Below are 57,041 nucleotides of genomic sequence, written 5' to 3'. Positions count from 1 at the left end.
TTGTTTACGGAACGCTTGTAGTTCCTCAGCTTGCTGTTTAGCTTGGGCAATGCGTTCTTGAGCAGTTGCTGCTAAAAATTCTTGGCTGGTTTGCTCAAGTTGCTTATGGAACGCTTGTAGTTCTTCAGCTTGTTTTTGAGCTTTAGAAATGCGTTCTTGAGCAGTTGCTGCTAAAAATTCTTGGCTAGTTTGATCAAGTTGCTTATGGAACGCTTGTAGTTCTTCTGCTTGTTTTTGAGCTTGAGCAATGCGTTCTTGAGCAGTTGCTGCTAAAAATTCTTGGCTAGTTTGCTCAACTTGCTTACGGAACGCTTGTAGCTCTTCAGCTTGTTTTTGAGCTTGGGCGGTTCTTTTCGCTGTTGTAGCAGACAAGAATTCATTAGTCTCTTGAAATAGTTGAGCTACTGCTTCAGCTATTGACTGACGTTCTTGACGAATTTTTGGTATTAAAGCAGTCATAAATTTCTCCAGAAAATGATAAACTGGCATTAACTAGGTTCACTGAATTTTTTAATCCACTGAATCTAGTTTCAGAGGTTTCCGCTTTTTTGTTATATCCTTTGAGAAACCTTAATTTCAGAATGCTCTTCTTTCATCACTATTTAGATAAATCAACAGATTTTCAAGGTTTGACAACCTAGTAAAATGAAGGTTTCACCTGATTTTGATAGAAGAGGGATATACAGATAATAAAAAAAGCAGGTTGAATATCAGGATTAAATTAAAGACTCATTAATCCTGATATTAGGAATTTACTTAATTAAGCAGGAACTGCTGCTGATTGAGTTAAACCAACTGCTTCTGCATATTTCAAATAGGTTTCAACGGAAGCGATGACAATCCGAGCTTCAATTGCTAGTAGTTCAATACCAACTAAAGAAACACGAACCCAAGCATCAATTACGATACCTTTGTCAAGGATTCTATCAATAACTTCTGCCAAGCTGGAGGAAGAATTAGTTTTTTCGACTGCCATAATATTTGCACCTTAGCTCATTGTTGTTGTGAAATTGATCTAAATGTGGAGAATAACTATCAAATTAAAATCTAATAGTTATTCTCCCCTAATTTTGAACCTGCTAAATAATTAAGCAGGAACTGCTGCTGATTGAGTTAAACCAACTGCTTCTGCATATTTTAAATAGGTTTCAACGGAAGCGATAACGATCCGAGCTTCAATTGCTAGTAGTTCGATACCAACTAAAGAAACACGAACCCAAGCATCAATTACGATACCTTTGTCGAGGATTCTATCAATAACTTCTGCCAAGCTGGAGGAAGAATTAGTTTTTTCGACTGCCATTTTTTTAAGTCCTTGTTATTTGTTGTTGTGAAATTGATCGGATTTAAAGAACAACTGTCAGATTTTGATCTTCGAGTTATTCTACTATGCTTTGAAAATCTACTTAATTAATAATTAAGCAGGAACTGCTGCTGATTGAGTTAAACCAACTGCTTCTGCATATTTCAAGTAGGTTTCAACGGAAGCGATAACGATCCGAGCTTCAATTGCTAGTAGTTCGATACCAACTAAAGAAACACGAACCCAAGCATCAATTACGATACCTTTGTCGAGGATTCTATCAATAACTTCTGCCAAGCTGGAGGAAGAATTAGTTTTTTCGACTGCCATTTTTTTAAGTCCTTGTTATTTGTTGTTGTGAAATTGATCGGATTTAAAGAACAACTGTCAGATTTTGATCTTCGAGTTATTCTACTATGCTTTGAAAATCTACTTAATTAATAATTAAGCAGGAACTGCTGCTGATTGAGTTAAACCAACTGCTTCTGCATATTTCAAGTAGGTTTCAACGGAAGCGATAACGATCCGAGCTTCAATTGCTAGTAGTTCAATACCAACTAAAGAAACACGAACCCAAGCATCAATTACGATACCTTTGTCAAGGATTCTATCAATAACTTCTGCCAAGCTGGAGGAAGAATTAGTTTTTTCGACTGCCATAATATTTGCACCTTAGCTCATTGTTGTTGTGGAATTCATCTGATTTAGAGAACAACTGTCAGATTTTGATCTTCGAGTTATTCTACTATGCTTTGAAAATCTACTTAATTAATAATTAAGCAGGAACCGCTGCTGATTGAGTTAAACCAACTGCTTCTGCATATTTCAAGTAGGTTTCAACGGAAGCAATAACGATCCGAGCTTCAATTGCTAGTAGTTCGATACCAACTAAAGAAACACGAACCCAAGCATCAATTACGATACCTTTGTCAAGGATTCTATCAATAACTTCTGCCAAGCTGGAGGAAGAATTAGTTTTTTCGACTGCCATAATATTTGCACCTTAGCTCATTGTTGTTGTGGAATTCATCTGAATCTAGAGAACAACTGCCAGATTCTGAATCTTCGAGTTATTCTACTATGCTTTGAAAATCTACTTAATTAATAATTAAGCAGGAACTGCTGCTGATTGAGTTAAACCAACCGCTTCTGCATATTTCAAGTAGGTTTCAACAGAAGCGATAACGATCCGAGCTTCAATTGCTAGTAGTTCGATACCAACTAAAGAAACACGAACCCAAGCATCAATTACGATACCTTTGTCAAGGATTCTATCAATAACTTCTGCCAAGCTGGAGGAAGAATTAGTTTTTTCGACTGCCATAATATTTGCACCTTAGCTCACTGTTGTTGTGGAATTCATCTGAATCTAGAGAACAACTGCCAGATTCTGAATCTTCGAGTTATTCTACTATGCTTTGAAAATCTACTTAATTAATAATTAAGCAGGAACCGCTGCTGATTGAGTTAAACCAACTGCTTCTGCATATTTCAAGTAGGTTTCAACGGAAGCAATAACGATCCGAGCTTCAATTGCTAGTAGTTCGATACCAACTAAAGAAACACGAACCCAAGCATCAATTACGATACCTTTGTCAAGGATTCTATCAATAACTTCTGCCAAGCTGGAGGAAGAATTAGTTTTTTCGACTGCCATATATTTGTACCTTAGCTCACTGTTCTTTTGATGGTTAGTTAGTTGCTTAACAAACCACAATATACAAATATCACTTATTCCAAAAGATGTAAATAGATAGAAAGGTAAAAAAATGTAAATAAATGTAAATTCTATTATTCATAATTTTGTCCGTACTACTTGTCAATATTACTTAGAGAGCCTGGATAATATTCTTGTTTTTATTTGATTAACATTTGACTAAAATATGAGATATCTGCTTCTATTTTAATATAGATATACCGCATGAACCTAAGCTGGGCATACATTTTTAGCTTTTTGGGAATAAAATTTAGATAAATGCAGTAGGGCATAGATGGTATCTAAGTATCTCTGAGAAATAAGTAAATAGACTATTTTTAAATGTGTAGGAAATATAAAATATAAGTAGAATTATTCTTCAGTACGTAAGCCTTGGTTACGGTAAATTCACTTAAATTTGAGTGAATTCCTGTTTTAAATTAGGTATTATTACTATTAGCCACTCTTTGTTTAAATAAAGTAGGATGATTTGATTAATTATTTTTTCTAAAAACTATGTCTATACAAGGGACTCCTCCTACTGTCTCACAGACGGCTTTAGCTGCTTTGGTGGATGCGTTTATTCAGCAGGGTCATCCGCCCCATTATGCTCAAGCGATGGCAACTTCAATTATTTTTCAGACGGATTTAGATTTACGGAATGCTCAGATGGCTAATCTCTTGGGTTGGTTGAAAGAAGAACATCAAGATATCTATCCTTTTGCGCTGGCTGTAGTGGAAAAAACTTGCTCAGACTTTGAGCGTCAAGTTCAAGAAGGTTGAGTTTCTGGGCTGAGTTGGCTTAAATGAGCAAAATAGGGAAAAATTAGCTGAAATGGCTAATTTTTTCATTTTCCTCACAGATAACTTTTATGGCTGATGCCACGCAGCAAGGTCTAACTAAGATTGATAGGATGGGAAAAAGATACAGATTGTTACGATACTTGAAAATTCTGGCGTACTATGACTATTCTCAACATTGTCTCTCCTTTAAGTGCGATGCCTACTGCAAGCGAAGCTATCGCACAACAAACCCGACAAGCTGCAAGTAAGCTGGCAGTTCTCTCCACTGAAGATAAAAATCAAGCCATTGAAGCGATCGCTCAAGCTTTAGAATTGGCTAAGGATGATATTTTGGCAGCAAATTTGGCTGATTGTCAAGCAGCGATAGCGGTGGGAATCGCCAAACCCCTATATAAACGGTTACTTTTGGATGAACATAAATTAAGGGATGCGATCGCTGGTGTGCGAGATGTTGGTAAACTAGATGATCCTATTGGTAAAGTCCAAATTCATCGGGAAATTGATACAGGTTTAATTCTCAAACGCATTACCTGTCCTTTAGGCGTTTTAGGCATCATTTTTGAAGCCCGTCCTGAAGCCGCAATTCAAATAGTTTCCTTAGCAATTAAATCCGGTAATGGTGTAATTCTCAAAGGTGGTAAAGAAGCATTACGTTCTTGTGAAGCGATAATTAAAGCCATTAAACAAGGATTATCTCAGACTGCGGTTAACCCTGATGCCGTGCAATTGTTAACCAGTAGAGAAGAAATATTAGAACTATTGCAACTAGATAAATATGTAGATTTAATTATTCCCAGAGGTTCTAATGCTTTTGTGAAATTTGTCCAAGACAATACCCGGATTCCCGTATTAGGTCACGCTGATGGTATTTGTCATCTTTATGTAGATCAAGCCGCTGATATTACTAAGGCTATTAATATTACTGTAGATTCTAAAATCCAATATCCCGCTGCTTGTAATGCCATTGAAACTTTACTAGTTCATAGTAGCATTGCTGCCGAATTTCTGCCCCAAGTTGCCGCAGCTTTACAAGCACAAAATGTAGAATTAAAAGGTGATCAGCGCACCTTACAAATTTTACCAGATATTGCCCCAGCCACAGAAATAGACTGGCAAACAGAATACAGTGATTTGATTTTAGCCATTAAAATAGTTGATTCTTTAAATGAAGCCATATCCCACATTGAAAATTATGGTTCTCGCCACACAGAAGCAATTATTACTGAAGATATCACAGCCGCAGAAACATTTCAAGGCTTAGTCAATGCAGCAGGAGTTTATCATAATTGTTCTACCCGATTTGCTGATGGTTTCCGTTATGGATTTGGTGCAGAAGTGGGAATTAGTACCCAACAAATGCCCCCGCGCGGACCAGTTGGTTTAGAAGGTTTGATTACATATAAATATCAAATGTCTGGTAATGGACATATTGTGAAAACCTACACAGGTGCAAACGCAAAATCATTTAGTCACCGTGATTTGTAATCATACTATTAATCTCGTTCCCAGTCTCTGACTGGGAATGCTGAATTGCGGCTCTGCCGCTAGTAGTTCGTCAAATTTATTTTGACGAGTGATGATCGGAAAAAACTTCTGTTCTTCCCTCCCCTACCCCCCTACCTCCCCTACCTCCCCTACCTCCCCTACCCCCCCTACCTCCCCTACCTCCCCTACCTCCCCTACCCCCCTACCCCCCCTACCTCCCTACCTCCCCTACCCCCCCTACCTCCCCTACCTCCCCTACCCCCCTACCCCCCTACCCCCTACTTGCCTTCACCCGTCATTTTCGGGTTGACAGACCACTAGTGATAGAGGAGGTAGAGCCTCATAGCTGGCATTCCTAGCCGGAGGCTAGGAACGAGGGAAAGTCTTTAAACCAAGGCTTTTAATAAAGCTTGCAATTTAAGTTGCACTTCCGCAAATTCCTTTTGAGGATCTGAACCAGCAACAATACCTGCACCCCCATAAAGTCTGGCATAATTACCATCAATTAAAGCCGAACGAATCCCCACAATAAATTCACAATTTCCTTCCCCGTCTACCCACCCTAGAGGGGCTGCATATAGACCCCTTTCAAAACTTTCATAACGGCGAATTTCTGCACAAGCAATATCCCGCGCTGCGCCGGCAACTGCTGGAGTAGGATGGAGTTTAGCAACTATTTGTAGAGGGTGAATATTATTAGGAACTACTGCGCTAATTGGTGTCCATAAATGCTGAATATTAGATAATTGTCGCAGTCTAGGGGCTAAAACTTGGGGAAATAAACCCAGTTGAGATAAATGGTGAGTAATAAAATCTAGAACCAGTTTATGTTCGTGTTTTTCTTTGGGACTATTAACTAAATTGTTAGCATTTGTAGCATCTTCTGTGGGAGTTTTTCCCCTCGGTGCAGAACCTGCCAAAGCATCAGTAATTAACTGCTGTTTGTGAATACTAATTAACCGTTCTGGACTAGCACCAATAAAGTTTTGTCCTTGACCATTACTGGTGGAAAATACATTACAATTAGGATGTAGTTGGCGGAGATTATTTAAAGATTGTAATAAGTTAAAATCATGATTAGCACTGACATCTAAAGTATCAGCTAAAACAATTTTTCTTAACTGGTTAGCATGAATTATTTCTAGAACTGATGAAACAGAAGTTCTGAATTTATCACCGTTATTAGTGATCTTTTTATATAAGTTTAAGGGAAATTTATCAATATTTAGAGAATGGGTATTCAAAGATTTAATAATTTCTAAATGGCATTGTAAATTATCCAATATTTTGGTAATATTAATCCTAGAATTAATAATTGTATTCATTATTAATGTGCAGCGACTATTTTTTAAAGTTATTTGCCAACAAGGTAAGAAAACCGTAGCCGAAGGAAATGGATAATCTGCTTTTTTATGCTGATCAAAAAAACTGAAAGTACAAAAAAATCGAGGTAGGGAAAAAGTCTGATTTTGATGAGATATAGGAATTATGTTTTTTAGACAATTTTTGATAAATTCTTCTGATTTTGTAAACCTATCTTTACCAGAAATTTCTATTTTATCTAAAGTGCCAATTGCCGCCATTGCTTCACCATTACTTCTATTTTCAAAATAAAAGTTTATGGTATTTTTATGATTAAATTTATCGAAAACTAGCAAAGGATCAACTAAGCTAATTTCTAGGGGAATACTGACAATTTTACTATTATTATGGCGACGGCAATTTTCCTGAACCTCTAATAGCAATTGATTAAGATATTTGTAATCTACAAAGGTGTGGCTACGACATGGTGAAATTGTCATGGATGTATAAGTTAATTTTTATTAAGTTATCTTCCTAAAATGTCATAAATCATGGTGGTATTTTTATAGGTAACATAATTCAGTTACCATTAACCAGCATAAACTTAGTTTGATTTTGGGCTTGATCCTGTTTTGGTAGCAAGATAGCAGGTTTTATGGCAGGATATTCCCCTATAATCATAAAATTAGCACTTTTTGGTAATTTACCAAAGTTAAACTCTGAAATTATAAAATTTAACCGATAACTAAAGTTCTGGTAATTTAACTAATCACAACTGATGACTTCAACTCAGATTTCACCACCTCAAGCTAAACTATGGCTGGCGGCTATTAAACCGCCAATGTACAGTGTTGCTATTATGCCGATTTGGGTAGGTTCGGCGGTAGCATTTAGGGAAGTAAAGATTTTTAATATAACAATATTTTCTTTGTTTATTGCCGCAGCAATTTTGCTTTTAGCTTGGGAAAATATTAGTAATGATGTATTTGATGCAGAAACAGGAATTGACCAGAATAAACATCATTCATTGGTGAATTTAACTGGTAATAAAACTTTAATGTTTTGGATAGGAAACCTGTGTTTAGGTTTGGGGTTGTTGGGAATAATAGCGATCGCTTTTGTGCAAAAAGACCCCACAGTTATTGCTATAATCCTCTTATGCTGCGGCTTAGGCTATATGTACCAAGGTCCCCCCTTTCGGCTAGGATACCAGGGTTTAGGGGAATTTCTCTGCTTTTTTGCCTTTGGTCCATTGGGTATGGGTGCAGCCTATTACAGTCAAACTCAAACTTGGTCTATCATTAATTTAGCAGCTTCCATGATTTTGGGCATTGTTACCAGTTTAGTGCTATTTTGCTCCCATTTTCACCAAGTTGCAGATGACATAGCCGCAGGAAAGAAATCTCCCATTGTGCGTTTAGGAACGCAAACAGGCGCAAAGGTATTAGTCGGATTTACGGCGAGTATTTATCCCTTAACTTTGCTATTTGTGATTTTGAATATTTTCCCAATTTGGACTTTACTCAGTTTCCTGAGTTTACCTTTTGCAATTCAATTATGTCGTCACGTCTTAGAAAATCACAATCAACCAGACAAAGTAAGTAACTCTAAATTCATCGCTATCAGAGTTCAGTTTGTGAGTTGCTTATTTTTGGGTGTGGGATTTATTCTGGGTTAATAATTTTCAGAATTAAACGCAGATAAACGCAGATGAACACAGATAATTTTATACCTCATCAGACTAGGAACCGCTATATAAAGCAAGGAATACGGAATGGGATAAATTTTCTTCTTCTTTCTTTATCCCTCCTGAATCCTGACTTCTGACTCCTTTCTCATGATTTATCAATTTTCCTTTCGTTACTTTAGTCAGAAATTCACCAAACCTATGATTACAAATCATGGAATTTGGGAAATCCGCGAAAGCATAATTATCCGCTTAATTGACGAAAAAGATCAGATTACTTGGGGAGAAATTTCCCCTATTTCTTGGTTTGGTTCAGAAACCATAGAACAAGCCTTAGATTTTTGTCGTCAACTTCCAAAAGAAATTACCAAAGAGATAATTTTTGCCATTCCCGATAAATTACCAGCCTGTCAATTTGCTTTTGAATCTTCAACCCACCCAGGTGGGTTTCGTCTGTGTAGCCGCGTTAGCGTGCCGGAGGCATCTTTCCAGTCGCCAGGTACTAATCTCACCTACAGCGGCTTATTACCAGCCGGAAAATCAGCTTTAAATCAATGGAGTAACTTATGGGAACAAGGGTATAAAACATTTAAATGGAAAATCGGTGTTAATGAAATCAATCAAGAATTAGAAATATTTGATTTACTCATTTCCAGTTTACCAACATCAGCAAAATTACGTTTAGATGCTAATGGCGGACTTACTTATCAACAAGCTAAATTATGGCTAGAAAAATGTGATCAATTCTCACCCAAAATTGAATTTATCGAACAACCTTTATCTGTAGATAAATTTACAGAAATGCAAGAATTAAGTAACTTATATTTAACACCCATAGCCTTAGATGAATCTGTCGCCAATCTCCACCAATTAGAATCATGTTTTCAGCAAGGTTGGCGAGGAATATTTGTAATTAAACCGGGAATATTCGGTTCACCATCTCAGTTAAGAGAGTTTTGCAAACAACATCAAATTGATATTGTATTTTCATCTGTCTTTGAAACCGAAATTGGTAGACAAGCCTCACTACAATTAGCCGCAGAATTATCCACAAATAACCGCGCTGTTGGCTTTGGAATTAACCACTTTTTTCAACAACAAGAAGCAAACTGGCTAGAAAGTCTATGGAAAACATTTTAGATAATATCCGAAATCATGATTGGCTAATTTGTGATCATAGCCAAGAATTACCAAAGATAGCAACAGAATTATATTTAAAATTAACCCAGTTATCAAATCCAAAAATCATCATTGCAGAAAAATCACCAGTGAGATTTTTAGGAAGTTTTATTGCTGCTTGTGCGGCTAAATGTCCAGTTTTTCTCTGTAACCCAGATTGGAGTCAAGACGAATGGGAACAAGTCTTAAATTTAATTCAACCAGATATAGTTTTAGGAATAGATTATCACTTTTCAAAATCACAAATTTCCAATTATGAATTACCAATTAGTAATACTATCATGATTCCTACGGGTGGTTCATCAGGAAAGATAAAATTTGCTATTCATACATGGCAAACATTAACTACTTCAGTGCGAGGATTTACAGAATATTTTCAAATCAATTCAGTTAATTCATTTTGTGTATTACCATTATATCATGTGAGTGGGTTAATGCAATTTATGCGTTCCTTCACAACAGGAGGTAAATTAGTCATAACCTCATCTAAAACCTTAGAAAATTCTCAATTACCAAATATTAATCCCCACGATTTCTTTATATCTTTAGTTCCTACCCAATTACAAAAATTCCTCCAAAATCCCGCATTAACTCAATGGCTATCCAAATTTTCTACTGTCCTTTTAGGAGGTGCGCCACCTTGGGAAGAACTATTAGAAAAAGCGAGATATCATCAAATTAGATTAGCACCTACCTATGGAATGACAGAAACCGCTTCTCAAATAGCAACTCTTAAACCGGATGAATTTTTACAAGGTAAATTTAATAGTGGAAAAGTCCTACCCCATGTTAAAATCGTCATTGATAATCCACCGGGAAATCTAAATATTCAAACTCAATCTTTAGCATTAGGTTATTATCCCCAAATCTGGGAAAATAGAAATAACTTTATAGTTGATGATCTTGGTTTTTTAGATCATCAAGGCTACTTACATATTATTGGCAGGAATAGCGACAAAATCATTACAGGTGGGGAAAATGTTTACCCAATCGAAATTGAATCAGCGATTAGAAGAACTCAAATGGTAATTGATGTTTGTGTAATTGGTATAGCTGATAAATATTGGGGACAAGCATTAACAGCCATTTATATTCCCAAAGATAAAAATATTTCCCACATAGAAATTCAAACTCAACTCAAAAATCAACTGAGTAAATTTAAAATTCCCAAATATTGGATTTCCCTACCAAACTTACCCCGTAACGTCCAAGATAAAATCAACCGTCAACAACTCCAAAAAATCGCCGAAGATATTCTGAAAACATAATACTTTAGATCCCCGACTTCTTGCAAGAAGTCGGAGATCTATGTCCTGAAATCACATAACCTCCTCCCTTGACCTTCTTCTCTCTGCGCCCTCTGCGTCTCTGTGGTTAGTTTCTAGCCAATGATTCATATAACTTGGTAATTCCAGCTTATTTCTACTATTTATATCAATACAAACGTGCCTAGTAATTGCCTTAGCAACTACGACTTCATCTATGATAATCTCATAGGTAATTTCAAACTTATCTAAACCTATTTTTTCTGCTAATAGACTAATCATTAAATTGTCACCACAATACATAGGACGTAAAAAATCTACATTTGTATGAACAATAGGAAAAGCCACAGATGGATTAGTAAAAAATGATTTAAGATTAATACCAGAAGCGGCTAATGAAACCTCATAAGCTTCATGACAAATTCTCAAAATGTTAGCGAAATAAACGACTCCAGCCGCATCAGTATCTTGAAATCTTACAGTGTAGTAATATGTAAAAGCCATTGCAAAAATGTCCTGAATTAAAATCTGCTATTACATATCATTTTACTTAATATTAACTTTTAATAAAAATCCCATGATCTCAGAACGCATAGATAATGTTTTTTGTCAATGCGTAAGTCCTAGTACAGCATGGCGCAAATAAAGTAACCATTCTTAATAGCTATTACGGGTTGAGGTAAATAAATTTCATGCTGTTATTGATGAATCGTTTCTGGGCGCAGACCCTGCTTTCTGAATTTTTCATGGTCAGAATCTACTAGTACAGCCTGGTGTAAATAATATGACTATTAAAAGCTCCGAAAATTTGATTGATTACAAGGCTTGAAAATGGTTTATTCACTTAGGGAACACCAAAAAATAAATTACCCAATTTTGTGGGATGGGCATCCTGCCTGTCCTTGATGATTAGCAGGCAAGATGCCCGCACCACAAGAAATTTTTGGGTATTTTTTTAATTGGAAGTCCCTTAAGCCGCAGTGTAGTAGTATCATAGGAATATTATTACCAAGTATAACTACGCATAAATCGGGATGACAGGATTCGAACCTGCGGCATCCTGCTCCCAAAGCAGGCGCGCTACCAAGCTGCGCTACATCCCGTAAAGCCATCAAAACCAAACTCCACACGAACCGAATCATGTATTGTTGGTTCATCTCGACTATCATATCACAAAAAATAAAAAATGCAAACCCAATGATCCAGAAAAATCAGATTTAGGGAAATATCCTCAATTCCCTAATCCCCACACCCCAGCTACCTGATCACTGAGGATACCAAAACATTCCTTTTATACCTTCAGGATCTGACATAAAGCCCATCGTCTTATAGAAATCTACAACATGAGGGTCGGCAAAAAGAGTGACATTACTAATTTCTTCACTCCTGAGTTTTTTGAGGACATATTTCATTAATGCCTTACCTAGTCCTCTACTTTGAAAATCAGGATGAACGACTACATCCCAAATAGTGGCATTAAAAGCATGATCTGAGGTAGCACGGGCAAAACCAATCAAACGCTTTTTGTTTCCTCGCACTTGCCACATAGAGGCTACGAGAAAACTATGCTCAATAGCTTTTTTTACTTTTCTAAGAGGGCGACGTGACCAGCCAACTGCATCACAGAGTTCTTCAAGTTCATAAAGGTCAATATCTCTTTCCGTACTGAAAACGATTTGATCCTTACTTACACTAGAATTACCATCAACTTCCGCTGTATGCTCATTAACAGCAGTGTTTTTATTTGTCGCTAAAGATTCAGGAGTGCTAAACCAAGTTTTCCAAAAACCCATGCCAATGCAGTTCGGGTAGTATGACTAAAATTGGTTTCCACTTTTAAAAAGTGTTGATTCACATTTAACGTCACTATGATTATTGCCGGCTAATTCACTAGAAACATTCTACGCGGTTTAGCGATTTGCAATACTCACAGCTAGTTATCCAGTGTTTCTTCCCAATCACTCTCAACTCTAGCATTTTGTTTTGACACTACTCCATAAAACTGAACCAAAGGCAAAAATTTTCCGAAATTCAAGGATCTTTCTCATTTTCGTGACTAGTTTCAGTCGCGTTGCTGTCATGACCAGATAAAACTCAGATCATCCTATGCTAATCAATATCAACTTCAATAACACAATGAGAATAAATAATTTAACTGATCCGCTGTAGACTTTAAAAGATAACATTATTTCTGATACAGCAGAATTCAGGAGTCACCGAGTCACCGAGTCACCAAGTCAGGACTAAAACTGCCTTGCTATCTGGCTTTGAATTTAGATCCTGTACCTCATTAATTTGCAATATGCTGTATCTAATTAAATTGGGGATACGTGAGAGGCACAAGACAACAGGTAACAGGTAAAAGTGCTTAATCTTCCCCCTGTCCCTTGTCCTCCTGCCCCCCTGCTCCCCTGCCCCAGTTTGTACAAAACAAGCAAGTCCTACCCGCAAAAATGGCTTCTGGTTTAAAATCTTCAACTCTAGAACTCCTGAAACGCTTTAATCGGGCGTTTCCCCAATTCTATGAGCAATTTGTTAGCAGTGAGATTCAACTTCAAAATTTACGCCTAGCATACCGTCTTTATAAAACTAAACGGGCTGTTATTGAGATGAAGCCAGAAGGGAGTAAAAGCGCCCTTCATTTTGCCTACCGCAATCAATCTTTCCTCTTGAGCGATATTTTTGGTGTCCTAGCAGCTTATGGTTTAACTATTCATGGTCTAAGTTTATACGGTCAAATTCGACCACCAATGCTGGTTTTTATTAAATTACTGGTATCTCGTGGCAATAAAGCACTAACTGAAAAAACTGCTGAAAATGTTTGTCGTGCTATTCGTGAGGCATTAGCAGGCACATTTGAGGTAGAAGAAATGCTGGCTGTAGAATTTAATCTTGATGCTGGTTTGGAACAGGTACAAACTGATTTCTATGTTGATCCTGTTTTTCATCTTCCGGCTTTAGTAATTGAAGCTGATAATCAACCTGGATTATTCTATAAAGTAATGTATGCTATCTGGCAAGAAGATCTGCTGGTGGTTAACGCCAATTTACTAGTTTGGCGCGGACGGACTCGACTAATTCTTTATTTGTTAGGTCCGAATGAAAGTCTCATTCCTGAATATTTAGGTCACAAAATCGCGGAAGGGGTGAAACATAGATTACTTAATCAATAAAATTAGCTCAGTAGGTTGGCGTTAAAAGTTGTTGTTATAACAAGGCAAAAGGTTTTAGATAATTGTACTTTTATTTACACATTTTGTTTATTTAACGTCCATCTGCTTAATTCAAAATTTTAATTTTTGAATTTTTGGTTCTCTGTTCGTGTTGAGTTGTATTGAGTCGCACCCACCCTTGAGGGTACGATATTTAATTATGGCAACAATAGAAATCTTAGGCGTTCCACATACTTATGAGCTAACTGCTCCCACATCATGCCCCCATACTTTAGTATTTATCCACGGTTGGCTAAATAGTAGCGTATATTGGCAACCTGTGATTTCTCGTTTATCGGTAGATTTGCAGTGTTTATCTTATGATTTACGAGGTTTTGGTGAATCCCAGTCTCAGGTGACATCAGATATAGAACTGACTGCTACAGACTCTAGTATGGTTAGTTTGTCTTTGGATTCTATGCACTCTCCATATGCTTATGCTCAGGATTTGGCTGTGCTTCTCCAACACCTGAATATTTCTAGCGCTTGGTTAGTTGGTCATTCCTTAGGTGGTACTATTGCTCTATGGACTGCGGCTCAACTACCTGATTGTGTTCAAGGTGTGATTTGTATTAATGCCGGTGGTGGGATTTATCTGAAGGAAGCTTTTGAGCAATTTCGCGCCACTGGGCAAAAATTTTTACAAGTCCGTCCCCGTTGGCTTTCACAAATGCCTTGGATTGATTTGTTGTTTACTAAAGCTAGTGTGTTGCGTCCTCTAGACCGATATTGGGCGCGTCAACGACTGATTGATTTTATTATTGCTGACCCTGAAGCTGCTTTGGGAACTCTTCTCGACTCCACTACGGAAGAAGAAATTAACTGTCTACCCCAATTAGTATCCAAATTAAAACAGCCAGTCTATTTTTTAGCTGGTGCTGACGATAAGGTGATGGAACCTAAGTATGTCCGCCATTTAGCAAGTTTTCATTGGCTTTTTCAATACGTGGGCGATAATGTGATTGAAATTCCCGATTGTGGTCATCTGGCTATGTTGGAACAACCAGAAGCCGTGGCTGAACATATTCGGTCATTAGTCATTAGTCATTAGTTATTGGTCATTAGTTATTGGTCATTAGTTATTGGTCATTAGTTATTGGTCATTGGTCATTGGTTATTAAGAAAATTCTTCTTTCTCCTGAACTCCTGAATGGGTGCGAGACCTGCGCCCCTAAGTCCCGAACTAATTTTCGTATAATTGCATGACTTGGTTCAGTGAGAGCCGGGAATGCACTCCTAATGTGAGGGGTGATGTTCTCCCAAGTGATAGATGTTCGGCGGCGGCACAGCCAATCATGGCGGCGTTGTCGGTACAAAATTTTAAGGGGGGGAATAAAACCCGGATGTTATGTTTGCTGGCTGCTGCTTGTAAATGCTTTCTTAGTCCACTATTAGCAGCTACACCACCACCTACGGTAATGGTATCTAGTCCATAGTTACGAGCGCAGGCGATCGCCCTTTTGGTGAGCGATCGCGCTATGGTATCCTGAAAACTAGCCACTACATCCGCTATTGGTACTTCTTTGCCCTCTTTCTCTAACTGCTGCACTAAACGTAATACTGCTGTCTTCAATCCGCTAAAACTACAATCATAAGGATGATAACCCCCACCAGGTAAAGAAATTTTGCCTTCCGGTAATGCAAAAGCTTGGGGATTGCCAGTTTGTGCCAGTTTATCAATTATTGGTCCACCGGGATAACCCAGTTTTAACAACCGCGCCACCTTATCAAAAGCCTCACCCGCCGCATCATCACGGGTTTCTCCCAAGGTTTCGTAGATACCATAATCTTTCACATAAATCAAGCTTGTATGACCTCCAGAAACAAGTAAGCTAAGAAAGGGAGGATTTAAACTTGGCTCACTCAAGTAAGTCGCGTAAATATGACCTTCCAGGTGATGCACCCCCAAAAAAGGCAAATTATGGACAATTGCCAGAGTTTTAGCAGCCGTTAATCCTACCAGCAACGCTCCTACCAGTCCAGGCGCACAAGTGGCAGCTACCCCGTCAATCTGACTCCAATCTAAATGACTAGATGCGATCGCTTGCTCTATTTCATAATTCAGCGTTTCTAAATGCTGACGTGAAGCCACCTCCGGCACTACCCCACCATATTGTTGATGAACAGGAATTTGTGAAGCAACAATACTGCTACATACTTCACGATTCTTAATAATTGCCACAGCAGTTTCATCACAACTGGTTTCAATAGCCAAAACGGTTGTCATAGGAGATTAATAGGGAATAGGGAACAGGGAATAGGGAATAGGGAACAGGGAATAGGGAACAGGGAACAGGGAACAGGGAACAGGCAAGAGGCAAAATGCAAAATGCAAAATGCAAGAGAATATATATATTCTCTCATATCTCCCCTACTCCCTGCCCCCTGCCCCCTACTCCCTGCCCCCTACTCCCTGCCCCCTGCCCCCTGCTCCCTGCCCCCTACTCCCTGCCCCCTGCCCCCTGCCCCTGCCCCCTGCCCCCTGCCCCCTACTCCCTGCCCCCTGCCCCCTACTCCCTGCCCCCTGCCCCCTGCCCCCTGCCCCCTGCCCTTTTCCCTATCTTTTGATTGAGAAGCTTTAACTTTTATTGACTTCAACTTTACTCAGTCCCCAGCCAAGAGTATGATGACTTCCTAGTTATCTAAAATAAAGACTGTACAAGCCGCTTCGTTTTGTACAAGAAACTTCTCATTTTGTAATAAAAGGAAACAACTCCATGAGACGATTGTTTGCTTTGCTTTTGGTGATGACTCTTTGGTTCAATTTTGCTCCTGAAGCTAAAGCACTAGGCGCAAATCTTGTTCCTTGTAAAGACTCTCCCGCCTTTCAAGAGCTAGCACTAAATGCCCGTAACACCACCTCTGACCCCGAATCAGGTAAAAAGCGGTTTGAACGTTATTCTCAGGCACTCTGTGGACCAGAAGGTTATCCCCACTTGATTGTAGATGGCCGTCTTGATCATGCTGGTGATTTTTTAATCCCTAGTATTCTCTTCCTCTACATTGCCGGTTGGATTGGCTGGGTAGGCCGTGCTTATCTCCAAGCAATCCAAAAAGAATCAAATGCGGAGCAAAAAGAAATCCAAATTGATTTGGGTCTTGCCCTACCTATCATCACCTCCGGTTTTGCTTGGCCAGCAGCAGCAATCAAAGAATTGCTCTCCGGCGAATTAACAGCGAAGGATTCAGAAATTACCGTTTCGCCACGTTAATTCATTTGTTTTCACTTACTCATTCTGGAGACTAAATTCATGGCTGAAAAAGGCGACGAAACCAACTACTTGCTGAAATTCATCTCTACTGCCCCCGTTGCAGCTACAATCTGGCTAACAATCACAGCCGGGATTTTGATTGAATTTAACCGCTTCTTCCCCGACCTACTTTTCCACCCCCTATAGGTTGAAAACACGGTTAGGAAAAGCTAAGTAAATTAGCTTTCTCTTCTGGATTGTTTAGCAATAAACAATCTTAAATAATGCATGAAACTCGTAATCTTAACTATAATTTACGGGTTTCATGCCTTAAAAAACTAACAACAGTGATTCAAGGAATCGAACAATAGTTATGGCAATAGCAGCAGGACGTGACCCCCAAAAAGGCGACCTAGAAACCCCCATCAATTCCGCCCCTTTGGTGAAGTGGTTTATTAGCAATTTACCAGCTTATCGCCCCGGTCTAAATCCTTTTAGACGTGGTTTAGAAGTTGGTATGGCTCATGGTTATTTGTTATTTGGACCTTTTGATAAGTTAGGTCCCTTACGCAATGCCCCTAATGCTAACTTAGCTGGGTTACTGGGCAGTATTGGCTTGGTTGTAATTTTAACAGCTTGCCTATCTTTGTACGCTAACAGCAATCCTGATAAAGCACTTGCTAGTGTTGCTGTACCTAACCCTCCTATTGATGCTTTCAACTCTAAGGAAAGCTGGAATAATTTTGCCAGCGCTTTCTTAATTGGTGGTATCGGTGGCGCAGTAGTTGCGTTCTTCTTGACAGGTAATTCTGGATTAATCCAAGGTTTATTGGGTTAATTTGATGACTGGTAATGGGTAATAGTTGCTAATTTGGGCTATTACCCATTCAGGGAAGAGGGAATAGGGGCAAGGGAACAGGGAACAGGGAACAGGGAACAGGGAACAGGGAACAGGGAACAGGGAACAGGGAATAGGGAACAGGGAATAGGGGTAGAAGCAGCTTGATAATTTCTACCCATAACTATCCATATATTACTGTTTGTCCAAGTCTTCAAGAAGTTGATCAACAAAATCCCTCAACCGTTGCTGCCAATCAGGGACGGTTTTAATTTTTTCCCTGACTCCAGGTAAAACCTTAAATTGCAAGGGTGATTTATCGGAGGCTACTTGATTTTGTGGCTTAAATTTAATCCGAGGCATTGCCAAATCTTAATATATCTGATATACTAGATATCATAACACAACATTGAAGGTCGAATCAATGCTTTTATCATTCAAAACCGCATTAATTCCAAATAACGGACAGGTTACAGCTTTTCGTAAAGCATCTGGAGTAGCTAGACACGCCTATAACTGGGCAAATGCTCAAATCAAGGATATTTTAGCTGCTCAAAAAGAAGGCGAAAAACTTAAATTACCCTCAGCGATTGACTTGCATAAAAAGTTAGTCGCCGAGGTTAAATCTGAACACGCTTGGTATTACGAAGTTAACAAAAATGTCCCACAAAAGGCGTTAACTGACTTACGCCAAGCATGGGATAGGTGTTTTTCCAAAACATCGAAACAACCCCGATTCAAGAAAAAAGGACAGCACGATTCTTTTTATTTAGAGTCAGGGACTAAGGCGAAACCGTTAATTAAAAACGATGGTAAAAGAATTAAATTACCGTCAATCGGTTGGGTACGATTAGCCATACCTTTACCAATTACCGCAACTCATAACTGTGTAATTTCCCGACAAGCTGATAAATGGTTTATTTCTGTTAAATACGAAGTTGAAAAACCTCCTATACTTGCAGACAGACCGACCATTGGCGTTGACATTGGTATCAAAGAATTAGCAGTTTGCAGTAATGGTGAAGTATTCAAAAACCCCAAAGCCTACCGCCGGATGAGTAAACGCATGAAACGTTTACAGCGTAGTGTGAGCAGGAAAATTAAAGGCTCTAATAACCGTAAAAAAGCTGTGAGAAAATTAGCTAAATTACACGCCAAAGTTTCTAATATTCGCAAGGATTCTATTCACAAATTAACCTACTATCTAGCTAAAAACCACAGCATAATTAAGATAGAAGATTTGCACGTTAAGGCATTTTTGAAGAACCACAAATTAGCAGGTGCAATTGCAGATTGTGGGATGTATGAATTTCAAAGGCAATTAGAGTACAAAACTGAGAAGTTTGGCAGTGAATTAATCCTTGTAGATAGATTCTTTCCTAGTTCGCAAATATGCTCTAACTGCGGTAATCATCGTCATAAAATGCCATTAAAAAGCCGCGTTTATGTTTGTCCTGATTGTGGACATAGAGAGGATCGTGACCTCAACGCAGCTAAGAATATTGACCGATGGTTTGTGGATATTTTTATCCCTGTAGCGTAGCGGTTCTTTTTAGGAACTACGGTCAGAAACGGTAAGTTCTACCGAGATTGTCTGTCGAGTGGAAAAACCTCTTAGAAGTCATTCTAAGACCACGATGAAGCAGGAAATAAACACTAAGATTATCGCTGTCCAGATGTGTCTAGACTTTGGTAATTTTGGGTAAGTTTTATAGAACGGAGAATTTGTTTCCCAATTACCAATTACCCATTACCAATTACCAATTACCCATTACCAGATATTTATTCAAAAATCGCCTTCTCTATTTCCTTTACAGCTTGCTCAAAATCATCATTGATAATTTTTATATCAAATTCGTTAGCAGCGGCAATTTCCTCTTCAGCACGTTGCAGACGACGAGAAATAGCATCTTCCGCGTCTTGTCCGCGCCCGCGTATCCGCTTTTCTAATTCTGTAAATGAAGGTGGTAAAATAAAAATACTGAGAGCACTAGGAAAAGTATGACGAATTTGTCTTGCTCCTGCTAACTCAATTTCTAGCACCACCAACTTACCAGCTTGAACGTGATTCAGCACAGCCTCACGGGGCGTACCATAAAAGTTACCAGCAAATTCTGCCCATTCTAAAAATTCGCCTTGAGTAACTAACTGTTCAAACTGACTCCGACTAATAAAGTGATAGTTTTTACCATTGATTTCTCCCGGACGGGGAGAACGAGTCGTTGCAGATACTGAATAATGCAATTCTGGATAACGCCGGAGAATTTCATTCATTAATGTACCTTTACCGACTCCACTCGGACCGGTTAAAACAATTAGTTTGCCCAGAGGCAGACATTCCTTCGTATTTGCACCATTATGGGTAGGTAAGACTTGCATTATCCGTGAAAAGAGTGAATTAATAAATACAAATGATTCCTTAGTCTTGTGTTAGCGACTAAAATAACTAATACCATTTTGAACTTGGGACTTGAGATGGTTAAATACCTATGGTATAAGCTTTTGCGCCAGTATTTCTCATCCTCACTCTTTAAAATAGCATCAAGACTAAAGAATTTGTAGCACTGGTGACAGAAATCCAGTCTAATTCATATCCTACAGCCGATATGGTACAAATAGAATTGGGTTGATAATTATGCCGATGATTAATTATCTACAACATGATGATCACGAGAAATGACAAACCGATTGGCTACTGTTTCTGGCTGAATCGCGGAGAGAATAACATGACTAGAATCAGTAATAATCACTGCCCTAGTCCGTCTTCCATAGGTAGCATCAACTAATTGACCTCTATCCCTAGCGTCGGTAATAATCCGTTTAATGGGAGCAGATTCTGGACTAACGATGGCAACGACTCTGTTGGCAGAGACGATATTACCAAAACCGATATTGATTAATTGAATTTCCATAAAAAAGATTTCAGCTAAACGAAAAATGAAAAGCTTGTAGTAAACTTATTCCCATGTTATCGCTAAAGAATGGTAGTTACAACGATTTAAACCACGTTAGCCAGAGTTTTTTCATAATTAATGCTTTTTTTAGCTGTATTATCCGCTAAATCTCCTAAAAATATTCCCTATGATATATGCAGAATTGTAGGGACAGAACCTATGCACCCCACATTCAGCAGGTGTTCTAAGATAAAAAATCATATCGGAGACAGAATAAGTAATTGGACAAAAATATTTACAGTCATTGCGAGGGAAGGGAAGCAATCACAACCCTGGGAATTGCCTCATTTAACTTCGTTCCATATGGCTAACGCCACGCTGCGCTAACGCAATGACATTGTGTAATTAATTCTGTCTCACTACTTAACCTGCCATTAAAAATACTTTGAGTATATTTACTTATGCTAAATGTGGGTAAAAACCCTGAAGTAAGATATTTATAGGGTATTTGTTGAATTTACATTTCGTTACATATATTCGTTAGACATCTCCGAGAATTAAATGTGCGTGACTTGAAACCCTTGTAGAGACGTTCCATGGAACGTCTCTACAATATTTTTCGGAGATGTCTATTGTTTAACGCCAACTTATTTATTTTTTATTTGGAAGTCTTTAATGCTTGCCATTTTTGTTGTAATTGCTGGTAGTTGGGAGTATGTCCACCATAACGCCAACTCACATAAGCATGACAGATTTCATCTATCACCTCAGCTATTTCTGGGGAATGGTGTTGGTATGCAAGCTGGGCATATTCTAGGGGTGTTTGACTAGGATGCTTACCTAAACCCTTGTTGGCAGTCCGTTGTAGCATTTGTTGGTACAGTCTTTCCATAGGCGGTAATTTCTTTAACCAACGCAAGTTAAGCCACTTCCGCCATTGTCCCCAACCCAGCCAAGCGAAGAAAGCGGCGATTGTCCCCAGGATTAAGCCGGTTAATATTCCTAACCAACCTTTAGTAAATAAACTGAAGAACCAAGCTACCCCTTGGAACAACCAGCTAAATATCGTCCCAAACACAGTATTTAAAATAGCTGTAATTGGTGAAGGTAACCAACCAGCTATCCAATTCCAAAATTGACGCAGCACACTAAAAGTTTGATCTTCTTCGATAGAAGGGGGAATCAAAGGATGTCCAGGAATTGGATCAAAGGTAAACCAGCCATACTTGGGGAAATAAACTTCTGTCATCGCATAGGCATCTGTATTACGGACAACATACATCCCCGTAAACGGATTAAATTCTCCTGGGGCGAATCCCGCCACTAGCCGTGATGGAATACCTACAGAACGTAGCATAATCGTTAATACAGTGGAAAAATGGTCGGGATAACCACCTTTATTTTTGAATAAAAAGCTTTCTACTAAATCATCCTTTTCATCCAAATAAGGCAAGTCCAAGGGATTGGTGGGTAGGGTGTAATTTTGTTTGACATACTGGGCTAAATAAAGAGCTTTTTCGTAAGCCGAATCTAGGCTTTTAGTTCCTGGAGAACGGGAAACCCGTTGTTGATCATAACTAGCCAATGCTTCTTCAGTTTGTTTTCGGACTTTATCGGCAATTTTTGGCGGGATTTGCAGATAATACTGTTTAATATTAGTTGGGTATTTAGTTGAGGCTTTAACCAATAAAGAGCGATCGCGGTAAGGAACATCTGAAACAACTGTATATGTTAGCCCTTCTGACAACTGCACTGGCGCACGTAAACCATCTTCCTGATCAATGGCTATGGCTGGAGTGGGAAAATACAAACCTTTGGGATAGGACATCGCTGGAATCAGGTTAGGCAATTCCGACACCAAATTGTAAGTTTGCACCACCTCTTTGGTGAGAGTCGTGAATGGTGGAGGATCAATAGAAATGCGGGCAGTCCAAGGTGATTGTCTGAGAGTGGTAACTTGATCATTACGGGAAATATTCCAACCTTTGCCTGTGTAATTGTCAAAGGCTAGAACGCGCCAAAAACCTTCAGCTTGCGATCGCACCCGCATCACCACCTTGGGTTTCATCTCTCCCCGCAGATTTTGGTTCATCTCGCTATTAAAACCGTAATAAAAATTATTATCTAATTTTCCTGGTTCACCAGCCTTTCCTGAGCCTCTACCACTATCATTACCACTACCTTGACCATTACCCTTACCTTCACGGACATAACCGGGATTAATAATACTCCTGCCTGTAAAATTATCTGGGACTTTCAGCGGCGCACTTACAGGAAAAGACCTCAGTTGATAACCAGGAAACCGAGGCAAAATAGCAAAAATCCCCAGTCCCAAAGCCAGAATCACCAAAAAATTTAAAATTAGAACCTTAAAATTGAAATTAGGATTATTCTTTTTGGCAGATTTTTCCGAAGTTGATGGCTTAAACCCTAGACGAGAACGGTAATCCAGAACTAAAGTGGGGAGAGCGATCGCCAAAAACAACAGCAACACAGGCGCAAAAGCCATAGTTTGGCTCAAAGTCGCCGCCACACCCACCAAAATCAACCCAATCACAATCGAATAGCCCAAATCCTTCCGCCGAGGCGTATCAAAGCTATGTAATACTTGCAATTGAATCAGTAACTCCGCCAAACTTAACCGAGTATCATTCCAATTACCAATAAACCGTCCAAAAAAAGCCCCCAAAGCCAACAACATTCCAATCGCAATACAAAACTGGATTGGAATATTGGAACTACGGCGACGGTAATAACTCCACCAGGTTCCAGCCATAGTCAGTGGAACAGTCCATAAACTAAATTGAGTCTCACCAGCAATATCCGTAGCCACAATCCCCAAAATTACCAGTACCATCACTAGCACTCGCAAAGGAATCGAATCTTCCACTTCTTTGACTAGGGATTTTCCTCTAGTTGGTTGCCACTGATTACCTAACGGTAAACGCCAAAACCGATTAATCCTAGATAAATTAAACATTTTCAAATAAGCAAAGCTATGATGTAGACGCTGCGGATACCATACTAGGCAGAAAACTATCATCTCGTTTTCAACTTCCCCCCTATCCTAGCTTCAGACTCCCTGAGAGTACAAGTATCCCGCTCATAGCTAAGGTAATTAGATACGCCCTTAATATTGAATTGATCTTGTTGATTGCAAAGAGAACTAAGTTTCAAAACCAGGAAATTAAACAAGATTATGATCCATTCGTTGCCATTGCTCCCATCTAACTCCTAGATAGGCAATAAGTAGGTGAAAACAATAAAACCAAACTGTGTAAAGAAACGTAAAATCGCTGAAAACTTCTTTACTCTTGCCTCTTGCCTTGCTATAACGATAATTTTCAACGCCAACCTACTTATTACCTTAGATTTTCACCTGAATAGCCAGCAACAAAGGCTGTTGATCTAATTCAGGGAACTCCACTGCCAAAGTATAAATTGGCTGATTTCTATCAATTTGTAACTCTATAACTGGTATTTCTGAAGTCTCAGATTTCACAAATTCTTGAGTATCATTACCCTGGAGTTGTAAAATCCCCGGCGTAGGTAATTCACCCTGAACCGTCAACTTCATGAATTCACCTAAATTCCGTAATTCTACTCGAATACTCAAAGTCCCCACCGTAGTGAGCCATTGTTTCTCTACCAGTGGCTGAGTCAATGAAATTGGCAAAGTTAAATTTTCCAACAACTGCTTGGCTGCCATTAAAGACAAAGCCATTTGTTGACGTGGCAATAAATCAAAATAATCGCTCTCAACATCAGCCGTCGCTGTCAAAGTATCAGCAGAACGATAAGAGCTTCTCAGGACTAACCCAGCCAAATCATTAATAGCTTGAGCATCTGTAGGGAACATACTTTCTACCACCTGAACTAACTTAGCTCCCAGAGGTAAAGAAGATGTCAATAACACCTGACATTTTTCCAGCAATTGCCAAAAAACTTTTTCAGGCAAATGAATAGGCAAATTTAGCTTAGATTGGTGGACAGTCCACCCCCAAACAGGAACTAAACCGAGAGATTGTTCTTCTACACAGTCGGGATACTCCATTGATTGTGTTTCCCAGGGGAACAACGGCGGGTTTTTTTCTACTTGGTCTTGTAACCGACGCTTAAGAATAGCTTGAAAACGTTCTTGCACAGTAGGAATTTCTCCCAATTGAAAGGTTTGGGGCTTTTCTTATCAATTTGAGTTCACCAATAATTTGGCTACCATCTTGAAATGAATATCTACCCCGTCAATTTCCTCACATTATAACAAGCTATACCCGTAAGTGTTGAAGTTATGATTTTTCAATACCCAAGCAAGTTGATCATTTTGTGAAGATTCACAAGTCACCATTCATGGGTAGATGCACTAGATCCGGACACTAAAGAATTCCGAATTTCCCAAGCTTGTTCTAAAATCTTAAACCAACGTTTCTGTAATTGTGCCATTGACAAGCCTAATATCTTAGATATTTGCTCGTCAGGTTTTCCTTGCTGCTTCAAATCTAAGATAGACTTTTGTTTATCATCTAGTTGTGCCAGATAAGTTTCCCATTGAATCGGAGTTAAACCCAAATTAGTGGGTAAAGAAACTTCCAACCACTCATGAACCAATTCCCAACGATGTAAAAGAGCAAACCGAATTAAATGATATTTAAACCGTTGCTGTAAGTAATCACGCTGCCGAGATGTTAAACCTAAAATTGACTCAATCTCTGGTGCTGATAAATCTTGAAGACGCAAAGCAAAGTAATCAATACAGTCAGATTGTTCTTTTTCTTCTAAATAATCTATTAACTCAGTAATCACAACGGAACGCAGGGTATCTTCTTCTGGTTCGGGCTGCATAGCCATAGCCGAGCGTAACTGATGGATAGCTGGTTCTTCCCAAGAACCGTCAAACTCACCACTACCACCCTCTGATGCCTGTTCTATATCTACACTTGTTTCTAAAGGCTGTTGCTTGGAAAAAGTTTGCGCTCGCAAAATAATTAGCTGTTGCTGCCTTCCGGGGAGTGGAATCCGACGTTTACCATATCGTTCGGTAAATGCCATGTATTCTCCCAATTCTAAAAGAGTCTGGGGGCGATAGGTCGGAGCTAATTGGTTTTCCCTTCTAAAAGCATTTAAAGCCTCCAAATAAAAACTCTGGAGAAAATCTTCAATGATAGTCAACCGCCCTTGATAGCTTAATTGCTTGTGAGGGGGATTAATATAACGATAAACAATAGCACTCAGTGTGCTGTGTAATTCTACCCTTCCACGACTTGAACCTAACTGATAGTATCGAATACACTGTTGTAACCGATGTTTAGCTAGGCTCATGGCTGAACTTTCTACAGACCCGGAATTTTGAATGCGTTTACTTTCATTGCAAATCCGCAGAACTTCGTTAGTAATTCTCACCGACACATCGTGACAATTTTGCTCCGAAGCCTTAGTTGACTGTTGAAGTTCCCTAAATAGGAATTGAAAGATGACCTCCACGCTGATAGAAATTTTCCCCTGATTAGTTGCGATTGCTGTTGAATTCATAGTCCCAGTTCTCAAAAAGACCCTAACATACTTTGGACACGACTTGTTAGACTTTGGATAATAGTTTCATGGTTGTTGTGTACAAGTCAAACGCAAACCAATTTACAGTGAGGATATGTGGCATAAGCAGATTGAACTTGTGAATCCCAATTTAGTGGGATATTTTCTTGCTCATGTTTTAGCCATTATCCAAAAGTCATTTACAAATCATGATGGATTTAGAAGCACAAATTCAATTGCTGATAGACAATGCACCCCAGGATGGCGTGACACCACAGATTATGGTATCAATCGCCCCTGTATTAGTCGCCATTGCCCAAAAGTTAAACCACTACCAATACTTTATTCTCCAAAATTCTGAGCAAGATTGGGTTTTAACTACATTGAGCAATCGCGCAAATCCAGGAATAGAAAAGCAAGTTATTTACGCTTTCCCTACCATACAAGATGTTTCCCTAATCTCAGATGCTGGGCGTGACCCTCACTTGCTGCCAACCCTCATGGATGTTACTCAAATTTTATTCCAATTGGTAGCTCTGAAACCAGTACACAGCATAGTTTTTATAGAAACACCAGGAAATTTAACCAATACTGTAGAAGTGCGGCGTTCTGAGCTAGAAAAGCTGATCCAGCAACAATTACAGCAATTTAAAGCCCAAAAAACAGTTCCTCCCAATATTGCCTAACTAAATTTGGGATTTAGGAAATTTAATATCCACAATCCCAAATCTTAAATCGCCCTAAATTTTGCTTAGTAGTTGTAGGGTGCGTCAGACTGTATAAATCCTGCAAATAAACAGATTGTTGATATCTGACGCACCCTACCAATGTTCCAGTTGCGTAAGTCCTGCTTAAATCGCCGTTCTATAAAACTTACCCAAAATTACCAAAATCTAGACACATCTGGACAGCGATAATTTTGGTGTTTACTTTCTGCTTCATCGTGGTCTTAGAATGACTTCTAAGAGGTTTTTCCACTCGACAGACAATCTCGGTAGAACTTACCGTTTCTGACCGTAGTTCCTAAAAGGAACCGCTACGCTACAGGGATAAAAATATCCGCAAACCATCGGTCAATGTTCCGCGCTGCATTTAAGTCCCTATCGGCTTTATAGCCACAATCAGGACAAACATAAACGCGGTTTTTTAATGGCATTTTATGACGATGATTCCCACAGTTAGAGCATATTTGAGAACTGGGGAAGAACCTATCCACAAGGATTAATTCACTCCCGAACTTCTCGGTTTTATACTCTAACTGTCGTTTGAACTCATACATCCCACAATCGGCGATAGCACCCGCTAATTTGTGGTTCTTCAAAAATGCCTTAACGTGCAAATCCTCTAGGTAGAGTCGAGGAGGGATATTATTCCCTGCCCCTCTCTGTTAAATCTGGGCGTGCAACTTTCACTGCACCCAGCTTCCGATGTTCTTAGCTTTCGCTTTTGCTGATATGAATATAATCGTGGCAGCTTTCATGAATTGCTAGAAGGTTTTTAGGTTTACCATTCTTATGGTTTCCATCTATATGATGTAAATGTACCTTCTCATCACTGAGCATTTTTAAACCACAATGACCACATTTATGGCTTTGCCGTTTGAGGGCTTTAGAGGTATGGTTGTCATAGAGCTTGCTGTTACGCTCGCTCCAATAACTCAAATCTCCGTCATAGGGTGATTTCTCACCTTTAACGTTGATGTATTTGTTTTCGGAGTAAGGAACTGATGGAAACGCTTTATCTAGTAATTCCTTGCTAGTGTAGCGATTCTGTTTGGTTTCCTTGTTGAATACCCTGTAAGCTCTGTGTTGAATGTGGAATAACGAGTTGCGTGACCCTTTCATCTTACAAAAGCGGTGGTAGTTCCTCCAACCTCTAACTACAGGGGCTAATTTCTCAGCCTTAGTGATAGCACCATAATTCGAGTTGTTGACGATGTGTTTTACTTTCTTGCGAAAAGCTTTGAAGTTATCCACTGATGGAACGCATTTAAACTTCCCGTTTTTCTGGACTTTAAAGTGCCAGCCGAGGAAATCAAACCCACCTGTCGCGGCGGTTAGCTTGGTCTTTTTCTCACTGACTTTCATTCCCCGCTCTGCTAAGAACTGACTGATTTTGTCAAGTATAACGGTAGCATCGTCTTGAGGTCTAAGTATTATCACCATGTCATCCGCATATCGGACTGATGGTTCTATTACGTTGTTTCCGGCATCTTTATATCTGTGGATACTTTCGATGCCGTTTAAGGCGATGTTAGCTAATAGTGGACTTACTACCCCGCCTTGAGGTGTTCCCTGTTCTGGGAATTGAGGGTTAACTCCGGCTTTGAGACAGCGGAATATTCCCTGTCTTATGCTATAAGGAGCGATGAGTCTATCCATGATGGCGGTGTGGTTTATCCTGTCGAAGCATTTTTCGATATCGAGTTCTATAACTCGTTTATCTATTCCTTTTCGTGTAGAGCATAGGTTGTTGTACAGGTATTTCTGTGCGTCATGCGCTGAACGACCCGTCCTAAACCCATAGCTCCTGGCGTGGAAAGTTGCAACGCGCAAGCTGGTTCTAATGCGTATTTGACAAGGCATTGGTAAGCTCTGTCTGCAATAGTGGGGATTTTCAGCATCCTCATAGTACCGTCCTTTTTGGGGATTGGTATTTCTCTTAGTTCCTGGTGTTTCCAGTTGCTAACAGATGCTTTTAGCAGTTCATTAAGCTCGAAGCGTTCCTTAAAGGTAAGGGACTTTTTGCCATCAATTCCTGCGGTCTTTTTCCCAGCGTTTAGCTGTGATACTTGACGAATAGCCAGTAATCTTGCTGCGGTTGATTTCAGAATCAGCTTCTGTAGTGACTGCGCTTTCCGCTTATCTCCAACTTGAACCGCTTTATACACGCGTCTTTGTAGGCGGAATAGGTTACGGCGGAATTTCTTCCAGGGCAACGTCTTCCAAGATTCACTAGAGTTTTCTCTGTGTCCAATCATGCTCTGCTCCAATTTGTGTATTCTGAACACCTCAGACCAATTACGGTCTGTCCTACCCGAATTGAAGGGATTCCGCTGCTCGTCCAGCCTACTTATGGGGTTCGACCGCCCCTAGACCTTCAATCCGTTTTTATTCGTTCCCTCGGTTGATTAATAGTTCCGTTAGGTGTAGCCATTTCAACCACTGGATTCCCTGGACTCTGACCGCTATTTAAAAAAGATGCGGCGGGATTTCGCTCCAGTGAAGTCAGGTTTTTGAGTTGTGTCCTGCTTGCGTGTAGGTTGCTTTTCTAGGCTCTGTTTCACCGTGGGAACTCCCCATTAACGCCAAGTGTCACCCCACAACGGATGTCTGATTGCGTCCTGTTCCTAGCTTCGACCTCCCGAAATCGAGTCGGGTCATCGTAGGCAGATAGGGAGTCATACCTGAGTCTGGTAGATGGGACTTTCACCCATATCAGACCGAGAGTTCAACCTTTCTCCTTAATTGGGTTAGGTTGGTTAGTTTATGTACGGACTGATTACCGTGATTCAACTAACAACGAATCGCACTCTTTATCACGCTGTGGTTTTTAGCTAGATAGTAGGTTAATTTGTGTATGGAATCCTGGCGAATATTAGAAACTTTGGCGTGTAATTTAGCCAATTTTCTTACAGCTTTCTGGCGATTATTAGACCCCTTCACCTTTCGGCTAACGCTACGCTGTAAGCGTTTCATGCGTTTACTCATGCGGCGGTAGGCTTTAGGATTCTCGAATACTTCACCATTACTGCAAACGGCTAACTCTTTGATTCCAATGTCAACGCCGATGGTCGGTCTATCTGCAAGTATAGGAGGTTTTTCAATCTCGTACTTGACAGAAATAAACCATCTATCAGCTTGTCGGGAAATTACACAGTTATGAGTTGCGGTAATTGGTAAAGGTATGGCTAATCGTACCCAACCGATTGACGGTAATTTAATTCTTTTACCATCGTTTTTAATTAACGGTTTCGCCTTAGTCCCTGACTCTAAATAAAAAGAATCGTGCTGTCCTTTTTTCTTGAATCGGGGTTGTTTCGATGTTTTGGAAAAACACCTATCCCATGCTTGGCGTAAGTCAGTTAACGCCTTTTGTGGGACATTTTTGTTAACTTCGTAATACCAAGCGTGTTCAGATTTAACCTCGGCGACTAACTTTTTATGCAAGTCAATCGCTGATGGTAATTTAAGTTTTTCGCCTTCTTTGCGAGTAGCTAAAATATCTATAACTTGAGCATTTGCCCAGTTATAGGCGTGTCTAGCTACTCCAGAAGCCTTGCGAAAAGCTGTAATCTGTCGGTTATTTGGAATTAGTGCAGTTTTGAATGATAAAAGCATTGATTCGACCTTTCAATGTTATATTGTAGTAAGTATACCAACTATTAAGGTTAATGTCAATGAGATTTGAGAAAAATAATAAACTTGGTGCTAAAAAAATCCTCAAAGCTGAGTTAGACGCTCAACCAATTTGTTTTAAAGGTCGGAAAGGGCAAAGGGAGAAAATTAAAACCGTCCCTGACTGGCCGCAACGGTTAAGGGATTTTGTTGATCAACTTATTGAAGACTTAGACAAACAGTAAGATAAGGATAGTTATGGGTAGAAATTATCTAGCTGTTTCTACCCCTAACTTTTTTTTAGTAGAGCCGACTTAGTACATAGTCGGTCAAATTCATCAGTGCTTCACGTGATGCTGATGGTTCTAAAACACCAATAGACTCGGTGGCTAACGTAGCATGGTGAGCAGCTAATTCTCTCGCTCTTTGGATACCTCTACTATCATGGACTAGTGCCAGTGCTTGCTCTAAATCCCCTTCCTGGGCAAACTCTCGTTCAATCAGGACTTCTAAGTAGGGTTTTTCTTCTAAAGCAAATAAAACTGGTGCTGTCAGGTTGCCACTTTTGAGGTCAGAACCCGCTGGTTTACCCAGGGTGTCTGTTGAACTGGTGAAATCAAGAATATCATCTACTATTTGAAAGGAAAGACCTAGATGGCGACCATAACTGTACAAGTGTTCGGCAGTTTCTAGGGATGTTTCACTAATTAATCCAGCAGCCTTAGAACTGTTGGCAATTAATGAGGCTGTTTTGTAATAGCTTTTTTGCAGGTACGTTTCTGTAGAAAGACTAGCATCAAAACGATTTAACCCTTGTTGGATTTCTCCAGCGGCTAAGTCCATAATTACTTCAGAAAGCAGTTTAACAACATCCAAATTATTTAGATTTGCTAAATACCAAGACGATTGTGCAAAGAGAAAATCCCCTGCAAGCACAGCAATGCGATTACCAAACAAACTATGTACAGTCGGTACACCACGACGAACATTTGATTCATCTACTACATCATCATGGACTAGACTGGCTGTGTGAATCATTTCTGTAATTTCTGCCAGTCGTCGGTGACGCGGGGTAATATCTTCTTCAAGCATGGTTGCCCGCGATATAAGTAGCACTATTGCAGGTCTGATTCGCTTCCCCCCAGCACCGAATAAATGTTCGGCTGCGGCATAGAGAATGGGGTGGCGATTTCCAACTAGCTGTTTAAGGTTATCTGCTAGTATTTGCAGGTCTGCTTCCACAGGGGTAAACAGGGAGGTGGCTGGGGTCATGGATGGGCGGACTCTGACTTAGGTTACGAAAGTTTACATATTCTTTAATTTTAAGATAACCCAGTGTCAGCGCAAAGTTTTCCTTCAGCAAGATGATTTTTAATATCTATTGCGTTATTCACACATTAGATTATGAATGTGTTATAATCGGGGGCTATCTTAGGGTTAAATAGTTCTTGCTAAATTTGTTAATTAATAAATTGCGTAGTAACAAAAACTTTGATGTCAATAAAATAACACACATTGACAGTAACTTCAAGTTGACGGTTAGCAATAAAAAATTTTTGAATTTAGTCCAGAAATTAGCTTCAAATTCAGGTTGGCTGTGTTAGGCTAATACCTAGAGATATTAAGTTTTTCAGATTATTCACTTCCAGCGTAAAACCATCGTTCAGTGATTTTACGTGATAGTGTTGTGAGTATAAAATAACTCGTCGCCAAAGAGAAAATAGGAATAATCCCTAAATTCTAGGCAATAACCATGCCTTTTGAGTTGAATTGTGCTTTTCCAGTTATGGAACTAACTCAACGTATTCAGCGCACGTTGAGTCGTAGCGTACATTTATTTAAATTGGTGTGAGGTCAATAACACAGGCTGGGTAGACTGCTGATAAGCGCGGTTGGAGTTTGCTGCCGAGCAAATTTGCTGCTGTCGGATGTATAGCCTGGGAAAGTTGATATTAAAGAAAATAAATTGATTGACCAGAGAAAATTAGTTTTCGCCTGGAATGTTTTCTATAGCTAACTACATTTATCAAGGTGTGCTTGATTAATTGAGTTCTGCTGGCTCTGTATGCAATTTTATATTCCCTAGTAATTAAAGATGGTGGAACAATGATTTACAGAAATATGCCTATGATGATATTTACTTTAGCTGCTGGCTATTTGTTTAGTGTATATTTGTTATTGGCTTTAGCAAAGCGAGCAAGCAAAAGAAATATTTCTCAAAGCGGATCTGATTCTGGACAGGATAAATATAAGCAGCAACGGGAATTAACTACAAATGTAACTCAAGCTGTCAATAGTCAATGAAAGCAACTTGTAGGGAGCAGTACCGCAAGGCGGAAGTCAGAAGTCAGAAGTCAGAAGTCAGAAGTCAAAACGAAGACAGCATAGGCTTTTTGACGATTTAGAATGGGTTGTTTGTTTACTCCGTGTTGTAGTAGGGGTTCTTTTTAGGAACTACGGTCAGAAACGGTAAGTTCTACCGAGATTGTCTGTGGAGCGGGCAAACAAGATTGGAAGTCATTCTAAGACCGTGATGAAGCAGGAAATAAACACTAAGATTATCGCCGTCCAGATGTGTCTAGACTTTGGTAATTTTGGGTAAGTTTTATAGAACGGAAAGAGGAGATAAATATCTTTGCTTGCTTCTGACTAGTGGTCTGTCAAATTTATTTTGACGGGTAATGATCAGAAAAAACTTCTGTTCTTCCCTCCCCTACCCCCCCTACCTCCCCTACCTCCCCTACCTCCCCTACCCCCCTACCTCCCCTACCCCCCTACCTCCCCTACTTGCCTTCACCCGTCATTTTCGGGTTGACAGACTAATAGTTTTTGGGCGCAGGCCCTACTTCTGGGCTTTAAGAGAGGACGGTATCAGCAAAACATACTTGTTCTACCATTGGGGTATAGCCCAACCATTGTAAGCTAGATTGGGTAAATTGCTGGGAACAACCGCTGACAGCGAAGCGGGTAGGCATTGGTGGATGAGTATTCTTAATCCCTAGTATATCTAATTCTTGAGAGCAAGCGGCGGCGACATGAACTGCTGGGTCAATTAGCTTGACTTGCTGGGGAAGGAGCGATCGCAAGATGGGCGACAAATGGGGATAATGGGTACAGCCATAAACTAAAGTATCTATTTCTTTCTGAAGCAAAGGTTCTAGATAAGTTTTGGCTATTTCAATGGTATAAGGGTCGTGAATACGATTTTGTTCAATGAGTGGGACAAATTCTGGGCAACTGACTTGCCAGACTTGGACATTAGATTGAATTTCTAAAATAGCTTGACGATAGGCGTTGCTTTGAGCCGTAGCTGGAGTAGCAATGACACCAATCCGTTGTCCTTGTTGGACTGCTGCCTTTGCACCTGGTAGAATCACCCCTAAAATCGGGAAATTAAACTCTTGACGGACTATATCTAATGCCAGAGCCGAACTGGTGTTACAAGCCATAATTGCCATTTTCACCCGTTGCTGCTGCATCCAATGGAGGATTTCTCGGACGAATTGGAGTATTTCTGCTTGGGAACGAATACCATAAGGAAGACGGGCTGTGTCCCCTACATAAATAATTGATTCATTGGGAAGTTGTTGATAAATTTGTCGCAATACGGTTAGTCCACCAACTCCACTGTCAAATACCCCAATCGGAGCGCGTTGAGGTTCTTGGGGGGAAAAAGTATCAAAAATAGAAGATGAATACACAGCAAATATTAATTTTGATTTTGACACTCTCCGGTCTAAAGACGCGGAGATTCTATAGAGAGTTTCAGTCTATATCCCTCAGTTATCCCAGTTTCAGGCAGGGTTCCTTAAATATTTGGGTTCTTGCCCTGATTTCGTTTGCCCTGGCGGGCGAAATCATATCTGACAAGCGTAACTTTCCGAGAGTCCCGCGGTAGCTTTTTATGTCTTTAGTGACAATTTAATTGTATCACGAATATTGAAGGCAATCAATTCGCCCGTGTGCGTTTTCCCCTTCGGACTGAAGACCCGAAGCTCCCAACGCTACCGCGTTCCTCTTGTGGTTAGTAGTCAGTGGTCAGTGGTCAGTAGTCAAGAAAAAACAAAGAACAACTGACAAAGAACAACTGACGATAATTATCTTTGTTTTAAATAATTCAGAATACCACTAGCTATGCCCTCAGCCATACGACTTTGGTATTCTGGTGATCCTAAACGGGGATTATCTTCCCGACCGGTCATGTAGCCTGTTTCTACTAAAATAGCAGGCATAGTATTTTTTCTCAGCACATAAAATCTAGCTTTACGAGTGCCTCGATTCTTGAGGGTACTAATATTTTGGAGAATGGCTTGTCGCACAGTATCAGCTAAAGCATAGCCTCTGTCGTAATAATAAACTTCTAGACCATTGACATCAGGTCTATTATCTACAGCATTAGCATGAATACTGACAAATAAAGCTGCATTAACACGCTTGGCTATATCCACCCTTCCTTGCAGTTCCACAAAAAAGTCAGCATCTCGCGTGAGGACAACTTGGATACCATTTTGTTCTAAAATTGTTGCCAGTTTGGTACTAATGGGTAGAACAACATCCTTTTCTAGCAAACCACTTAGCCCAGGAGCGCCAGAATCTTTACCCCCATGTCCAGGATCAATAACTACTAAAACTTTGCCATTAGGAACTGGTAGACGGGGCTGAGGTCTTGTTTGCGGGGGTGGTGTACTAGAACCTGGAGGATCTTGTGATCCAGGAAATCCAGGTGGTATGATTGGAGGACGTTGAGCGCGGAGATTAGTTTGTAATTGTAGTGCCAATAGTTGGAATGTAACTTGACTTAGTGCGCCAAAGCTAACGCCAGATGCAGGTTGAACAAGAACAATTACAGTATTATCAGATTGGGGTTGGAGACGGACTTTAAGAATCGGGCTATTGTTAGTAAAATCCGGACCTTGGACCTGATTAGCTAATTTAGCATTGGCAATGGTAATGCGAAATAGACCTGAGCTTCTATCCCAGCCGGTGGTGGCAGATATGGCTTGGTCTGCTCTAATTAATAATTGTGTGCCATTGCCACCGAGTTCTACAGATTGAATAATTGCGGGGGAATCACTCGGTGATGGTGCGGATGATTGGTTATTCTCAGGTAATTTAGCTAAACGATCTGGGATGACGACAAAACCACTGTTACCACTAGCTAATGCTTGCCAATTGGGACTGGCACTATCTAACTGTAAGGTCATGCGAACAGCAGATGGACTGCTGGATAGTTGGCTAAATTGGACACGACGGACTCCATAGCGATTAATCACTAGATTCCGTTGTCCCATATTTGGTGATAAGGCTGCGCCAATGATATCAATATTAACAGAGCGATTATCTTGACTGCGATTGATTTGCAGTTGAGGATTGCCACCACTGGTACTAATAAAAAACCCATCTCTTGTAACTCGCAATTTATCAATTTGCACTACCCCTGGGATGGTTTCTCGATTAGATGGAGTAATTCGGTTGGTAGTGACTACGTTGTAAATACTTCTGGGGTCTAGTGTTGGTTCAGATGATTTATCGGATGTTGGGGGTAATGATGGTTCTCCAGTCTGCTCAGAAGCAACTTCCGGTTGTGGTAATTCTACTATCCAACGTTTGCCACTGATGGGAACAAATTTAACTTGCTTGGGGTTGAATGTGTAACCAGGGGCTAGTTCGATTACTAAGCGTGTTGTTTGGTCATCAAATTGACCGACGCGAATGGTGCGGATTTTGCTGCCAATTTGTTGGGTTACGGACGGACGACCAAGTTCTGTTCCTGGTAAGTCAATTACTAAGCGTGTGGGGTTAAAAATGAGTTGGGCTTGGGGTTGGACAGGGCTAGATGTGTTGATCTCTAAGCGGTTTTGATTAGTATCAAACCGCCAAGATTCTAATTTCGCGGCAAAAGCGGGCGAAGATAGGATGAAGACCGTTCCAAAAGTGCTAGGTATTAACCAATGTAGTTTCACAATCCTTTCTCCTGATTCCTATTGATGGGATTTGTCAATATCTCGACTTATGGGGTAATCTTCAGACCATCACCGCTGCAAATTTAACTTTGTGCAAGTAAAAGATTTTGGTGTTGGTAGTAAGACACGGCTAATGGCGTAGGATTGTAGCATACAATCGGTTTAGTATTACCATTTGGTCAACAAGTTCATTTTTCTAGTATTGGTAATGAATCAGATAACAGGTGATAAAAATTACTATTTATCTTGATTTTAAATACTGAAGTATGCCTTGAGCGATCGCATCGGCCATTTGATTTTGATAAGCTGAAGTTCTCAGTTTGGCAGCATCGTCTCTACCAGTTAAGAAACCGGTTTCTACTAAAATTGAGGGCATAGAAGTTTTGCGAAGAACATAAAATCTAGCTTTCCGCACTTTCCTATCTCTGACATTAAGACTTTGCAGAATTTTACTGTGGACAATTTGAGCGAGTGTTAAACCACTATCGTAATGATAAGTCTCTAAGCCACTAACTTCTGGACGACTCTCACCGGCTGAATTAGCGTGGATACTGACAAACACATCAGCATTGGCCTGTTGTGCCATTGTCACTCGTCCTGGTAGAGTTACAAAATAGTCAGAGTCTCGCGTCATAATTACTTGGATACCGTTTCGTTCCAAAACTTCTGCAATCCTTTTCCCAATTGGTAAAATAACATTTTTTTCCTGGACTCCACCGATACCAATTGCCCCTGAGTCTTTACCACCATGTCCGGGGTCAATTATAACTACTATTTTGCCTTTACGAAGGTCGCGCCTTTGGGTAATTCGTGGTTGTCTGGGTTTGAGGTCAGGTAGTTGTTGTCTGGGTGGTAATAAAGGGGGCAAATTCATGGGTGGTCTAATCTGACGATATCGTTGCAGTTTTAGAACCAGAAGTTTATCTCCCACTTGATTGGGTACACCTAGTGTAATACCTGATGCAGGTTGAATCAAGATAACTACAGTATTTGGCGGTTGTGGTTGCAGACGGAGCTTGATAATAGGACTATTAGCATCAAAAGTAGGGCCTTTGACTTCGTTGGCTAATTTGGCATTGGGAATGGTGATACGGAACAAACCAGAACTTTTATCCCAACCTGTAGTAGCGGATATAACTTGGTCGGCTTTAATTAATAATTGTGTGCCATTGTCAGCAAGTTCTATAGATTCAATTGTCGAAATTGAGCCGTTATTGTTTCTGGTAGGGGGAAAATTCTCATTTTTAGGTGCATTTATCATTCCCCTGGAGGGAAGGATGATTAAACCGCTGCTACTGGAGGTTACTTGCCAGTCAGGACTATTTACATCTACTTTTAAGGTCATACGGACAGATGTTGGTGTTGTTTGCGATTGAGTAAATACAATGCTGTCCACACCGTGTTTATTAACTGCCAAATTTCCTTGTGTTAAATTGGGTGATAAAGTTGTACTAAGAATGTCAATAAATACTGTGTTTTTATCACGGCTTCTCATGATTTTAGTTTGAGGATTACCGCCATTAGTGCGGATAAAAAAGCCATCACCAGTAATTTGCAAATTTTCGAGTTGAATTGTACCTTTATTACTGCTGGCAGTTCTAGTAATTGGTGAAAATTCAGGTTTCGTCTGGGAGTCTATGCCGACTAGATTGTAATTATTATTAGTATTATTAGCTGTTGAGTTGGCATCAAGTTCTAATTTTGGTAATTTCACTGTCCAGCGATTAGCACTTTTACCGACAAATTTTACTTGTTGAGGATCTAGAGTATAACCAGGATTTATTTCTAAAACTATTCTTGTTGTTTTTTCATCAAATTGACCAATGCGAATTTCCCGAATTCCTCCGCCTATTTGTTGAGTTAATTGGGAACGTCCAAATTTAACACCTGGTAAATCAATTACTAAGCGAGTGGGATTAAAAACTAGTTGTGCTTGTGGTTTGACAGCACCATTTGTATTAATTTCTAATAGATTTTGATGACGATCAAATCGCCAAGATTCTAATTTTGCGGCTAAAGTTGGCGATGATAGCATCAGTACAGTACCAAAGGTAGTAGGTATTAACCATTGTATTTTCACAGTTTTTTCTCCTTAGCTGAATTAATAATTAATAATGAATATAAACACATACAAAAAACACCCACCACTGTCAATTAATGACATAGTTTGGCGGGGTATTCTCTATAATTACTACAAAAATCTTCAATCTGTAAAAACTGGTCTGAAAAAAAATAGGAATACAGAACATTATCAAGGCTAATAGAATGGGAAACAAGGAAAGTTTTATAAAACCAAAAGAAAACCAAAAGTAAATTTAATTAAAGGTAGAAATAATAACCATTTTAAAATTAGAGTGTTTCAAGATTACAGAAGACGGAGATTGGATGAGAGAAGTTTCTTCCAACCTCCTTATATAGTAAATGTGGAAACCACAGCAGAGAAAATTTTCAACTATCTTCTGTGGGATTTACAGCAGAATTTGAGGTGAAATTCAAATTACTAATCATCTTTTGTGGTGATGAGAGATGGTGGTATTTCTACTGCTAATGTTTTGCCAGAATTGCTGTCTAAATTTGTGGCGGCGTTTGATTCTGGAAATACAAATCTCAACAGGGGAGGAGCGATGAATGTGGTAATAATAACCATCATAATAATTGCTGCTCCTAATGGTTTTGAGATGACACCACTAGCTGCACCGACACCAGCAAATACTAAGCCAACTTCACCTCTGGGAATCATCCCCACACCAATAGCCAAGCGGTTAATCCCCGGTTGACCAAATACTGTTAAGCCTGTCACTACTTTACCGATGATGGCAACTGTAATCAGGAAAGTTGCCATGATTAAGGCTTCTTGATTGGTGGGAATGGCTGGATTTAAGACTCCTAAATCAGTTTTTGCACCGACTGTGACGAAGAAGACGGGAACTAACATATCAGCAATGGGGATAACTTGCTTTTGGAGTTCTTTGCGTTTGTCGGTTTCTTCGAGAACTAACCCGGCGGCAAAAGCCCCAAGAATGGCTTCTAAATGGATGACAGAGGCGAAGTAAGCCATGATTATGGCAAAAATGAAGGCGGGGATGACTAATTCGCCTCTGGTTTTGAGTTGATCGGCGATCGCTACAAATGATTTATTAAAGACATTACCAAAAACTATTGCCCCAATTAAAAAAGCGCTCGCACTAATAATCAAATAAACGACGTTACCGACATCAACTACACCATCTTTGGCTAAACTGGCAACTACCGCCAGGACGATAATTCCCAAGACATCATCAATAACGGCTGCACCAAGAATAATTTGCCCTTCTTTGGAGTTCAACCGTCCTAATTCGGAAAGCACTTTAGACGTAATTCCAATACTAGTTGCTGTCAAAGCTGCACCGGCGAAAATTGCGGGAATAGCGGTGATACCAAATATGGTCATTAATCCCACTGTACCCGCTGCAAAGGGGACTATTACCCCAACTATAGCCACTACGAAGGCTTGAACACCAACAGCCATGAGGTCTTTGAGGTTGGATTCTAAGCCAATTTCAAACAGAAGGATAATTACACCCAATTCTGATAAAACCGAAACCACCTCGGATTGCGCTGCAAACACCTGGGGTGTGGCTTCTGGGGTTAACCCAGCCGTGAGTTGCAAGAAGGTCATGATTAAGGAATTAGAAGCGTCTGTACCACCTTCTGGGAATACTAACAGATGAAGTACGGAGACACCGATAATTACACCCCCGACAAGTTCACCTAAAACTGCGGGTAAACCGACTTTGTTGGCTAATTCTCCCCCAACTTTGCTGGCAAAGTAAATTACGACTAAGCTTAATAGCACAGCGGCTAATACCATAGAACTGTCTGCGGTTTCTGTGGCTGTGGCTAATATGGGAACAGTTGCACTGATAAGCTGCATTGGTTATGTGAATAACAATTTCTTTATTTTTACCCTTTTTCTGGCAGGAATTTCTAATTGACTAATGTAGGGGTTTTTCTTTTAGATGGTCTTAAGTTTAGAATTTAGAGGGTACTAGCGAAGAAGATCAGCTAAAACAGAAATAAATGATTCATATACAGCGAAAAATCTAATATGGAAGAACTCTTAGAAATTAGACAACTCCTAGAACAAGGAAAAATCAATGAAGCTTTACTATTAGTGGATGAATTAGAAGAAATGAGCCTCAGTGATAAAATCAATAAAATTGATAGTTATGGCGTAATTCTACTGATTCATCTAATCAAACAAAAAGCCGAAAAACGTTCTACCCGTTCTTGGGAACTTTCCATAGAAAATGCAGTGCGGGAAATCAATAAAATTAACAAGCGCCGCAAATCTGGTGGTGTTTACTTGAATCAAAGAGAATTAATGGAAATTCTCCAACAAGGATATCAAGTAGCACTAAAAAGAGCGGCGCTAGAAGCTTATGAGGGACGTTATGAAACAGAAGGATTAGCAGCTATGGTCAATGAACAAGAAGTTTTATCTCAGTCGCTGGAATTAATTCAAAAGTAGTCAAGATTCACAGATCTCCGACTTCTTTGAGAAGTCGGGGATCTAGATATATATGTGCCTATGCTGTGACTTCTTCCTTCACTTCCTGTTGTAAGGCTGAAAACAATCTATTTAGTGCATTTACGTAAGCTTGAGCCGATGCTACAATAATATCTGTGTTGGCTGCATGACCAGAAAATACACGGGATTCATGGCGGAGGCGAATTGTTACTTCTCCTAAAGCGTCAATTCCTCCGGTGACAGATTGTACGGAAAACTCAATCAATTCATTCGGTACATTCACTACCCGATTGATGGCTTTGTACACCGCATCTACAGGACCAGTACCAATGGCTGCATCAGTTAATTCTTCTCCGTCGGGAGTGCGGAGTGTTACTGTAGCAGTGGGTTGAGTATTACTACCACAGGAAACCTGTACCAACTCTACCCGGAATAACTCTGGTGCTTGTTGGATTTCGTCGTTGACAATAGCTTCCAAATCCCAATCAGAGATTTCTTTCTTTTTGTCTGCTACTTCTTTGAATTTGACGAAGGCTTTGTTCAGTTCTGTTTCTGATGGTTCAAAGCCCAATTCTTTCAAGCGGGTACGAAAAGCATTTCTACCAGAATGTTTACCCAATACTATTTGGTTGTCTGATAAACCAATTAATTGAGCATCCATAATCTCATAAGTGAGTTTGTTTTTCAATACCCCATCTTGATGAATTCCAGATTCATGGGCAAAAGCGTTTGCACCGACAATGGCTTTATTTGGTTGCACCAACATTCCCGTTAAATTGGAAACCAAACGCGAGGTTTTATAGATTTGTTTGGTGTCAATATTGGTGAGTGATGCTTCGGAATTTTCAGCCCGTCCCAAAAAGGGATTAAAATATTGTCTCCGGACGTGCAAAGCCATTACCAACTCTTCTAAAGCTGCATTGCCGGCTCTTTCACCAATGCCATTGATGGTACATTCTAGTTGACGAGCGCCATTTTTGACAGCTTCTAAAAAGTTAGCAACAGCTAAACCTAAATCATTGTGTCCGTGAACGGAAATAATGGCTTTGTCAATGTTGGGGACATTTTCAGTAATGCCTTTAATGATTGCCCCAAATTCGCTGGGGGTGGTGTATCCTACGGTATCAGGAATATTAACAGTTGTGGCTCCAGCAGCGATCGCTCTTTCCAAAACTTCATACAAAAATTCTGGATCAGAGCGCCCCGCATCTTCAGGAGAGAATTCGATATCATCGGTGAAGCTTTTGGCATAGGCTACCATTTCTTCAGCGATCGCCACCACTTCTGGTCTAGTTTTCTTTAACTTATATTGCAGGTGAATATCAGAGGTAGCAATAAAAGTGTGAATTCTCCCTTTCGCAGCAGGTTTGATAGCCTCCGCAGCCGCTTTGATATCATCATGTTTGGCTCTAGCCAAACTACAAATTACCGGACCATTTTCTGTCCCCACAGTTTGGGCAATTTTGCTCACTGCTTCAAAATCCCCAGGACTAGCGAAAGCAAAGCCAGCCTCAATAATATCTACTCCTAAGCGTGCTAGTTGTTTAGCAATAACTAGCTTTTCGTCTATGTTGAGAGTTGCTCCAGGACACTGTTCTCCATCACGCAATGTGGTGTCAAAGATGATAATTCTATCGGTTTGCTTGCTCATTAGCTTAACCTCTGTGAGTTTTGAGAGTGGGCTGAATAAAAGAACATTAGGGAATTAGAATTAATCAAACGTGGTTTGATTTGTCAGTCCTAGAGAATTTATAATCATCACCGACTTCTAATTCCTAAATTCTTGCTTGATCAAATAACTGGAACTGTGAAATCAGAGTTTTTAACTTTGAGATTTGTGAATAAATACTAAGTTAAGTTAACCATCAGTTTTTTCTATTCTATCTCTAATATCATTCAAATCTATATATCTATCAGTAGCATTACGTAATTCTCTAGCAATCATACCCTCAGTTGATACTACTGTAATATGAGTATTCTTGGAGCGCAATAATTCGATAGCCCTTTCAAAATCACCATCTCCGCTAAATAATACAACTCTGTCATATTGATCTACTGTATTAAACATATCAACGACAATTTCAATATCTAAATTCGCTTTTTGAGAGTAACGACCCGAAGCATCATCATAATACTCTTTGAGAATTTTCGTGCGGACTGTATATCCCAAGCTGATAAGGGCATCTCGAAAACCTCGTTGGTCTTGAGGGTCTTTTAATCCAGTGTACCAGAAGGCATTGATTAATGTAGTGTCTGACTGTTCGTATTTGAAATATTCTAAAACGCGCCGGGGGTCAAAAAACCAACCATTTTTTTGTTGAGCATAGAACATATTGTTTCCGTCTACAAAAATAGACAGACGATTCATTGGAGAACCCATAAAAATTTACACCTAATAATAGATAAGAATGTTAGAGGGAAGAGTAGATTATAGCAATTATCAACTGGTAATTTCGCTAATATCTTTGAGGTACATAATTATGTATAGCCATTATCTTACCTCTTTTAAAGCCAAAATTTGGACAAAATATCCAAGTAGAGAACCGAATTATTTAACTGGTTTCACCTCTGAGAGTTGTAAATATGTTATCTGATCAAAATTTAGCAATAAAATTGACCTAGTAACAGGATTCTGAACTAGATAATATCCAATTTTACTCCTAAAGAGGTACAGTATAGGATTTTGGGTAGTTAAATCTTCATCAATAGATTCTTTCCTCAACTGTAGGAATAATTTAAGAGAATTATCAATACTTCAAGAGAAGACCATTGAGGATACACATCTAGGATACCCTAAATACAGCAGAATTCAGGAGTCAGGAGGCAGGAGTCAGGAGTAAAAAGGGCTTTGTGTATAGGTTTCAATTTAGATTTGTCCACTTACCTAAACCTCTAGTATTTGACTAATACTCTAGGATACCAGTTTGAATAAGTTAATGACCTCGAATATAAATTTTTATGACAACCAACCTGCTCTGCTATGACACAGGTAAGTAGGTTGGCGTTAAAAATTGTCGTTGGGGCAAGGGAACAGGGAACAGGGAACAGGAAGAGAGTTTTGGGCGATTTTACTTTTCTTCACATACCTTTAAATTTTTCGGTTCACCTACTTAGGTTAAGTCACACTCACATACAGCAAGCATATTGCAGATTAATGAGGTACAGGATCTAAATTCAAAATCTAAATTCGAAGCCAGACAGTAAGCCAGTTTTACTCCTGACTCCTGACTCCTGCTGTATTCATCATTTAGTCACATTCGGAGTTTCTAAATATTGTTTGTCTGACTGAGGATAAATAGTTACCCAATCTAAGTACCTAATTGACGGAAATAACTCTACTTTAGCGATTGAGGCTGGAAGTTTCTTTAGATCTAAGGATTTAATTTTCCCTATGGCTAAACCAGCCGGGAACTTCTGACTATAAGTAGAGGTAGATACTAAGTCTCCTATTTTGACATTAGGGACTTTTTCATAGAACTCTAACACACCTTCAGTGGAAGCATCACCTTGTAAAACTCCTTTAGCTGAGGTACGGCTGATAGTTACGCCTACTTTACTTTTTAAATCACTTATTAACAATACACTGCTAGTATTAGTTGTGACACTATCTACTAAACCTACTAATCCACCATCGGCTTTGACAATAGAACCTTCTTGAATGCCTGATGCAGTCCCCCGATTCAAAATCACCTGTTGCCACCAATGATCTGCACTGCGTCCTATCACCCGTGCTATAGTTGGTTTCTGAGGCAAGGTTTGTTTCTCTACATAGCCCAGTAAATTTTTTAATTTCTGATTTTGGCTTTCTAAATCAACGATGCGAGTTTGTAATTCTAAAAATCTTGCATCTTTAATATTTTGTTCAGGAATTGCTCCTGAATGTAGCATTTGTAACGGTCCGGTGATTCCTTGGTAAATCTCCCGTAACAATGCTCCTTTTGTCTCTCTGAGTGTCCAGGAACTACCTACAACTAAGGCTAATAATCCTATTTGTAATCCTTTGTATTCCCACCAGCGTTTTAAAGTAAACATAATAACCTATATGTATTTTATAAATTATTTAGGAGTTGTAGGGATATGGTCTGGTAACTTTTTATTGATGCCTATAGCGATCGCCATCCGCAAATCTGGAAATCAACTCCTGTGTACTTGTGTTGAAAATAATGGGTTCTATAGTTACATCAGATGGCGTAGTCAGGAGGTACAAAATCTCGATTAAGACCTATGTACAAAGCCAGGTTTAATCCTGACTTATGACTCCTGCTATATGAATAAATACAGAACCCATATATTCCTAACTTACTATACCCAAGACGGCTTAATTATTTGATTTTCCGGGTAGGGGTAAAGCAAGAGCTTAATGGTGTCAACTTAACGTAAAACCCATAGCCCGCCGGGGAATGATAGACGCTATCATTTCAGGGTGGGTCTGTCAGCCAAACAAATAAGCCATTTGTAGCTGAAGTTGACACCAATAAGCATTAACAAACCCCCCTACAAATCTAGGGTTTTCGTGATTTTACAAGAGTCCATGTACCAACCGTTTTCAGTATAACTACTACATATTGCGAGAACGCCCGCTAAATACTCTCTCCAATTGCTTGAAGTTTTCTAATACGCGACCGGTTCCCAGCACTACACAGCTTAAAGGGTCGGCGGCTATATGGGTAACAAGACCTGTCTCATGACTAATCAATGTATCCAGACCTTTGAGCAATGCACCACCCCCCGCCAACATGATACCACGATCAATAATGTCTGCTGCCAGTTCTGGCGGTGTCCGTTCTAGTGTTCGCCTAACTGCTTCGATAATTACCGCCAGAGGCTCTACCATACTTTCCCGAATTTCTGGTCCTTTGATGGTTACAGTTCTAGGTAAACCAGACAGTAAATGTAAGCCTCGAACTTCCATTACACTATCACTATCGTCTGCGGTCGGATAAGCAGAACCTATTTTAATCTTAATATCTTCTGCCGTGCGTTCACCGATTACCAGATTATGAACCTTCTTCATATACTGGGCAATGGCTTCAGTTAACTCATCTCCAGCAATGCGGACTGATTCGCTGATTACTGTTCCTTGAAGACTTAATACCGCTACTTCTGTTGTCCCCCCACCGATGTCAATAATCATGTTACCAGTAGGTTCTGCCACTGGTAGTCCTGCACCAATTGCTGCTGCAACTGGTTCATCAATCAAATATACTTCTCTAGCGCCGGCTTGGGTGGCTGCATCCATAACAGCCCGTCTTTCTACTCCAGTGACACCACTGGGGATACCAATAACAATGCGGGGCAACATCAGGGATCTCCCTTCATTTACCCGCTGAATAAAGCTTTTTAGCATCAACTCAGCCGTATCAAAGTCAGCGATCACACCGTCGCGCAGGGGACGCAGAGCAACGACGTTCCCCGGTGTGCGTCCGAGCATTTTTTTAGCCTCTTCCCCCACTGCCAGTGCCACTTTCAGATTTTGATCAATGGCAACGACGGAAGGTTCTTGCAGGACAATTCCTTTACCAGATACATAAACTAGGGTATTGGCTGTACCGAGGTCGATACCCATATCCCAGGATGGACGAAAATTTAAATTGAAAAGACCCACGCTTCTCTATGCCCCCTATTTACACTACTTCTGACTACAAACATAAGAGTTAATATAGCGGTTCTCGATTGGGTGATATACAATAACCCCGACCCACTCCTCGCAAGCGAGCAATAAGCTATGATGTATTTCATTCAAGTGCATACCGCTATAATGATAGATGCCATGACATTCGGTTCCCTGACTCCAGTAGACTAGACTATTTTTTTATTTAGTTTTTGTCAATCTTGAGTTTAGTTTCATGAATCTTAACTTCCATCTTCTCAAGGTTACTCGGTATAACCGTATAATTTTTTTTAGATATAAGGTATTTTTTGAATTTTTTTTTTGGGTTGACTGTGGCGATTCTAACATATTTTTAATCATTTCAAAATTAGTTATTATAGAATTCGGAGTAATACAATACAAAAATACTAGGAAATAAAAACCATGAGCATTAATGTTGTCACTCTTGTTGGTCGTGTCGGTGGTGATCCAGATATGAAATATTTTGAGTCAGGTACAGTTAAATGTAGATTGACTCTAGCTGTAAATAGAAGATCACGCAACAATGATAAACCAGACTGGTTTAATCTAGAACTTTGGGGAAAAACTGCGGAAGTTGCGGGTAATTACGTCCGTAAAGGTGGTTTGATTGGGGTTAAAGGTTCTTTGCGATTTGATACTTGGAGCGATCGCCAAAGTGGAGTTACCCGTTCTAGTCCAGTTATTAATGTTGAACAACTAGAATTATTAGGTTCTAAGCGTGATGGTGAAGGTGGGATGTCTGATATGTCCCCAGATAATTTCTAATTTAGGTGAACGGGCGGTTAGAAACCGCATCTACACAGGCAAAACTCAGATGGTGCGTGGGTTTCAAATTCTTGATTTTTCCTTAGTCCGCGCAGGCGGACTTTGTTTGTGTAGCCGTGACTTCTAGTCGCCAGGGTCTAAACTGACCACGAATGTTCGGCTTGTCATCATATTAGTAAAGCTAATAGAGATGGCGAAAAGTTCATTTGTGAACATTGTGGTCATATTGACCATGCTGATACTCAGGCTTCTCGGACAATTTTACGAAGAGCTAATTTAAAATTTGTCAGCAAAGACATTAAAAACCTACCGGGGGACTCTTTTGAAAGTTACGCTTGTCAGAGATGATTCTGCCAGTAATGGCAAACAGGATCAGGGCAAGAACCGTACATCTAAGGTAATACCTGAAAAGCGGATATTATTCGAGCAGTTGTCTTGACAATTATTCGATTAAGAATCCCCGCGTCTTTAGACCGGGGAGTGTCAATGAGTGACGTACTCCACACACTCCCTTTCAGGTGAGTGTGGGCTTCTCAGTGACTCCTCTATGAGGACATTAACTGAGCTTTAAGACCGTGCGCCCCACGGTTCTTTGGTTTTGAGATTTGTTTTTTGTTTTGTAGGCTGCATTTCTGCATTTAATTGGACTACACCTACTTTTTTATAATAACATAAAATCAATATTTTGTTCGTTTCGTCGCTGTAGCCTTCTTTGTTTTCGCTACGCTCAAATACAATTTGGGCTACGCAACTCAACTCACGCGCGTTCATCCCACGCTCCTAAGAGTGAGACGTGGGGCTTCTGCTGATTAAGCTAATAGCTAATTTGCAATGTTACTGATGCTTGTACTTCTTGTTCCCCCGCAACTATGGGGGTAGAAGCATCCGCGAAATTGGCTTTAGCAGCTTCAGCCCGATATAGCATCGGTGGCGGTGGTGGGGTTGCACCATTAATTTGAATACTGATAATGTCTTTTTGTTCTAATTTTAAGGTGCTAAGAACCGTTTCTGCTTGTTCTTGTGCATCCTGGGTAGCTTTTTTTAAGGCTTGTTTTTGGGCGCTGGCGATCGCTTCATCACTAGCAATAAAACTTACACCATTAATTTGTGTCGCTCCAACTTTCACCGCATCATCCAATAAAGTTCCGGCTTTATCCGTAGGAATGCGGAAGCTCACTGTATTACTAGCAGCATAACCAGTAATGCGTTGAACATTATTACTGTAGCTATATACTGGGTTGAGGCGAATTCCTGTAGTTGTCAATTTTTCGACATTGCGTTTTTTTAATAAAGCTACCACAGCCGATGATCTGCGTGCCGCTTCTTTTTGGACATCTTCCGCCGTTTTTCCTTGAACTTCTACACCCAAACTAACTTGAGATAAAGTTGTCGAAATTGTTTCTACTCCCCTTCCACTCACGGTTAAAGTTCGCCATAATTTTTCTTGTGCTGATGCAGGTAGCATAAAAATCGCACTGAGAAATATACTCAAAGATAATATTTTCCCAAAATTCCGGGTTGGAAACCGATAATTAGATAAAACAGTGATAGACATCTTCCTTAACACTCCTCTAAAAACCTATTAATTCTGGGGTAACTGTTATTAACAGCCACCAAAATATTTTCACACCGAAGGTGTAATTTCCATACTTACAGTTTCACACTGCTTAAACTTATATCGAACCTGGTTACATTTTTTGTAACGGCAAAAATTATTTATGTGTTGGGTTTCCTTCCAACTATAATTATTTTATGATAGTTCTTCCTTATCAAATTCATGATAACAAATTTAAAATCAATTGTCAACCCCCGCATCTTCTTTTTTGCGCGACTCAATTGAGAGATTGAGTGATATTTTTGTAAATATCGAGAGGTTGAGATCCCCGACTTCTTAAAGAAGTCGGGGATCTTGTGGAAGTCGGGGATCTTATTATTGTTCAGAAACAACCATGACATCATCAACACCAGAAACCCTATCTAAATTCGTGCAATTTTGTCACCAACATATCACCGGACAAGAACGCAAAGAAGCACAAACATTTCTCGACCGCTTTTTTCGAGCCTTTGGCCATGAAGGTGCATTAGAAGCGGGTGCGACTTACGAAGAAGCAATTAAAAAAAGTAGTAAAACCGGAAAAACTGGCTTTGCTGATTTAGTTTGGAAACCTCGCGTTTTAATAGAAATGAAAAAACGGGGAGAAGATTTAAATAAACATTATTCCCAAGCTTTTGATTATTGGACTAGGTTAGTCCCAAATCGTCCTAAATATGTGATTTTATGTAATTTTGATGAATTTTGGATCTTTGATTTTGATATTCAATTAGATACACCTGTAGATAAAATTACCCTCGAACAACTGCCAGAACGGTCAGGAGCATTGACATTTATGGAATTAGGGCAAAAAACCCCTGTATTCCAAAATAACCAAGTAGAAGTTACTGTTAAAGCTGCCCGTCGCATGGGTGAATTATTATTAGAATTAGAAAATAGGGGAATTGAAAAGTTAACAGCACAGCGGTTTATTTTACAATGTGTGTTAGCGATGTTTGCGGAAGATAGACAACTGTTACCCCGTGATACAATACTGTTCGGTTAAGACTAAAAAACAAAAATACGTAGGTTGGGTTGAGGAACGAAACCCAACATTTTCAATAATTTGTTGGTTTTATACAATAGGTTGTTTACGTGGAAATTTTCGTTAACCGAACAGTATTGCCCCGTGATATGTTTGTTTCTTGTGTCCAAGATTGTATGAAAGGGGGAAGTTCCTATGATGTTTTGGTTGGTTTATTTCGGGAAATGAATCAACCAGGAAAAACCCCAGCGGGACGTTATCAAGGAGTAGATTATTTTAACGGGGGTTTATTTTCTCGAATTGATGCAATTGAATTAACGAGGGAAGAATTAAATTTTTTAGATGTGTCTGCGCGAGAAAATTGGAGTAAAGTCCGTCCGGCTATTTTTGGGAATTTATTTGAAGGGAGTATATATAAGGAAGTAACCGTTCACGGGGGGTACAAAAAACGCTCTATATGAGATTCCACGAAAACAGCATGAAAAACGTTATAGATTTGATTTTTTTAGGTCATTTGAAATTCGCAAAATCTCTATATCGGTTTGCAAATCGTTTTCCAGCCAATTTAAGAACCATTCGTTAATATGTCAAGTTGCCTGAAAAACCCAACAGACAAAGCTTTCAGGTTTTTTAATAAATTCTCACCCCCTGTGAACGGTTACTATAAGGAAGAACGTCACGCGAGAGGAATCCATTACACTTCTGAAGTGGAGTTCTCTAAAAGGAAATCCTGACAGGATTTCCTAATTCTAGCAAATATGACTAAAAATCTAGCGTTTGAAGCGAGAACGTTGTTGGCGACGTTGCTTGTGTCTGGCTATGGCTTTGCGCTTTTCTTTTTCTAAAGGTGTCTCAAAGTGACGCTTTTTCCGCATATCTTGGAAAATTCCCGCTTTGGAAACTTCCCGCTTGAATCTTCGTAGTGCTGATTCAATCCCTTCATTTTCACCTAAGACCACTTGTGTCATTCCTGTTCCTCCGTAGTTTAATTCAATATTTGAGAACTAAAGTCAAAATAAAATACTCCAGCAGCGATTAGCGGGAGACTGTATCTGCTGGATACTCTAGATTTTAATTTTTTTTACTGGACTTAGTAGCGATCGCCGCTACTACTACTCCCAAACCAGAGAGTGTAGAGAGTTAGATTCGGAGAGACGTATTTAAAAAAATCTTCAAACGACTTACTCAACCGAAAATAATCTTTGATATCCCCAAGTATAGCACTACATGAGAATATTAACCCATAACGAACAAATTTTCCCAACAAAACCACCAGCATTGTTAGGAAGTTCTCCACAACAAATACTGTTTCGATAACAAAATAAGGCGTTGCTGAACTAAGGTATGAAATTCCCAAATTAAACCTTTAAAACTCTGACCTTTGCGTCTACTCTTCGAGATCACGAAGCGTGATTGCGCCTTTGCGTGAGACTAAAATTCATACCCTTAATCAGCAACACCCAAAATAAATGATCCTGTTTTGTCATGCTGAGTGTAGCAAAGCGAAACGAAGCATTTCAAGAGATTCTTAACTACACTTTGTTTCGTAAGGGCTGAAGCTACTGAGCTTTAGGCTGACCGGATACTTCTGTAAACCGTGTGAGAATGCTTTGCGCTTCTTGACACAGTACCTCATGATTTTGATAATTACTCGCTAGTAATTCCCCCCATTGATGAATGTCGCCGGTGTTATATTCTAATGGCGTGCAGTCAAAATGGGTAAAATTACCACCTGCTTCTGTTAAGATTAGTTCAGGAGCAGCCATATCCCAGTCTTTAGGTGCGGATTTACCGGAAAGGGAAATGTAAACATCTGCTTGCTGTTCAAGTATCGCGGCAATTTTGCAACCGACGCTACCAATTGCTTTTTGATTTTGATAGGGCAGGTGCTGTAATAGATATTCTAACCTATCGTTGCGGTGTGAGCGACTAACCACCAAAATTAGATCCTGGAGATTTTTACGGGAGTTCAGTCGCACAGGCAAAGAACCTGTTGCAGTTTCGATAAAAGTTCCACTACCTCTAGTAGCATAATATAACTTTTGTGCCTCTGGAACTGCCACGACGGCTAACATTGTCTGTGTTCCTTGAATTAAGGCAATATGAATTGCATATTCTCCGGTTTTGTTGATAAAATCTCTTGTTCCATCTAATGGATCAATAATCCATACCCACTCAGCAGGATTTTTTCCCTGTTGTGATTTATGAGTTTCTTCGCTGATATATCCAAAGTCTTCATTACCTAGAGCAGCTTGTAACTGTGACAAGATATATTCACTAACGGCTAAGTCTGCCACTGTAACAGGTTCGCTGTCTTTATACTGGATATCTAAATTTGGTGCGTCAGCAGTACCGTGATAATAAGAACTCAGGAGACTGGCTGCACCCCAACCTACCTTCCGTGCAATTGTTAATATTTCGGATAAGTCTTTCATTTGGGGACAAATTTGGTTGACACTCTCCGGGTCTTTAGACGCGGAGATTCTATAGAGCAGTTATACCAGTTTCAGGCATTGCCTGATCCAGCAATCACGACTTTTCAAACACCCTCTAAGTATTAGACGTTTAAATTCAACCAAGTTCGCGTACCAAAATGTTTACACGCCTCCGCAGCAGTATTTCCAGCTAGTGCTAATGCTTCTATAAAATTCGTTTCCAGGATGTAGTGACAGAAAGCACCGTGAAAAATGTCTCCTGCTCCCAGTGTATCAACGGGCTGTATTTTTGGCACATTAACTACACCAGACTGATCACGAGTTAAGTATTGGATGGGGTTTTCCCCTTGAGTAATAGCAATATAAGGAATGTTAAAATTTTGCAAATAGGCAAAAACGTCTTCCTGATTTTTGCAGTTAGGCGGATAGAAATTAGCAGAACAAATAGCATAATTGACAAAGGGTAATATTTCTGCAAATCCTGGTTTCCAGCTACCACCATCAATGACAACTGGAATATTCTGAATATTAGCAGTTTGGGCAATGATTTTGCTGACTTCCATTTGATGCCCGTCAATTAATACAATATCAATATCTTGTAAAATATTTGTAGGAATAGAGGTAATATTCGCCTGAGTTTTAACGGCATTAATAGAAATTACCGCTCTTTCACCTGTACCTTGGGTAACAATAATTGAAGAGACAGGTGGCGGTGTTTTCTTGTAGGGGTCTAAGTCAATAATTGCAATTTGGTAATTCTCTAAATCGCTACAAATTAGCTGTGTGATATGGTGCGAACCCAATACACCTAAAACTGTAGATTGGTTGTTTAAATGACTGAAGGTGACGGCGGCGTTTGTTGCGGGTCCCCCTGCTGCTACACTATAGTCAGTGGCAACTAATTTTTGATTATTTTGGGGGGGAGAATCCGCGAGATAAATGAAATCTAAGGTAATTAAACCGACAAATAAGCCAGATTTGCTCATTATTAATTGGTAACTTGCTCAAAGTATTAAGTAAATTATAGGAAAGTTTATGAATTTAATGTAGGGGTAGCACTCCTACATAATTCATTGGTTTAGGTATTTTCAAAATGTTTAATTATTTTTGCTCATGTACTTACCTATGATGATAATTTTTATGCAAGGAATCAAAAAAAAGTGTAATTTTTGAGAATTGGAAACTTTAACCTGGATTGTCTTCATTTTTTCAAGTTTGTTCTTATATCTTAACAGAGATTAGTAAAATACTGTTAAGTAAATTCGTAAATCAAATAGCAATGACGTATAATCAATAAAATCATAGTAAAATTAATTTGCTTAGAGAGTAAAAGATCATGTTCAAAAATATGGCGATGGATGCACTAGGTTTGAGTGATATTGGTGCTGTGATCAAACCAGAAGATTTTCATAAAGTTGATAGTGATGATTATGTGATTCATGAAGAAGGGGAAAAGATCTATTTTTTAATTAAGTCGAAAACTGATGAATACTGTTTTACTAACCTAGCGTTAATTCATCTAGATGGAAATTCTGCGGTTAGTAAAAAACGTCTACTCAAACGTTTTAGTTATAGTCATCATATTATTAAGGATGTGAAGCTAGAAACCGCAGGAACAATAGATATGGATATCGAAATCAAGTTAATAATGGGGGATATATCCTATTCTATTGATGTTGCTAAAATTTATATTAATCCTTTGAAAGACTTGTACAAGGCTTTACTGAAAATTGCCTCAATTCAACGAGAAAATGCTCTTTATCATCAATATGCTCAAACTAGTTTAAATACAGCAGCTAGTACAGTTAGTCGTTCAACAACTACATCAACTTCAGAAGAGCAATTTAAATCAATTAATCAGTATGCTTTTAATTGGTTAAAATATGCTCATGAAACTTATGTGCGGAAAGATTTTGGTGAGGTGTTTGAGAAGTTTATTAATAACTAATTGATAAATTACAGCAAATTGTCATCAAACCCCTCTCCGCAAGCGATGAGGGGAATAAGATTTACCTCCTAAGAGCATCAAACCGCTGTATGATTAAAGATGTAATGCAAACTGAACCAAAACCAGGAACACTTTATATTGTCGCTACACCCATTGGTAATCTAGAAGATATGACTTTTAGAGCGGTGAGAATTTTACAAGCAGTGGACATGATTGCGGCGGAAGATACCCGCCACACAGGTAGATTATTACAACATTTTCAGGTAAAAACTCCCCAAGTTAGTTACCATGAACATAATAGTAATAGTCGTATTCCCGAATTATTAGAACAGTTACAATTTGGAAAAGCGATCGCTTTGGTAAGTGATGCGGGAATGCCAGGAATTTCTGACCCAGGATATGAGTTAATTAAGGCTTGTATTGATGAGGGGATTACTGTTGTTCCTATCCCCGGTGCAAGTGCCGTAATTACGGCTTTGAGTGCGGCTGGATTACCCACAGATAGGTTTATTTTTGATGGTTTTTTACCAGCTAAAAGTCAACAACGCCAGAAATATTTGGAATCTTTGCAAGGTGAATCTCGAACTTTGGTTTTTTATGAATCACCTCACCGGTTACGGGATACTTTAGCAGATTTGGGGGCAATTTTGGGAGGCGATCGCTCTCTAGTTATAGCACGAGAACTGACGAAATTATACGAAGAATTTTGGCGGGGAACAATTGCCGAGGGGATTACCCATTACCAAGATAAAGAACCCCAAGGAGAATATACTCTTTTAGTAGCTGGAAATCCACCTAGTAAGCCTCAACTCACAGAAACCGAATTAAAAAACGAACTATTATCAATGATTAAACAGGGTATTTCTCGTTCTCAAGCTAGTCGTGAGATAGCAAAGGATACGGGTTTATCTCGTCGCTATCTCTATCAACTAGCTTTGACAATTGAACTTAGCAGCTAAGTATAGAAACGATGATCAGGATCTAGAATAGGACAAACTGAATCAGGATATCCAGGATGAAAGGATGTACAGGATAATGATTTAAAATGGTGCGTTACTATTAGCGATCGCTATGCTACACCCAAAGTTTTTACCAATGGTGCGTTACTAGTCGCTAACATACCCTAGTATTTGGCTGTCACCTGTCATTTTTACTGACTTTTTGTAATAAAAGCTACACTAACCTCCCAGAGGACTATTTTATTCCATTAAGGTTTTCAGATTTTACCAGTGGGGAAGAAACCGAATAGTTTGACTACTCCACTGATTAAGGCGATAATCACTGCTACTAGAACTCCACGATTAATAAATTCTTGGTTATCTAGTCTTTTATCAATACCAATAACTTTTTCTTCTAGGGTTTTAATTTCCCCTGATAGTTTTCCATCTAGGGTTTTAATTTCCCCTGATAATTCTGCCTGTCCAATTTCCAGTTTATTTAGTCTACCATCAATAATTTCTAGTTTTTGATTGACTTGAGCAAATTGCTTCTCCATTTTCTGATTGACTTCAGCAAATTGCCGATCCATTTTTTGGTTAACTTCGGTAAATTGCTTCTCTATCTTTTGATCCAAACGAGATAATATTTCTTCCAGAGTATAAGTGAGAATTGGTGGGTTGGTTGTCATATATTTTCGTGATAGTTATTTTGGGGACAATAACAGTAGCATCTGTCATTTTACTATTTTACCCCCTTGTGAAGGAGAAGCGGCTTTGTTACCAACAAGATACCCGACTTCTTAGAGAAATCGGGTATCTGACTCTTGCAATATTACCGCTACGTAGCTTAAACAGTCACAAAGCTACTAAGCTGTTACGCAGCTAAATTTGATAACCATAATTTACTTGAACTTTGTAGTGCGGGCATCTTGCCCGCTAGAATTATACAAACTAAATGCACAACAGCTTAACCATAATTTACTTGAACTTTGTGGTGCGGGCATCTTGCCCGCTAGAATTATACAAACTAAATGCACAACAGCTTAGTAGATAAAGTACCCTTGTATCCCGTAATATCCCTACCCGGAGAATCAAATAGGCTTACGCTATCGCTCCAAAGGAATATGAATTAAATAAAGTGCAAAAGTAGGGTGTGTTAGCGACAGCGTAACGCACCATTTCAGGTTAAATCAGAATTGCAGGTTATTAAATTTGCGTTCCAAAGGAGAAAACCGCATCATTAAAATCGTAGTCACTTATCCCCACACCCGCAGGTAGATCTTCAAAACCAAAGGTATTATTCCCAAAACTTCTTAAATGAGCCGCACCGTCCGGGTTAGCTACCCCAAAGCTAAAATAGGCTACAGGTAAAGTCGTGTAATTTTGCGCGGTAGCCGGACTATTATTAGGGTTCGCAGCAAAGAAAGCATTAATCGCTTGTTGAAGATTACCGGAGAAGTTACCACCATTAGCAATCACAAAGGGAGAATAGATTTTACCACCACTGACAATGACATCACTCGCAGCACCACTACTTGAACCCCCTACCCGCGCA

At 39.5% G+C, this 57,041-nt stretch carries 58 protein-coding genes, 1 tRNA gene and 3 pseudogenes (2 of these 62 cut by a window edge); 24 read left to right on the top strand and 38 right to left on the bottom strand.

The window, feature by feature from the left end; all coding sequences use genetic code 11:
* The 8 genes from gvpC to gvpA (NG743_RS19280) form a co-directional block, all read right to left on the bottom strand.
* On the bottom strand, window positions 1-459 hold the 5' portion of the coding sequence (gene gvpC, locus NG743_RS19315; protein WP_027402301.1) for a gas vesicle protein GvpC. 135 nt of this gene lie to the left of the window's left edge; the window shows 459 of its 594 coding nt (coding positions 1-459); the start codon lies at window positions 457-459; its stop codon lies beyond the left edge, outside the window.
* Window positions 460-760: 301 nt separating this feature from the next.
* Window positions 761-976: a gas vesicle structural protein GvpA gene (gene gvpA / locus NG743_RS19310; RefSeq protein ID WP_015080752.1), complete on the bottom strand. Its 216-nt coding sequence runs from the start codon at window positions 974-976 to the stop codon at window positions 761-763.
* Window positions 977-1,087: 111 nt separating this feature from the next.
* Entirely contained in the window at window positions 1,088-1,303 is a 216-nt protein-coding gene (gvpA, locus tag NG743_RS19305; RefSeq protein WP_015080752.1) for a gas vesicle structural protein GvpA, read from the bottom strand.
* Window positions 1,304-1,417: 114 nt separating this feature from the next.
* Complete coding sequence (gene gvpA, locus NG743_RS19300; RefSeq protein WP_015080752.1) at window positions 1,418-1,633, bottom strand: gas vesicle structural protein GvpA; 216 nt, start codon at window positions 1,631-1,633, stop codon at window positions 1,418-1,420.
* Window positions 1,634-1,747: 114 nt separating this feature from the next.
* Window positions 1,748-1,963 carry a gas vesicle structural protein GvpA gene (gene gvpA / locus NG743_RS19295; RefSeq protein WP_015080752.1) on the bottom strand — a complete coding sequence of 72 codons (216 nt, stop codon included), beginning with the start codon at window positions 1,961-1,963 and terminating at the stop codon, window positions 1,748-1,750.
* 115 nt (window positions 1,964-2,078) lie between these two features.
* The gene (gene gvpA / locus NG743_RS19290) at window positions 2,079-2,294 is read right to left on the bottom strand and encodes a gas vesicle structural protein GvpA (protein WP_015080752.1); all 216 of its coding nucleotides are present in this window, start codon (window positions 2,292-2,294) and stop codon (window positions 2,079-2,081) included.
* Window positions 2,295-2,411: 117 nt separating this feature from the next.
* Complete coding sequence (gene gvpA, locus NG743_RS19285; protein ID WP_015080752.1) at window positions 2,412-2,627, bottom strand: gas vesicle structural protein GvpA; 216 nt, start codon at window positions 2,625-2,627, stop codon at window positions 2,412-2,414.
* 117 nt (window positions 2,628-2,744) lie between these two features.
* Window positions 2,745-2,960 (bottom strand): gas vesicle structural protein GvpA, encoded by a 216-nt coding sequence (gene gvpA, locus NG743_RS19280; protein ID WP_015080752.1) that lies wholly within the window; start codon window positions 2,958-2,960, stop codon window positions 2,745-2,747.
* A 555-nt stretch (window positions 2,961-3,515) separates the two neighbouring features.
* On the opposite strand from gvpA (NG743_RS19280), the gene NG743_RS19275 reads away from it, so the two are divergent.
* Together NG743_RS19275 and NG743_RS19270 are read left to right on the top strand one after the other, a co-directional pair.
* Window positions 3,516-3,782 carry a hypothetical protein gene (locus NG743_RS19275; protein ID WP_027402300.1) on the top strand — a complete coding sequence of 89 codons (267 nt, stop codon included), beginning with the start codon at window positions 3,516-3,518 and terminating at the stop codon, window positions 3,780-3,782.
* Between the two features lie 180 nt (window positions 3,783-3,962).
* A complete protein-coding gene (locus NG743_RS19270; protein WP_027402299.1) occupies window positions 3,963-5,288 on the top strand; it encodes a glutamate-5-semialdehyde dehydrogenase in 1,326 nt (441 codons plus the stop codon).
* A 386-nt stretch (window positions 5,289-5,674) separates the two neighbouring features.
* Here the strand turns inward: NG743_RS19270 and NG743_RS19265 are convergent, their stop codons facing one another.
* A complete protein-coding gene (locus NG743_RS19265) occupies window positions 5,675-7,090 on the bottom strand; it encodes an isochorismate synthase (RefSeq protein WP_027402298.1) in 1,416 nt (471 codons plus the stop codon).
* A gap of 278 nt (window positions 7,091-7,368) precedes the next feature.
* Here NG743_RS19265 and menA point away from each other — a divergent pair, with 278 nt between their 5' ends.
* The 3 genes from menA (at window position 7,369) to NG743_RS19250 (ending at window position 10,724) form a co-directional block, all read left to right on the top strand.
* Entirely contained in the window at window positions 7,369-8,268 is a 900-nt protein-coding gene (gene menA, locus NG743_RS19260) for a 2-carboxy-1,4-naphthoquinone phytyltransferase (RefSeq protein WP_027402297.1), read from the top strand.
* A 159-nt stretch (window positions 8,269-8,427) separates the two neighbouring features.
* Complete coding sequence (locus NG743_RS19255) at window positions 8,428-9,417, top strand: o-succinylbenzoate synthase (RefSeq protein WP_257120695.1); 990 nt, start codon at window positions 8,428-8,430, stop codon at window positions 9,415-9,417.
* Window positions 9,402-10,724, top strand: coding sequence for a 2-succinylbenzoate--CoA ligase (locus NG743_RS19250; RefSeq protein WP_257120693.1), 1,323 nt, complete (start codon window positions 9,402-9,404; stop codon window positions 10,722-10,724). The genes NG743_RS19255 and NG743_RS19250 overlap by 16 nt, the downstream gene beginning before the upstream one ends.
* Before the next feature lie 51 nt (window positions 10,725-10,775).
* On the opposite strand, the gene NG743_RS19245 is transcribed toward NG743_RS19250, so the two are convergent.
* The 3 genes from NG743_RS19245 to NG743_RS19235 form a co-directional block, all read right to left on the bottom strand.
* Window positions 10,776-11,225, bottom strand: a complete 450-nt coding sequence (locus tag NG743_RS19245) for an acyl-CoA thioesterase (RefSeq protein ID WP_027402294.1) — start codon at window positions 11,223-11,225, stop codon at window positions 10,776-10,778.
* A 525-nt stretch (window positions 11,226-11,750) separates the two neighbouring features.
* A tRNA-Pro gene (locus NG743_RS19240) sits at window positions 11,751-11,824 on the bottom strand.
* 162 nt (window positions 11,825-11,986) lie between these two features.
* Window positions 11,987-12,514 carry a GNAT family N-acetyltransferase gene (locus NG743_RS19235; RefSeq protein ID WP_027402293.1) on the bottom strand — a complete coding sequence of 176 codons (528 nt, stop codon included), beginning with the start codon at window positions 12,512-12,514 and terminating at the stop codon, window positions 11,987-11,989.
* 660 nt (window positions 12,515-13,174) lie between these two features.
* On the opposite strand from NG743_RS19235, the gene NG743_RS19230 reads away from it, so the two are divergent.
* Both NG743_RS19230 and NG743_RS19225 read left to right on the top strand, forming a co-directional pair.
* A complete protein-coding gene (locus NG743_RS19230) occupies window positions 13,175-13,894 on the top strand; it encodes a hypothetical protein (protein ID WP_027402292.1) in 720 nt (239 codons plus the stop codon).
* A 199-nt stretch (window positions 13,895-14,093) separates the two neighbouring features.
* The gene (locus NG743_RS19225) at window positions 14,094-14,984 is read left to right on the top strand and encodes an alpha/beta fold hydrolase (protein WP_027402291.1); all 891 of its coding nucleotides are present in this window, start codon (window positions 14,094-14,096) and stop codon (window positions 14,982-14,984) included.
* Window positions 14,985-15,116: 132 nt separating this feature from the next.
* Here NG743_RS19225 and tsaD read toward each other — a convergent pair whose 3' ends face one another.
* Window positions 15,117-16,160: a tRNA (adenosine(37)-N6)-threonylcarbamoyltransferase complex transferase subunit TsaD gene (gene tsaD / locus NG743_RS19220; protein WP_027402290.1), complete on the bottom strand. Its 1,044-nt coding sequence runs from the start codon at window positions 16,158-16,160 to the stop codon at window positions 15,117-15,119.
* Between the two features lie 490 nt (window positions 16,161-16,650).
* On the opposite strand from tsaD, the gene NG743_RS19215 reads away from it, so the two are divergent.
* From NG743_RS19215 to NG743_RS19205, 3 genes are all read left to right on the top strand, one after another.
* A complete protein-coding gene (locus NG743_RS19215; protein ID WP_027402289.1) occupies window positions 16,651-17,145 on the top strand; it encodes a photosystem I reaction center subunit III in 495 nt (164 codons plus the stop codon).
* Window positions 17,146-17,184: 39 nt separating this feature from the next.
* Entirely contained in the window at window positions 17,185-17,331 is a 147-nt protein-coding gene (gene psaJ / locus NG743_RS19210) for a photosystem I reaction center subunit IX (protein ID WP_035081674.1), read from the top strand.
* A 166-nt stretch (window positions 17,332-17,497) separates the two neighbouring features.
* Window positions 17,498-17,962 (top strand): photosystem I reaction center subunit XI, encoded by a 465-nt coding sequence (locus NG743_RS19205; RefSeq protein ID WP_027402288.1) that lies wholly within the window; start codon window positions 17,498-17,500, stop codon window positions 17,960-17,962.
* A 195-nt stretch (window positions 17,963-18,157) separates the two neighbouring features.
* Here the strand turns inward: NG743_RS19205 and NG743_RS19200 are convergent, their stop codons facing one another.
* The gene (locus NG743_RS19200) at window positions 18,158-18,325 is read right to left on the bottom strand and encodes a hypothetical protein (RefSeq protein ID WP_168465365.1); all 168 of its coding nucleotides are present in this window, start codon (window positions 18,323-18,325) and stop codon (window positions 18,158-18,160) included.
* 61 nt (window positions 18,326-18,386) lie between these two features.
* Between NG743_RS19200 and NG743_RS19195 the strand changes: the two genes are divergently transcribed.
* Entirely contained in the window at window positions 18,387-19,505 is a 1,119-nt protein-coding gene (locus tag NG743_RS19195; protein WP_257120691.1) for an RNA-guided endonuclease InsQ/TnpB family protein, read from the top strand.
* 239 nt (window positions 19,506-19,744) lie between these two features.
* Here NG743_RS19195 and gmk read toward each other — a convergent pair whose 3' ends face one another.
* From gmk to hetZ, 5 genes are all read right to left on the bottom strand, one after another.
* Complete coding sequence (gmk, locus tag NG743_RS19190; RefSeq protein ID WP_193963070.1) at window positions 19,745-20,341, bottom strand: guanylate kinase; 597 nt, start codon at window positions 20,339-20,341, stop codon at window positions 19,745-19,747.
* A gap of 266 nt (window positions 20,342-20,607) precedes the next feature.
* Complete coding sequence (gene remA / locus NG743_RS19185; RefSeq protein ID WP_015080662.1) at window positions 20,608-20,874, bottom strand: extracellular matrix/biofilm regulator RemA; 267 nt, start codon at window positions 20,872-20,874, stop codon at window positions 20,608-20,610.
* 640 nt (window positions 20,875-21,514) lie between these two features.
* A complete protein-coding gene (locus NG743_RS19180) occupies window positions 21,515-23,836 on the bottom strand; it encodes a transglutaminase TgpA family protein (RefSeq protein WP_027402286.1) in 2,322 nt (773 codons plus the stop codon).
* Between the two features lie 387 nt (window positions 23,837-24,223).
* Window positions 24,224-25,000 carry a PatU gene (locus NG743_RS19175; protein WP_236630516.1) on the bottom strand — a complete coding sequence of 259 codons (777 nt, stop codon included), beginning with the start codon at window positions 24,998-25,000 and terminating at the stop codon, window positions 24,224-24,226.
* 194 nt (window positions 25,001-25,194) lie between these two features.
* A complete protein-coding gene (gene hetZ, locus NG743_RS19170) occupies window positions 25,195-26,382 on the bottom strand; it encodes a heterocyst differentiation protein HetZ (RefSeq protein WP_027402284.1) in 1,188 nt (395 codons plus the stop codon).
* 212 nt (window positions 26,383-26,594) lie between these two features.
* Here hetZ and NG743_RS19165 point away from each other — a divergent pair, with 212 nt between their 5' ends.
* Entirely contained in the window at window positions 26,595-27,068 is a 474-nt protein-coding gene (locus NG743_RS19165; RefSeq protein WP_190382355.1) for a hypothetical protein, read from the top strand.
* 350 nt (window positions 27,069-27,418) lie between these two features.
* Here the strand turns inward: NG743_RS19165 and NG743_RS19160 are convergent, their stop codons facing one another.
* The 3 genes and pseudogenes from NG743_RS19160 to NG743_RS19150 form a co-directional block, all read right to left on the bottom strand.
* Window positions 27,419-27,703, bottom strand: coding sequence for an RNA-guided endonuclease InsQ/TnpB family protein (locus tag NG743_RS19160; protein WP_233455509.1), 285 nt, complete (start codon window positions 27,701-27,703; stop codon window positions 27,419-27,421).
* Between the two features lie 112 nt (window positions 27,704-27,815).
* Window positions 27,816-29,362: pseudogene (locus tag NG743_RS19155) on the bottom strand (group II intron reverse transcriptase/maturase).
* 535 nt (window positions 29,363-29,897) lie between these two features.
* Complete coding sequence (locus tag NG743_RS19150; RefSeq protein WP_257120556.1) at window positions 29,898-30,722, bottom strand: RNA-guided endonuclease InsQ/TnpB family protein; 825 nt, start codon at window positions 30,720-30,722, stop codon at window positions 29,898-29,900.
* Between the two features lie 53 nt (window positions 30,723-30,775).
* Between NG743_RS19150 and NG743_RS19145 the strand changes: the two genes are divergently transcribed.
* Window positions 30,776-30,964 (top strand): hypothetical protein, encoded by a 189-nt coding sequence (locus tag NG743_RS19145; protein WP_306459806.1) that lies wholly within the window; start codon window positions 30,776-30,778, stop codon window positions 30,962-30,964.
* Between the two features lie 55 nt (window positions 30,965-31,019).
* Here NG743_RS19145 and sds read toward each other — a convergent pair whose 3' ends face one another.
* On the bottom strand, window positions 31,020-31,991 hold the full coding sequence (gene sds, locus NG743_RS19140; protein ID WP_027402282.1) for a solanesyl diphosphate synthase: 972 nt from the start codon (window positions 31,989-31,991) through the stop codon (window positions 31,020-31,022).
* An 834-nt stretch (window positions 31,992-32,825) separates the two neighbouring features.
* On the opposite strand from sds, the gene NG743_RS19135 reads away from it, so the two are divergent.
* The gene (locus NG743_RS19135; protein WP_027402281.1) at window positions 32,826-33,023 is read left to right on the top strand and encodes a hypothetical protein; all 198 of its coding nucleotides are present in this window, start codon (window positions 32,826-32,828) and stop codon (window positions 33,021-33,023) included.
* Between the two features lie 551 nt (window positions 33,024-33,574).
* Here NG743_RS19135 and murI read toward each other — a convergent pair.
* From murI to NG743_RS19120, 3 genes are all read right to left on the bottom strand, one after another.
* Window positions 33,575-34,420 carry a glutamate racemase gene (gene murI, locus NG743_RS19130; RefSeq protein WP_027402280.1) on the bottom strand — a complete coding sequence of 282 codons (846 nt, stop codon included), beginning with the start codon at window positions 34,418-34,420 and terminating at the stop codon, window positions 33,575-33,577.
* A 396-nt stretch (window positions 34,421-34,816) separates the two neighbouring features.
* Window positions 34,817-36,682, bottom strand: coding sequence for an N-acetylmuramoyl-L-alanine amidase (locus NG743_RS19125; RefSeq protein WP_027402279.1), 1,866 nt, complete (start codon window positions 36,680-36,682; stop codon window positions 34,817-34,819).
* 241 nt (window positions 36,683-36,923) lie between these two features.
* The gene (locus NG743_RS19120) at window positions 36,924-38,762 is read right to left on the bottom strand and encodes an N-acetylmuramoyl-L-alanine amidase (protein WP_257120685.1); all 1,839 of its coding nucleotides are present in this window, start codon (window positions 38,760-38,762) and stop codon (window positions 36,924-36,926) included.
* Window positions 38,763-38,796: 34 nt separating this feature from the next.
* Here NG743_RS19120 and NG743_RS19115 point away from each other — a divergent pair, with 34 nt between their 5' ends.
* Window positions 38,797-38,943 (top strand): hypothetical protein, encoded by a 147-nt coding sequence (locus NG743_RS19115; protein ID WP_257120684.1) that lies wholly within the window; start codon window positions 38,797-38,799, stop codon window positions 38,941-38,943.
* A 239-nt stretch (window positions 38,944-39,182) separates the two neighbouring features.
* Here NG743_RS19115 and NG743_RS19110 read toward each other — a convergent pair whose 3' ends face one another.
* Entirely contained in the window at window positions 39,183-40,595 is a 1,413-nt protein-coding gene (locus NG743_RS19110; protein ID WP_027402277.1) for a cation:proton antiporter, read from the bottom strand.
* 174 nt (window positions 40,596-40,769) lie between these two features.
* On the opposite strand from NG743_RS19110, the gene NG743_RS19105 reads away from it, so the two are divergent.
* Window positions 40,770-41,192: a DUF29 family protein gene (locus tag NG743_RS19105; RefSeq protein WP_257120682.1), complete on the top strand. Its 423-nt coding sequence runs from the start codon at window positions 40,770-40,772 to the stop codon at window positions 41,190-41,192.
* Between the two features lie 58 nt (window positions 41,193-41,250).
* Here the strand turns inward: NG743_RS19105 and NG743_RS19100 are convergent, their stop codons facing one another.
* From NG743_RS19100 to mreC, 3 genes are all read right to left on the bottom strand, one after another.
* A complete protein-coding gene (locus NG743_RS19100) occupies window positions 41,251-42,843 on the bottom strand; it encodes a 2-isopropylmalate synthase (RefSeq protein WP_027402275.1) in 1,593 nt (530 codons plus the stop codon).
* Between the two features lie 207 nt (window positions 42,844-43,050).
* Window positions 43,051-43,572: a LabA-like NYN domain-containing protein gene (locus tag NG743_RS19095; RefSeq protein ID WP_027402274.1), complete on the bottom strand. Its 522-nt coding sequence runs from the start codon at window positions 43,570-43,572 to the stop codon at window positions 43,051-43,053.
* 863 nt (window positions 43,573-44,435) lie between these two features.
* Complete coding sequence (mreC, locus tag NG743_RS19090; protein WP_027402273.1) at window positions 44,436-45,224, bottom strand: rod shape-determining protein MreC; 789 nt, start codon at window positions 45,222-45,224, stop codon at window positions 44,436-44,438.
* Between the two features lie 10 nt (window positions 45,225-45,234).
* Between mreC and NG743_RS19085 the strand changes: the two genes are divergently transcribed.
* Entirely contained in the window at window positions 45,235-45,411 is a 177-nt protein-coding gene (locus NG743_RS19085) for a hypothetical protein (protein WP_160170620.1), read from the top strand.
* Between the two features lie 339 nt (window positions 45,412-45,750).
* Here the strand turns inward: NG743_RS19085 and NG743_RS19080 are convergent, their stop codons facing one another.
* Window positions 45,751-46,758, bottom strand: a complete 1,008-nt coding sequence (locus NG743_RS19080) for a rod shape-determining protein (protein WP_027402272.1) — start codon at window positions 46,756-46,758, stop codon at window positions 45,751-45,753.
* Between the two features lie 468 nt (window positions 46,759-47,226).
* Here NG743_RS19080 and NG743_RS19075 point away from each other — a divergent pair, with 468 nt between their 5' ends.
* The 3 genes from NG743_RS19075 (at window position 47,227) to NG743_RS19065 (ending at window position 48,028) form a co-directional block, all read left to right on the top strand.
* Window positions 47,227-47,589: a single-stranded DNA-binding protein gene (locus NG743_RS19075; protein ID WP_027402271.1), complete on the top strand. Its 363-nt coding sequence runs from the start codon at window positions 47,227-47,229 to the stop codon at window positions 47,587-47,589.
* 171 nt (window positions 47,590-47,760) lie between these two features.
* A complete protein-coding gene (locus NG743_RS26970) occupies window positions 47,761-47,937 on the top strand; it encodes a zinc ribbon domain-containing protein (RefSeq protein WP_080683883.1) in 177 nt (58 codons plus the stop codon).
* Window positions 47,873-48,028, top strand: a complete 156-nt coding sequence (locus tag NG743_RS19065; RefSeq protein WP_257120681.1) for a hypothetical protein — start codon at window positions 47,873-47,875, stop codon at window positions 48,026-48,028. Before NG743_RS26970 ends, NG743_RS19065 begins: the two co-directional genes overlap by 65 nt.
* 375 nt (window positions 48,029-48,403) lie before the next feature.
* Here NG743_RS19065 and NG743_RS19060 read toward each other — a convergent pair whose 3' ends face one another.
* Window positions 48,404-49,144, bottom strand: coding sequence for an SIMPL domain-containing protein (locus NG743_RS19060; RefSeq protein ID WP_027402270.1), 741 nt, complete (start codon window positions 49,142-49,144; stop codon window positions 48,404-48,406).
* 394 nt (window positions 49,145-49,538) lie between these two features.
* Between NG743_RS19060 and NG743_RS19055 the strand changes: the two are divergent.
* A pseudogene (locus NG743_RS19055) lies at window positions 49,539-50,156 on the top strand (type IIL restriction-modification enzyme MmeI); the annotation flags it as partial.
* Window positions 50,157-50,302: 146 nt separating this feature from the next.
* A pseudogene (locus NG743_RS19050) lies at window positions 50,303-50,587 on the top strand (class I SAM-dependent DNA methyltransferase); the annotation flags it as partial.
* A gap of 348 nt (window positions 50,588-50,935) precedes the next feature.
* Here NG743_RS19050 and rpsU read toward each other — a convergent pair.
* The 4 genes from rpsU to NG743_RS19030 form a co-directional block, all read right to left on the bottom strand.
* Complete coding sequence (gene rpsU, locus NG743_RS19045; RefSeq protein WP_015078697.1) at window positions 50,936-51,133, bottom strand: 30S ribosomal protein S21; 198 nt, start codon at window positions 51,131-51,133, stop codon at window positions 50,936-50,938.
* Between the two features lie 122 nt (window positions 51,134-51,255).
* Window positions 51,256-51,522 carry a hypothetical protein gene (locus NG743_RS19040; protein ID WP_193964438.1) on the bottom strand — a complete coding sequence of 89 codons (267 nt, stop codon included), beginning with the start codon at window positions 51,520-51,522 and terminating at the stop codon, window positions 51,256-51,258.
* Between the two features lie 202 nt (window positions 51,523-51,724).
* Window positions 51,725-52,600, bottom strand: coding sequence for a 3'(2'),5'-bisphosphate nucleotidase CysQ family protein (locus NG743_RS19035; protein ID WP_257120679.1), 876 nt, complete (start codon window positions 52,598-52,600; stop codon window positions 51,725-51,727).
* Between the two features lie 122 nt (window positions 52,601-52,722).
* Window positions 52,723-53,586 (bottom strand): sugar kinase, encoded by an 864-nt coding sequence (locus NG743_RS19030; protein WP_027402267.1) that lies wholly within the window; start codon window positions 53,584-53,586, stop codon window positions 52,723-52,725.
* Between the two features lie 350 nt (window positions 53,587-53,936).
* Here NG743_RS19030 and NG743_RS19025 point away from each other — a divergent pair, with 350 nt between their 5' ends.
* Entirely contained in the window at window positions 53,937-54,548 is a 612-nt protein-coding gene (locus NG743_RS19025; protein WP_027402266.1) for a PH domain-containing protein, read from the top strand.
* Between the two features lie 104 nt (window positions 54,549-54,652).
* The gene (rsmI, locus tag NG743_RS19020; RefSeq protein ID WP_027402264.1) at window positions 54,653-55,507 is read left to right on the top strand and encodes a 16S rRNA (cytidine(1402)-2'-O)-methyltransferase; all 855 of its coding nucleotides are present in this window, start codon (window positions 54,653-54,655) and stop codon (window positions 55,505-55,507) included.
* Between the two features lie 257 nt (window positions 55,508-55,764).
* Here rsmI and NG743_RS19015 read toward each other — a convergent pair whose 3' ends face one another.
* On the bottom strand, window positions 55,765-56,175 hold the full coding sequence (locus tag NG743_RS19015) for a hypothetical protein (RefSeq protein ID WP_027402263.1): 411 nt from the start codon (window positions 56,173-56,175) through the stop codon (window positions 55,765-55,767).
* A gap of 517 nt (window positions 56,176-56,692) precedes the next feature.
* A protein-coding gene (locus NG743_RS19010; protein ID WP_257120678.1) for a Calx-beta domain-containing protein crosses the window boundary here: on the bottom strand, window positions 56,693-57,041 show its 3' portion. The gene runs 2,495 nt beyond the window's last position; 349 of the gene's 2,844 nt are visible here — the last part of the coding sequence; its start codon lies beyond the right edge, outside the window — the gene reads right to left on this strand; its stop codon occupies window positions 56,693-56,695.

Origin of the sequence: Dolichospermum heterosporum TAC447, assembly GCF_024584745.1 — a bacterium.
Classification (GTDB): Bacteria; Cyanobacteriota; Cyanobacteriia; order Cyanobacteriales; family Nostocaceae; genus Dolichospermum; species Dolichospermum heterosporum.
This window is presented reverse-complemented; position numbering and strand designations above follow the sequence as displayed.

What these genes read in the sequence shown, in the direction of transcription:
- gvpA (WP_015080752.1), bottom strand. Translation starts at nt 976, where the DNA reads ATGGCAGTCGAAAAAACTAATTCTTCCTCCAGCTTGGCAGAAGTTATT.
- gvpA (WP_015080752.1), bottom strand. Translation starts at nt 1,303, where the DNA reads ATGGCAGTCGAAAAAACTAATTCTTCCTCCAGCTTGGCAGAAGTTATT.
- gvpA (WP_015080752.1), bottom strand. Translation starts at nt 1,633, where the DNA reads ATGGCAGTCGAAAAAACTAATTCTTCCTCCAGCTTGGCAGAAGTTATT.
- gvpA (WP_015080752.1), bottom strand. Translation starts at nt 1,963, where the DNA reads ATGGCAGTCGAAAAAACTAATTCTTCCTCCAGCTTGGCAGAAGTTATT.
- gvpA (WP_015080752.1), bottom strand. Translation starts at nt 2,294, where the DNA reads ATGGCAGTCGAAAAAACTAATTCTTCCTCCAGCTTGGCAGAAGTTATT.
- gvpA (WP_015080752.1), bottom strand. Translation starts at nt 2,627, where the DNA reads ATGGCAGTCGAAAAAACTAATTCTTCCTCCAGCTTGGCAGAAGTTATT.
- gvpA (WP_015080752.1), bottom strand. Translation starts at nt 2,960, where the DNA reads ATGGCAGTCGAAAAAACTAATTCTTCCTCCAGCTTGGCAGAAGTTATT.
- NG743_RS19275 (WP_027402300.1), top strand. Translation starts at nt 3,516, where the DNA reads ATGTCTATACAAGGGACTCCTCCTACTGTCTCACAGACGGCTTTAGCT.
- NG743_RS19270 (WP_027402299.1), top strand. Translation starts at nt 3,963, where the DNA reads ATGACTATTCTCAACATTGTCTCTCCTTTAAGTGCGATGCCTACTGCA.
- NG743_RS19265 (WP_027402298.1), bottom strand. Translation starts at nt 7,090, where the DNA reads ATGACAATTTCACCATGTCGTAGCCACACCTTTGTAGATTACAAATAT.
- menA (WP_027402297.1), top strand. Translation starts at nt 7,369, where the DNA reads ATGACTTCAACTCAGATTTCACCACCTCAAGCTAAACTATGGCTGGCG.
- NG743_RS19255 (WP_257120695.1), top strand. Translation starts at nt 8,428, where the DNA reads ATGATTTATCAATTTTCCTTTCGTTACTTTAGTCAGAAATTCACCAAA.
- NG743_RS19250 (WP_257120693.1), top strand. Translation starts at nt 9,402, where the DNA reads ATGGAAAACATTTTAGATAATATCCGAAATCATGATTGGCTAATTTGT.
- NG743_RS19245 (WP_027402294.1), bottom strand. Translation starts at nt 11,225, where the DNA reads ATGGCTTTTACATATTACTACACTGTAAGATTTCAAGATACTGATGCG.
- NG743_RS19235 (WP_027402293.1), bottom strand. Translation starts at nt 12,514, where the DNA reads ATGGGTTTTTGGAAAACTTGGTTTAGCACTCCTGAATCTTTAGCGACA.
- NG743_RS19230 (WP_027402292.1), top strand. Translation starts at nt 13,175, where the DNA reads ATGGCTTCTGGTTTAAAATCTTCAACTCTAGAACTCCTGAAACGCTTT.
- NG743_RS19225 (WP_027402291.1), top strand. Translation starts at nt 14,094, where the DNA reads ATGGCAACAATAGAAATCTTAGGCGTTCCACATACTTATGAGCTAACT.
- tsaD (WP_027402290.1), bottom strand. Translation starts at nt 16,160, where the DNA reads ATGACAACCGTTTTGGCTATTGAAACCAGTTGTGATGAAACTGCTGTG.
- NG743_RS19215 (WP_027402289.1), top strand. Translation starts at nt 16,651, where the DNA reads ATGAGACGATTGTTTGCTTTGCTTTTGGTGATGACTCTTTGGTTCAAT.
- psaJ (WP_035081674.1), top strand. Translation starts at nt 17,185, where the DNA reads ATGGCTGAAAAAGGCGACGAAACCAACTACTTGCTGAAATTCATCTCT.
- NG743_RS19205 (WP_027402288.1), top strand. Translation starts at nt 17,498, where the DNA reads ATGGCAATAGCAGCAGGACGTGACCCCCAAAAAGGCGACCTAGAAACC.
- NG743_RS19200 (WP_168465365.1), bottom strand. Translation starts at nt 18,325, where the DNA reads ATGCCTCGGATTAAATTTAAGCCACAAAATCAAGTAGCCTCCGATAAA.
- NG743_RS19195 (WP_257120691.1), top strand. Translation starts at nt 18,387, where the DNA reads ATGCTTTTATCATTCAAAACCGCATTAATTCCAAATAACGGACAGGTT.
- gmk (WP_193963070.1), bottom strand. Translation starts at nt 20,341, where the DNA reads ATGCAAGTCTTACCTACCCATAATGGTGCAAATACGAAGGAATGTCTG.
- remA (WP_015080662.1), bottom strand. Translation starts at nt 20,874, where the DNA reads ATGGAAATTCAATTAATCAATATCGGTTTTGGTAATATCGTCTCTGCC.
- NG743_RS19180 (WP_027402286.1), bottom strand. Translation starts at nt 23,836, where the DNA reads ATGTTTAATTTATCTAGGATTAATCGGTTTTGGCGTTTACCGTTAGGT.
- hetZ (WP_027402284.1), bottom strand. Translation starts at nt 26,382, where the DNA reads ATGAATTCAACAGCAATCGCAACTAATCAGGGGAAAATTTCTATCAGC.
- NG743_RS19165 (WP_190382355.1), top strand. Translation starts at nt 26,595, where the DNA reads ATGGATTTAGAAGCACAAATTCAATTGCTGATAGACAATGCACCCCAG.
- NG743_RS19150 (WP_257120556.1), bottom strand. Translation starts at nt 30,722, where the DNA reads ATGCTTTTATCATTCAAAACTGCACTAATTCCAAATAACCGACAGATT.
- NG743_RS19145 (WP_306459806.1), top strand. Translation starts at nt 30,776, where the DNA reads ATGTCAATGAGATTTGAGAAAAATAATAAACTTGGTGCTAAAAAAATC.
- sds (WP_027402282.1), bottom strand. Translation starts at nt 31,991, where the DNA reads ATGACCCCAGCCACCTCCCTGTTTACCCCTGTGGAAGCAGACCTGCAA.
- NG743_RS19135 (WP_027402281.1), top strand. Translation starts at nt 32,826, where the DNA reads ATGATTTACAGAAATATGCCTATGATGATATTTACTTTAGCTGCTGGC.
- NG743_RS19115 (WP_257120684.1), top strand. Translation starts at nt 38,797, where the DNA reads ATGAATATAAACACATACAAAAAACACCCACCACTGTCAATTAATGAC.
- NG743_RS19110 (WP_027402277.1), bottom strand. Translation starts at nt 40,595, where the DNA reads ATGCAGCTTATCAGTGCAACTGTTCCCATATTAGCCACAGCCACAGAA.
- NG743_RS19105 (WP_257120682.1), top strand. Translation starts at nt 40,770, where the DNA reads ATGGAAGAACTCTTAGAAATTAGACAACTCCTAGAACAAGGAAAAATC.
- NG743_RS19100 (WP_027402275.1), bottom strand. Translation starts at nt 42,843, where the DNA reads ATGAGCAAGCAAACCGATAGAATTATCATCTTTGACACCACATTGCGT.
- NG743_RS19095 (WP_027402274.1), bottom strand. Translation starts at nt 43,572, where the DNA reads ATGGGTTCTCCAATGAATCGTCTGTCTATTTTTGTAGACGGAAACAAT.
- mreC (WP_027402273.1), bottom strand. Translation starts at nt 45,224, where the DNA reads ATGTTTACTTTAAAACGCTGGTGGGAATACAAAGGATTACAAATAGGA.
- NG743_RS19085 (WP_160170620.1), top strand. Translation starts at nt 45,235, where the DNA reads ATGTATTTTATAAATTATTTAGGAGTTGTAGGGATATGGTCTGGTAAC.
- NG743_RS19080 (WP_027402272.1), bottom strand. Translation starts at nt 46,758, where the DNA reads ATGGGTATCGACCTCGGTACAGCCAATACCCTAGTTTATGTATCTGGT.
- NG743_RS19075 (WP_027402271.1), top strand. Translation starts at nt 47,227, where the DNA reads ATGAGCATTAATGTTGTCACTCTTGTTGGTCGTGTCGGTGGTGATCCA.
- NG743_RS19060 (WP_027402270.1), bottom strand. Translation starts at nt 49,144, where the DNA reads ATGTCTATCACTGTTTTATCTAATTATCGGTTTCCAACCCGGAATTTT.
- rpsU (WP_015078697.1), bottom strand. Translation starts at nt 51,133, where the DNA reads ATGACACAAGTGGTCTTAGGTGAAAATGAAGGGATTGAATCAGCACTA.
- NG743_RS19035 (WP_257120679.1), bottom strand. Translation starts at nt 52,600, where the DNA reads ATGAAAGACTTATCCGAAATATTAACAATTGCACGGAAGGTAGGTTGG.
- NG743_RS19030 (WP_027402267.1), bottom strand. Translation starts at nt 53,586, where the DNA reads ATGAGCAAATCTGGCTTATTTGTCGGTTTAATTACCTTAGATTTCATT.
- NG743_RS19025 (WP_027402266.1), top strand. Translation starts at nt 53,937, where the DNA reads ATGTTCAAAAATATGGCGATGGATGCACTAGGTTTGAGTGATATTGGT.
- rsmI (WP_027402264.1), top strand. Translation starts at nt 54,653, where the DNA reads ATGCAAACTGAACCAAAACCAGGAACACTTTATATTGTCGCTACACCC.
- NG743_RS19015 (WP_027402263.1), bottom strand. Translation starts at nt 56,175, where the DNA reads ATGACAACCAACCCACCAATTCTCACTTATACTCTGGAAGAAATATTA.